The 49,294-nt window shown below is 39.1% G+C and carries 45 protein-coding genes, 2 pseudogenes and 3 riboswitches; of the genes and pseudogenes, 8 read left to right on the top strand and 39 right to left on the bottom strand.

The annotated features are described in order from the left end of the window. Nucleotides 1-487: 487 nt before the first annotated feature. Nucleotides 488-685, bottom strand: a complete 198-nt coding sequence (locus JCM9140_RS11600) for a cold shock domain-containing protein (protein WP_012960443.1) — start codon at nt 683-685, stop codon at nt 488-490. A gap of 542 nt (nt 686-1,227) precedes the next feature. Here JCM9140_RS11600 and JCM9140_RS11595 point away from each other — a divergent pair. Continuing rightward, complete coding sequence (locus JCM9140_RS11595; RefSeq protein ID WP_034746350.1) at nt 1,228-2,184, top strand: DUF6612 family protein; 957 nt, start codon at nt 1,228-1,230, stop codon at nt 2,182-2,184. A 126-nt stretch (nt 2,185-2,310) separates the two neighbouring features. Here the strand turns inward: JCM9140_RS11595 and JCM9140_RS22575 are convergent, their stop codons facing one another. From JCM9140_RS22575 to JCM9140_RS11520, 16 genes are all read right to left on the bottom strand, one after another. Then, on the bottom strand, nt 2,311-4,371 hold the full coding sequence (locus JCM9140_RS22575) for a methyl-accepting chemotaxis protein (RefSeq protein WP_052002225.1): 2,061 nt from the start codon (nt 4,369-4,371) through the stop codon (nt 2,311-2,313). A 305-nt stretch (nt 4,372-4,676) separates the two neighbouring features. Further along, entirely contained in the window at nt 4,677-4,904 is a 228-nt protein-coding gene (locus JCM9140_RS11585; RefSeq protein ID WP_034746347.1) for a hypothetical protein, read from the bottom strand. 46 nt (nt 4,905-4,950) lie between these two features. Beyond that, the gene (locus JCM9140_RS22570; RefSeq protein WP_052002224.1) at nt 4,951-7,395 is read right to left on the bottom strand and encodes a flagellin; all 2,445 of its coding nucleotides are present in this window, start codon (nt 7,393-7,395) and stop codon (nt 4,951-4,953) included. Nucleotides 7,396-7,409: 14 nt separating this feature from the next. Then, nucleotides 7,410-8,444 carry a flagellin N-terminal helical domain-containing protein gene (locus JCM9140_RS22565; protein WP_052002223.1) on the bottom strand — a complete coding sequence of 345 codons (1,035 nt, stop codon included), beginning with the start codon at nt 8,442-8,444 and terminating at the stop codon, nt 7,410-7,412. Nucleotides 8,445-8,627: 183 nt separating this feature from the next. Then, nucleotides 8,628-8,990, bottom strand: a complete 363-nt coding sequence (gene fliT / locus JCM9140_RS11570; RefSeq protein ID WP_034746344.1) for a flagellar protein FliT — start codon at nt 8,988-8,990, stop codon at nt 8,628-8,630. Then, complete coding sequence (gene fliS, locus JCM9140_RS11565) at nt 8,990-9,388, bottom strand: flagellar export chaperone FliS (RefSeq protein ID WP_034746341.1); 399 nt, start codon at nt 9,386-9,388, stop codon at nt 8,990-8,992. The genes fliT and fliS overlap by 1 nt, the downstream gene beginning before the upstream one ends. A gap of 45 nt (nt 9,389-9,433) precedes the next feature. Continuing rightward, nucleotides 9,434-9,811, bottom strand: coding sequence for a flagellar protein FlaG (locus JCM9140_RS11560; RefSeq protein ID WP_052002222.1), 378 nt, complete (start codon nt 9,809-9,811; stop codon nt 9,434-9,436). 126 nt (nt 9,812-9,937) lie between these two features. After that, nucleotides 9,938-11,932 (bottom strand): flagellar filament capping protein FliD, encoded by a 1,995-nt coding sequence (gene fliD / locus JCM9140_RS11555; protein ID WP_052002221.1) that lies wholly within the window; start codon nt 11,930-11,932, stop codon nt 9,938-9,940. 198 nt (nt 11,933-12,130) lie between these two features. Beyond that, the gene (locus tag JCM9140_RS11550; protein WP_034746338.1) at nt 12,131-13,681 is read right to left on the bottom strand and encodes a flagellar hook-associated protein 2; all 1,551 of its coding nucleotides are present in this window, start codon (nt 13,679-13,681) and stop codon (nt 12,131-12,133) included. Nucleotides 13,682-13,848: 167 nt separating this feature from the next. Continuing rightward, the gene (locus JCM9140_RS25520) at nt 13,849-14,127 is read right to left on the bottom strand and encodes a DUF8042 domain-containing protein (protein ID WP_500778505.1); all 279 of its coding nucleotides are present in this window, start codon (nt 14,125-14,127) and stop codon (nt 13,849-13,851) included. A gap of 98 nt (nt 14,128-14,225) precedes the next feature. Further along, nucleotides 14,226-14,966: a nucleotide sugar dehydrogenase gene (locus tag JCM9140_RS25045; protein WP_276563933.1), complete on the bottom strand. Its 741-nt coding sequence runs from the start codon at nt 14,964-14,966 to the stop codon at nt 14,226-14,228. Further along, on the bottom strand, nt 14,951-15,535 hold the full coding sequence (locus tag JCM9140_RS25040; RefSeq protein ID WP_276563932.1) for an NAD(P)-binding domain-containing protein: 585 nt from the start codon (nt 15,533-15,535) through the stop codon (nt 14,951-14,953). The genes JCM9140_RS25045 and JCM9140_RS25040 overlap by 16 nt, the downstream gene beginning before the upstream one ends. A 939-nt stretch (nt 15,536-16,474) precedes the next feature. Then, nucleotides 16,475-18,097: a glycosyltransferase family 4 protein gene (locus tag JCM9140_RS22560; RefSeq protein ID WP_206777497.1), complete on the bottom strand. Its 1,623-nt coding sequence runs from the start codon at nt 18,095-18,097 to the stop codon at nt 16,475-16,477. Nucleotides 18,098-18,331: 234 nt separating this feature from the next. Next, on the bottom strand, nt 18,332-18,733 hold the full coding sequence (locus JCM9140_RS11530) for a tetratricopeptide repeat protein (RefSeq protein ID WP_156314859.1): 402 nt from the start codon (nt 18,731-18,733) through the stop codon (nt 18,332-18,334). Between the two features lie 30 nt (nt 18,734-18,763). After that, a complete protein-coding gene (locus tag JCM9140_RS11525; RefSeq protein WP_034746330.1) occupies nt 18,764-20,851 on the bottom strand; it encodes a tetratricopeptide repeat-containing glycosyltransferase family 2 protein in 2,088 nt (695 codons plus the stop codon). Between the two features lie 126 nt (nt 20,852-20,977). Continuing rightward, nucleotides 20,978-21,949 (bottom strand): flagellin N-terminal helical domain-containing protein, encoded by a 972-nt coding sequence (locus tag JCM9140_RS11520; RefSeq protein ID WP_034746327.1) that lies wholly within the window; start codon nt 21,947-21,949, stop codon nt 20,978-20,980. A 479-nt stretch (nt 21,950-22,428) separates the two neighbouring features. Between JCM9140_RS11520 and motA the strand changes: the two genes are divergently transcribed. Both motA and motB read left to right on the top strand, forming a co-directional pair. Continuing rightward, entirely contained in the window at nt 22,429-23,229 is an 801-nt protein-coding gene (gene motA, locus JCM9140_RS11515; protein ID WP_034746324.1) for a flagellar motor stator protein MotA, read from the top strand. Then, nucleotides 23,216-23,962, top strand: coding sequence for a flagellar motor protein MotB (gene motB, locus JCM9140_RS11510; protein ID WP_034746321.1), 747 nt, complete (start codon nt 23,216-23,218; stop codon nt 23,960-23,962). The genes motA and motB overlap by 14 nt, the downstream gene beginning before the upstream one ends. 86 nt (nt 23,963-24,048) lie before the next feature. On the opposite strand, the gene JCM9140_RS11505 is transcribed toward motB, so the two are convergent. The 3 genes from JCM9140_RS11505 to JCM9140_RS11495 all read right to left on the bottom strand — a co-directional run bounded on the left by JCM9140_RS11505 (nt 24,049) and on the right by JCM9140_RS11495 (nt 26,479). Then, nucleotides 24,049-24,453 (bottom strand): flagellar basal body-associated FliL family protein, encoded by a 405-nt coding sequence (locus JCM9140_RS11505; protein ID WP_034746318.1) that lies wholly within the window; start codon nt 24,451-24,453, stop codon nt 24,049-24,051. 259 nt (nt 24,454-24,712) lie between these two features. After that, on the bottom strand, nt 24,713-25,735 hold the full coding sequence (locus JCM9140_RS11500) for an HD-GYP domain-containing protein (protein ID WP_052002217.1): 1,023 nt from the start codon (nt 25,733-25,735) through the stop codon (nt 24,713-24,715). Nucleotides 25,736-25,753: 18 nt separating this feature from the next. Continuing rightward, a complete protein-coding gene (locus JCM9140_RS11495; RefSeq protein WP_034746315.1) occupies nt 25,754-26,479 on the bottom strand; it encodes a helix-turn-helix domain-containing protein in 726 nt (241 codons plus the stop codon). 96 nt (nt 26,480-26,575) lie between these two features. Continuing rightward, nucleotides 26,576-26,659, bottom strand: a riboswitch (cyclic di-GMP riboswitch). Between the two features lie 246 nt (nt 26,660-26,905). After that, nucleotides 26,906-26,993: riboswitch (cyclic di-GMP riboswitch) on the top strand. Between the two features lie 94 nt (nt 26,994-27,087). Between JCM9140_RS11495 and JCM9140_RS11490 the strand changes: the two genes are divergently transcribed. The 3 genes and pseudogenes from JCM9140_RS11490 to JCM9140_RS11480 form a co-directional block, all read left to right on the top strand. Next, nucleotides 27,088-27,534 carry a chemotaxis protein CheX gene (locus JCM9140_RS11490; protein ID WP_034746312.1) on the top strand — a complete coding sequence of 149 codons (447 nt, stop codon included), beginning with the start codon at nt 27,088-27,090 and terminating at the stop codon, nt 27,532-27,534. 36 nt (nt 27,535-27,570) lie between these two features. Further along, nucleotides 27,571-29,328 (top strand): methyl-accepting chemotaxis protein, encoded by a 1,758-nt coding sequence (locus JCM9140_RS11485; RefSeq protein ID WP_052002216.1) that lies wholly within the window; start codon nt 27,571-27,573, stop codon nt 29,326-29,328. Between the two features lie 475 nt (nt 29,329-29,803). Continuing rightward, nucleotides 29,804-30,151: pseudogene (locus JCM9140_RS11480) on the top strand (transposase); the annotation flags it as partial. A 309-nt stretch (nt 30,152-30,460) separates the two neighbouring features. On the opposite strand, the gene JCM9140_RS11475 reads toward JCM9140_RS11480, so the two are convergent. From JCM9140_RS11475 to JCM9140_RS11395, 16 genes and pseudogenes are all read right to left on the bottom strand, one after another. Beyond that, nucleotides 30,461-30,859, bottom strand: coding sequence for a flagellar basal body-associated FliL family protein (locus JCM9140_RS11475; RefSeq protein ID WP_034746309.1), 399 nt, complete (start codon nt 30,857-30,859; stop codon nt 30,461-30,463). Between the two features lie 119 nt (nt 30,860-30,978). Continuing rightward, nucleotides 30,979-31,064: riboswitch (cyclic di-GMP riboswitch) on the bottom strand. Between the two features lie 169 nt (nt 31,065-31,233). Continuing rightward, nucleotides 31,234-32,931, bottom strand: a complete 1,698-nt coding sequence (locus JCM9140_RS11470) for a methyl-accepting chemotaxis protein (protein ID WP_034746306.1) — start codon at nt 32,929-32,931, stop codon at nt 31,234-31,236. Nucleotides 32,932-33,090: 159 nt separating this feature from the next. Then, nucleotides 33,091-33,312, bottom strand: coding sequence for a carbon storage regulator CsrA (gene csrA, locus JCM9140_RS11465; RefSeq protein ID WP_034746304.1), 222 nt, complete (start codon nt 33,310-33,312; stop codon nt 33,091-33,093). Continuing rightward, nucleotides 33,313-33,762 carry a flagellar assembly protein FliW gene (gene fliW / locus JCM9140_RS11460; protein ID WP_034746301.1) on the bottom strand — a complete coding sequence of 150 codons (450 nt, stop codon included), beginning with the start codon at nt 33,760-33,762 and terminating at the stop codon, nt 33,313-33,315. Between the two features lie 119 nt (nt 33,763-33,881). After that, entirely contained in the window at nt 33,882-34,184 is a 303-nt protein-coding gene (locus JCM9140_RS11455; RefSeq protein ID WP_034746299.1) for a hypothetical protein, read from the bottom strand. Nucleotides 34,185-35,366: 1,182 nt separating this feature from the next. Then, entirely contained in the window at nt 35,367-35,948 is a 582-nt protein-coding gene (locus JCM9140_RS11450) for a DUF6470 family protein (protein WP_034746295.1), read from the bottom strand. A gap of 19 nt (nt 35,949-35,967) precedes the next feature. Further along, entirely contained in the window at nt 35,968-37,161 is a 1,194-nt protein-coding gene (flgL, locus tag JCM9140_RS11445; protein WP_034746292.1) for a flagellar hook-associated protein FlgL, read from the bottom strand. 16 nt (nt 37,162-37,177) lie between these two features. Next, nucleotides 37,178-38,884, bottom strand: coding sequence for a flagellar hook-associated protein FlgK (flgK, locus tag JCM9140_RS11440; protein ID WP_034746289.1), 1,707 nt, complete (start codon nt 38,882-38,884; stop codon nt 37,178-37,180). 21 nt (nt 38,885-38,905) lie between these two features. Then, on the bottom strand, nt 38,906-39,400 hold the full coding sequence (locus JCM9140_RS11435) for a flagellar protein FlgN (protein ID WP_034746286.1): 495 nt from the start codon (nt 39,398-39,400) through the stop codon (nt 38,906-38,908). 18 nt (nt 39,401-39,418) lie between these two features. After that, nucleotides 39,419-39,679, bottom strand: coding sequence for a flagellar biosynthesis anti-sigma factor FlgM (gene flgM, locus JCM9140_RS11430; protein WP_034746283.1), 261 nt, complete (start codon nt 39,677-39,679; stop codon nt 39,419-39,421). Nucleotides 39,680-39,756: 77 nt separating this feature from the next. Next, on the bottom strand, nt 39,757-40,197 hold the full coding sequence (locus JCM9140_RS11425; protein WP_034746281.1) for a TIGR03826 family flagellar region protein: 441 nt from the start codon (nt 40,195-40,197) through the stop codon (nt 39,757-39,759). A 55-nt stretch (nt 40,198-40,252) separates the two neighbouring features. Next, complete coding sequence (locus tag JCM9140_RS11420) at nt 40,253-40,954, bottom strand: ComF family protein (protein WP_034746278.1); 702 nt, start codon at nt 40,952-40,954, stop codon at nt 40,253-40,255. Beyond that, the gene (locus tag JCM9140_RS11415) at nt 40,951-42,306 is read right to left on the bottom strand and encodes an ATP-dependent helicase ComFA (RefSeq protein WP_034746275.1); all 1,356 of its coding nucleotides are present in this window, start codon (nt 42,304-42,306) and stop codon (nt 40,951-40,953) included. Before JCM9140_RS11415 ends, JCM9140_RS11420 begins: the two co-directional genes overlap by 4 nt. 541 nt (nt 42,307-42,847) lie before the next feature. Continuing rightward, nucleotides 42,848-43,675 carry a DegV family protein gene (locus JCM9140_RS11405; RefSeq protein ID WP_156314858.1) on the bottom strand — a complete coding sequence of 276 codons (828 nt, stop codon included), beginning with the start codon at nt 43,673-43,675 and terminating at the stop codon, nt 42,848-42,850. Between the two features lie 380 nt (nt 43,676-44,055). Beyond that, on the bottom strand, nt 44,056-44,763 hold the full coding sequence (locus JCM9140_RS11400) for a response regulator (protein WP_034746357.1): 708 nt from the start codon (nt 44,761-44,763) through the stop codon (nt 44,056-44,058). Nucleotides 44,764-44,799: 36 nt separating this feature from the next. Beyond that, a pseudogene (locus JCM9140_RS11395) lies at nt 44,800-45,938 on the bottom strand (sensor histidine kinase). Nucleotides 45,939-46,179: 241 nt separating this feature from the next. Here JCM9140_RS11395 and JCM9140_RS11390 point away from each other — a divergent pair. After that, a complete protein-coding gene (locus JCM9140_RS11390; RefSeq protein ID WP_034746269.1) occupies nt 46,180-46,815 on the top strand; it encodes a YigZ family protein in 636 nt (211 codons plus the stop codon). 34 nt (nt 46,816-46,849) lie between these two features. Then, entirely contained in the window at nt 46,850-47,254 is a 405-nt protein-coding gene (locus JCM9140_RS11385) for a secondary thiamine-phosphate synthase enzyme YjbQ (RefSeq protein WP_034746266.1), read from the top strand. A 44-nt stretch (nt 47,255-47,298) separates the two neighbouring features. Here JCM9140_RS11385 and JCM9140_RS11380 read toward each other — a convergent pair whose 3' ends face one another. From JCM9140_RS11380 to JCM9140_RS11365, 3 genes are all read right to left on the bottom strand, one after another. After that, nucleotides 47,299-47,499, bottom strand: a complete 201-nt coding sequence (locus tag JCM9140_RS11380; protein WP_034746263.1) for a hypothetical protein — start codon at nt 47,497-47,499, stop codon at nt 47,299-47,301. 271 nt (nt 47,500-47,770) lie between these two features. Next, nucleotides 47,771-48,493 (bottom strand): amino acid ABC transporter ATP-binding protein, encoded by a 723-nt coding sequence (locus JCM9140_RS11370; protein ID WP_034746257.1) that lies wholly within the window; start codon nt 48,491-48,493, stop codon nt 47,771-47,773. Continuing rightward, nucleotides 48,490-49,125, bottom strand: coding sequence for an amino acid ABC transporter permease (locus JCM9140_RS11365; RefSeq protein ID WP_034746254.1), 636 nt, complete (start codon nt 49,123-49,125; stop codon nt 48,490-48,492). The genes JCM9140_RS11370 and JCM9140_RS11365 overlap by 4 nt, the downstream gene beginning before the upstream one ends. Between the last annotated feature and the right edge of the window lie 169 nt (nt 49,126-49,294).

The following is a 49,294-nucleotide window of genomic DNA, read 5'->3' as shown; positions in this document are numbered from 1 at the left end:
ATAGAGGTAGGACACTGAAAAAGTCGGTTTTTCTTTTTCAGTGTCCTCGAAAGCAATGTGCGGAGCCACTGCCCGGTTTTATAAAAGCCTGCTATGAGTGGGGTTCTCATAGCAGGCGCGCAGTGCGTGAAGCCATTGCTACTTAATCGAGGCATTGAAAAAGGTTGGTTTGTACCTTTTTCAGTGGCTTCAAATAGAGCTAGGGGCGAGACACCACTGGCGCAGCCGTGGAGGCTCGGCACCTCCCCGCGGAAAGCGAGTGGCTGCAGCACAATGAAACGAACGTGTTCTTACACCTTAACCCATATAAAGCAAGAAACGAAACAACATTTTGACAAAACGAAGAAAGCAATGCTTTTTAGATTCGCGAACCTGGTTGCACTGGCTACGTTCGCTGGGCTTAACCTAAAAAAGCCTACCTCAGTTTTAAACTGAGGTAGGCTTGTATGGTTTTAGCTATTATTCATTTCCTAGCGAGGAATGTGAATTAAAGCTTAACTACGTTCGCAGCTTGTGGACCACGAGCACCTTCAACGATTTCGAATTCAACGTCTTGACCTTCGTCTAAAGACTTGAAACCTTCAGAGTTGATTGCTGAGAAGTGTACGAATACATCGTCCCCATCTTCGCGCTCAATAAATCCAAAACCTTTTTCTGCGTTAAACCATTTAACTTTACCTTGCATGCTTTCACATTCCCTTCGTAACTAAAATACTGTGGTGTTTTTTTCCACATCTTCACTATAGCAGTGCTTTCACGCCTTTGTCAAACGCTTTACAGGTCAGACAACTCGCCAAATAACAACAATTCTACAGGAAGCTTGTCGAATTTTGTAAGCGCTTCATCACATTCTGAATACCCATGCGATTTTTGCCCAAAATGTTAATCTTAGAATAAACCTGAAGAACAGAATTCAGGTTTATCCTTTACTATGTATAATTACCTCACATAGAATATTGTATTCATATTTTTTTCATGTAAAATGAAGAGACACAAACTTACAAATACTAACAATGTTCTCACAATACGTTGTTCCTATATTTTAAAATTGTCCCCTCCCGCCGTAGCTCGCGGCCATTGATTACCTGACTCCTTTGCAACGTGCCCACTACGGCTCACGATGTACACTGCTCAAAAGAGAAGTGTACATTTTCTTTTTCCTCCCCCTTTAGTCTCTATAACAATTCGTTATAATTTGGTAAGATGGGGACTGGGAGGGAGGACTATATGGTCCAATTTGTAAAAACAATCCTATTGCTCACTGTTCTTTTATTCGTTTCTGCTTGTACCCAAACAGAAACGGTCGAACAGATCGATGACGGTACGACAGAGAAAAAGGAACGCGATCATCATGATGTAGACATACAAGAGGAGACACTTCTTACCGTTGAGGACATCCTTACTCGATCATTAACAGAATTTCAAAGCATTGAAAGCCTTTCTTCAAACAAAAAAGTCGTTCAAGACATTCAACTACCGAATGAAGATCCTCTATCAACAACAACGAGTCTATATGCGGAAATGACCCAAACCCCTTTAACGATGTATCAAAAAAGAGTTTCGACGATTCCAACAATGGGGGATTTTGTGACCGACATTTATTTAGTGGATGAAGGTGTCTATTTTAAAGACGGACTTGAAGATGGTTGGTTCACGTATCCAGAAGATGTGGCAGAAGAATTAATTGCCTATGAGGAAACCACAGCACGTCCTCAAGAGCAGCAACTTGAACTAATGTCAAAGTACACAGATCAACTTACTTATGAAGAAACCGAAACACATTATGTTATTTCATTCATGGGAACGTCTGATGTTCTAACCGCTTTCTCACTAGAACTAAACCATTTAATGTTAGATGAACTGGCTAATGAATTAGAAGAATTTATGATGATGGCAGACATTAACAAGTTAGAGTACACGGTGTTCATTGAAAAAGAGACATTTTTACAAACAGAATGGAACATGTCTTTACAGCTTGAACTACCATTAGAAGAAGAATCTATCACAAGAGAAATTAACGCTTCTGAACACCTTGATCATTTTAACGAAATCACAGAAATTATCGTTCCATTAGAAGTTATTCAAAATGCCAAAGAATTTAACCTTCATCTTTCTGAATTTGAAGAATTAAAACAGTTTGATATCAGTCATACTCACAATGATGATCCTTTAACTTTTTATTAAAGCGATTCTACGAACACGAACTCTTGTTCCCTTATTTTACAACAAAAATAAGGGAATGTAAATGCTGAATCTAAATATCACGAAAAACACGCCAACTTATTTAAATAAGTTGGCGTTTAATTTTCCTTACACTTTAAATGTACGGATAAGCTGTTGAAGTTCCTCAGCCATATTTGATAAAGAGGATGACGATGAAGTAATGTCTTGCATTGAGGCTACTTGTTCCTCTGTAGCTGCAGATACATTTTGGCTCCCAGCCGCGGTTTCGACAGCTACATCTTTTACAACAGTCATCGCATCCATCAGCTGGTTGGTTCCATCTGAAAGAGTAGCAACCGAGGAGGTTACTTCTTTAATTTTTCTTACGACTTCATCAATCGCTTGTTCGATTTCTTCAAATCGATGACCTGTATCATTTACGACATCGATTCCTCCAGATACTTCTTCTGTCACTTGCCCCATAGAAGCAACCGCATTCTTTGTTTCAGACTGAATCGTTAGCAATAAGTCACTTATTTGATTAGCTGATTGAGACGATTGTTCGGCAAGCTTGCGAACTTCTGCTGCAACGACCGCAAATCCTTTTCCATGTTCACCTGCCCGCGCTGCTTCAATCGCAGCATTTAAAGCTAGTAAATTCGTTTGCTCGGCAATTTCTGTAATGACCTTCGTAATTTTCCCGATATGTCCAGCATGCTCATCTAATCCTTGAATAACCTTACTTGTATGGGTCACAATCTGGTTCATTGAGTTCATCTGTTCAACGGCAATCTGAATAGATTTCCCCCCTTCACCCGCCTTTTTTGTTGCATGTGCAGCACTAGATGTAACAGAATCCGCACTTAGTGCTATTTGTTCGACACTGCCTGCCATTTGCTCGACGGTCTCTGCTGTTTGCTGAACGCTACTCAGCTGTTTGTCTTTCCCTGCAGCTACTTCTTCTATCGTTTGAGCAATTTGTTCAGTCACTAAAGTCATCTGCTCGGCACTTGTTGATAATTGCTCAGATGAAGAAGCAACAGTTTGTGTATGATCGGCAACTTGATGAATCATCGATCGAAGTTGCGATGACATTTTATTAAAGGACTGAGCAAGCTTGCCTATTTCATCGTTGCTCTTGATGTTTAGTGCTTGCTGAGTGAAATCCCCAGCCGCAATGTTCTCAGCATGTTCTGATATCACCGTTAATGGCTGTAATTTTCTTTGAAGCAAGAACATTAGCACAAGTATTAGTATAGCTGTAATAATCACCGTCATAATAATAAATGAATACACATTGCTCATTAATCCATCTCGAACGTTCTCTAACGCCTGATTTGCAATCATCGCTTGAAGAAAATATGGTTCTGTATCGATTTTTGCATACAATACGTACTGAACCTCTCCCGCCGCTAAGACAGGATAGTACATCTCTGCAGTCTGACTTTCCTTTTCCATGAAAAGCATAGGCGTCGCATCACTAGAAACTTGTTCAATGACGCTGTTTTCAATTGTTTCACCTTTCGTCCACACACTCTCTTGATTGTTTTGTAACGATTCAGCTAAAACAATATTTGTAGAATCAACTAGATATAACGCTTCGAGCGATTGATTATTTTCTAAGTAGTTACGTAATAAATTTTCAAAAACACCGACCTCTAGCCCAACTTCAATGACTCCTCTTCCATCTTCCCGTGCTGTGGATAGAAATTTAAAAATCTCCCCTGTTTGACTCTTAATAATTAATGGGGAAACGTAAAATTCAGTATCATCACTCATCACTTCTCTATGGGCTTCATTCATTGCAAACAAATTGAGATCTACGTATGCATCATCCGTCGTATGTGTAATAAACCCACTTGTATCTGTCAACATGGCATCTTCAACCTTGATTAAGTCAGAAATCATTCGAATATCATCATTCGTTAATTCCTGTTTGGAATCATATTGTTGAAGCGTATAGGCAGCATTCAACATCGTATCATTAATTTGCTCTTCCAAAAGATGAACCTGGTTTGAAATATCCGATGTTAACGTCTGAAGAGTTTGTCTCACACTTTCTTCAGAACCCTCGTTCATTTCTACAAGCAACGTTTCAGTTTCCTCACTTAATTTATTTGTTTCATATATTTGAACAAGTACAGCACTCCCTACCAAGATAACAATTAACACACAAACAATCCCAATGATTCTACTTTTTAATGACATAATAAAATCCTCCTTAATCAAATCCAACCAACCTTACTCTCACAGCTTACCTCTCATTCGCACTTACGTCATTGGTTAAAGAGAATAATAAAAACCATTATTATTAGCTGTTTTAACTAAAGTAAACTTGCATACTAATCGAGTTACAAGACGATAAAAGGCAGTGTTTCACCTACACAGATAGGAGAAATGTCTTGAATCTTCATTCCTAGACCCTGTAAGATTTAGTTCCAACCTTTTTTACGGCAAACAAAAAAGCTAGACTTGAGAAAAGATCTCTAAGTCTAGGCTTAAATATCATTATTCTACTCTCTAATTTTTAAAGCTCCATACTCGATCATCTGTCTTACTCTTTGTAACGAAAATCCACTTACATTAACAAGGTCAAGGATCGTTAACTTTGGGTTTTCCGCTAACAAGCTTCTGACTTTCTGACAATCATTCCGAAACACCTCATAACAAGCGTTACAAAACGAGATTTTCTGATTTTGTTTTACCTTGCCACACTCTGTACAAAAACCGCTTTCTTGCAAAGTGATCACTCCAATGATAAAGGAATATCTATCGATAAAGAAAAAGCTATCTTAACAACTCTAATACTCGGTGGCTCGATTGATTCATTTGAGCATGCATCGCTGTTTGCGCTTGAGACAACACATTCGCTCTCATTAGATTCATTGCTTCTTTTGCCATATCGGCATCTTCTATTCGACTAACTGCTGCTGTTGTATTTTCTTCGAGAACGGACAAGTTTGACGCCATGCTATTTAAACGGTTCGAAACGGCACCAACGTGGCTTCGCTCTGCATTCACAAAACTCAACGCTTTATCGACAAGATTAATGCTGGCACTTGCCTCTTCATGTGTCAACACACAAATTTGATTCGTATCCATAAGCATATTATCAAAGGATTGGATTTCGACAAGATAGTTCTGACCAGCGTTCGCTCCGACTTGGAATGTAAAATCATTGGCTTCATAGCCAACAACATAGCGCAAGCGGTAATCTACTTCTATCGTATTGGCACCAAGCTGGACATCTACTTTATCCTTGTCTAATACAATCCGGTTTCCTTGTAAGGAGAACTGCTCATCCGTTAACGTAGTACCATTAAAATAAACAGACAGCTCTGTCGGGTCAATTTCCGAAAATAACAAGTGAGCGTCTTCCCCACATCCACAACTTGAAAGATAATCAGGCATACTTGGTGAATTATTCAAATGAATATCTAATGAATCGTAATAAGAAACGTTCATACGTACAGAGCCGGTTGTATTCGTAATATTAGGACGAGCATCACCAACTAATTGAACCATTCGACCATCAAAATAATAGCCATTTCCATCTATGCTATCTGTCTCGGGTATCTCCTGCCCATTCACATGAACTTCATATACATATGAATTTGTTGGCACAGGTATCGTGATGCTATTGCTACTAACTGAATAAACGCGATAATCTCCCCTGTCATTCCCACCATCCGGCCTGAAATCTCCATGAAGTGATAATATGTTCGTATCCGTATTGTAGGTATATCCATGTTCTTCACTGTAAGGAATTTCTACTCCACTCAAATACACACGAATTGCTTGTGGCTCCTCATCTGTGCCCACACCATAAGAGAGAGAACTTGAATTTAAGCGAAAATCATATGTATCGTTTCCTCTGGTTGCCGCAGAGCTTTCATATACATAATATACTTGCACATCCGGATCGGAAGCATGTCCAGCATCCGGACGTGACTCTCCGTAAAGTTCAATTCGATTTGTATCACTATTATAATAAAAACCATCAAGCTGAAATGGATCATAATGAACCTCGCGGCCATCCACTACAACGCGGAACGTTGATGGAATGTCTGGATCGGCTATCCCATACGTCTCCGGCGGGGTGCTTAATCCAACTTCCACCACACCATTGCGCCAACTGACACCACCTAGCTCGCGGATCATATGTATCGAATATAAATCCCCCGTATCCGGCCGAGCCATCCCATTCAACTCAATCGTATTCGTCTCTTCATTATAAAAAAACCCTTCCGTTTCTGAAAAAGAAATCTCTTCCCCATTTCGATAGACTCTGATCGATTTAGGTTCCTCATCCGTCTCAATATTATAAACTTCTGGGTATCTCCAATCTAAAGGAATACCATATACCTCTGTTGTCGTCTGCGAACCAGACAAGTCTCTCATATATTCAACTCGGATCGTTGTTCCCGATGGCAAATCAGGACGAGCATTTCCATGTAAACTTATTTGCCCATTTGACGGGTTATACGTATACCCATTTTCTCCATCGTACAGTAATTCTTGTTCTACTCCACTCCCCGTTCGCGTAAACACACGTAAAGAGCGATTCAATTCTAAATCTGGTTCATTCTCAAGGTTGTATGTATCAATTCCGGTCCCATTCGGCAGCGTAAATGTGTATACATCATTACGCCCGTCGTCATCTTCTCGATATCGAATAGAGATTTCTTGGTTGTAAGCAGGTCGCAAATCCCCATAAAATTCAATCCGGCCTGTCGATTGATCCACATACACCCCATGAGTCGTTTCAATGTCCTCTGCACTTGGCCTTGCCGCTAACAATTGATCCGGCCTTACCGTATCTCCGCCGACTTGAATTCGCATCGAGTGCGGGCCTTCTTCACCATTCATATTATATACTTCTGCTAAAGGAGGAATCGAAACAGTATGGATGTTGTCTTGCACTCCATCAGACACATAGGAAAAGCGATAAAAGTCTTGCGCATCATCGACATCTTCCGCTCCAATGATGGCATCCCCCCAAAACGTAACGGCATTTCCCGAGACCGTAAAATAATAACCGCTTGGCGGGTCTCCATTTTCATCCCTATCCCAATATGTTAATACTTTGCTTCCGCTATCATTCACCTTTTCAATTTGAAGCGAAGCATTTATTCTATCATCCATTCGATATAAATCCGGTGTCGTCGGCAACGTCAATGTATTATTCGTTACAGGAATATGAAGTCGGTCTGTATTCGGAATCAGGTCCACTCCCCCAGGATTGATTACTGTTGGAGCAAAGTCGAGAGATTAAGATTAAGATTAACATCAACCCTCCTGATATTCCCTTCGTTATCCGAATAAACAAATGAAGTATTCCCCTCTTCATCTACTCTAGGAGAAAAACTATATCCATTACTGCCATCACTCGAGTTATAGTTGGAAATCGTTTGGATTGTCGACCACCCATGAGACGTTGAAGAACGCGCTTGGACATAAAGATTCGAACCACTATGATAAAGCTGCATTAACGGCGGTTCCGTTCTCGTCTTTCGCGGAGCGGTAGCGACAGAACCACTTACCTCTGGATCACGACTTACATCTGCAGGCACCACGTACTGACCACCAACACGACTAGACTGAAACACAATCGACTCACCATCCAAAGACCACTGAGGAAGATGATCGACAACCGTTGTACCGATATACGATACTGGTCGATACGGCTGCATTTCAACGGCTGGAGAAAATTCAAAGTTCGTATTGCTCTCAACAATCGATTCCGGGAGAGAAGGCGTCCCTACTTGATTTATCCCCACTTGAACATAAGTAGTATTACTATTCAACGACAACTGTGACGTTTTCGATGCCGTTCGGTTCTCGTAAAGGTACTCCCCTGGTGTTGTATTCGTTAATAGCTTCTTCGTATTAAATTCAGTATTAATAACAATATCATTGACAGCCTTGTTTAATTCGTCAATTTCATCTTGAATGACCACTCGATCCGATCTTGTAACGGTGTCATTTGCTGCCTGTACGGACAGTTCTCGAATCCTTTGCAAAATAGAGGTGATTTCCTCCATCCCACCTTCAGCCGTCTGAACAAGCGATCCCGCATCCTGCACATTGCGCGACGCCTGCTGCGTTCCTCTAATCAACGCCTGCATTTTTTTACTAATCGCTAATCCAGCCGCATCATCCGCCGCCCGGTTGATTTTCTTCCCTGAGCTTAAACGTTCCATTGCCGTTTGCAGGCTATTTTGATTTTTCTTCATCTTATTGTTTAACATCGTTGACAAATAGCTGCCACTAACAATCATTTAGCTCACCTTCCAACCTTCAGAATGAATACAACAATACATCTACTAAATAGCTTCCATTTACTATTAACGGTTTGTATTTTTACTAGATTAACTTAGTTCTACCGTTACCCTCCAAAAAATCAATAAGCGTTTACAGTTTACCCAAAAAAAGAAGGCTACTCTATAAAGGAGCAACCTCTATTACACACCGCGCTTATCAAAAAACACACCATCAGATGTTGGACCATCAAACGGATTTTCATATTTCCGACTTGTTTCTCTTTTTTGCTTGATGTCAGTCAAGTTAGCACGAATTTCGGCTTGAATTTGCGCAAGTCGTTGTTGAAGGTTCGCATTCAACTTTAAAAGTTCCTGGCCCAACCTTTTTTCTACTTCCGTTAATTGTTTGGAATTGACGTTCGCAATTAACTCATCCCGCTCCGCCAACATCTCATCAACCTTGGCAATAAATCGATCGCGTTCATCATGATCTTTAGGCAAAGGTTGACTAGCCAGTTGAAACAAAGCATCCGTCTTTAAATAAAGATCTTTGACGACAGACATTACGCTTTCCCACCAGCACCGTGACGTTGTTGGCGATCAATCAGAACCACTTCTTTCCACGTATCACGAAATTGAGTAACTAGATCTTCTGCATTTGCTAGCGCTTGTGGATCATTTTTCACATTCGCTTCAACTAACTGACGTAAAATAAAATCATACATTTGCATCATATTTTGACCAACTTCAGAATCGGTCTTTAACGTGACCATCAATTCACGGATGATGTTTTGAGCCTTTGTAGTCGCTATGTTTCTTTTTTCAATTTCTTGGGCATCCATTGCTTGTTTTGCTTGTTTGATAAATTTTAAGCAACCGTTGTACAGCATTAGCGTCAGCTCTCCTGGTGATGCGGTTTTCATTGCATTTTGCTTATAAGCTGCTTGCATATTTGTTGCCATTTGTAAAACACCCTTCCTTGTTACTCTTTAACTTAATTAACTCTTCTAAACTCGTTGATCGACAATTAACCCTGCATGCTTTAGCATCGATGCAACCATATCTAGAAACTGCTCAGGCGGTATTTCTTTTACGATCTCACTTGTATCTTTGCTAACCACTTGAACATAAAGACGATTTAAATCTTCATGAACATTGAATTTTAAAGCCGTCTTATTCGTCTCTAAAAGTTCGTTCATGTTTTCTACTTGCTTAGTCAAGTGTTCCTTTGAATAATCTTCCGCTTTATTAGTCTTTAATTGTTCAATCCCTTTTTCAATAATGCTAGTAGGTGTTTCTACTTTTTCTGCTCTGGTGACTTGACTTGATGTTGTTTTCTCTGGCAGAAGATTAGTGACTGTATGAAAATATCCTTTTACATCCATCCCCCAACCTCCACTTTATCCATTTGTTATTATATCGGTCAATATGCCTTTCTTCTAAAGCAATTATTCTTGAATCCAGCATTTATAAGAATTCACTAATATATACTAAGTAATTTTATTTCCACTTTAAAACCCGCCATACAATTGAGCAAGCAATGCATCTCCTTGAGAATTCGCTCTTGCTACTGCTTTTTCCATTGCTGTAAACTGTGCCCAGTACCTCTCTTCAACTTTCTGCATACGTCGCTCAAAATTTGAAATACGGTCATCAAGTCTATTCATTTCTCTTCCAATAGTAAATTGATGATTTATATTCCTGTTTCGAGAACCACCTGCACGTTGCGCTATTTGGTCAATTAGCCCATTTGCACTATCTCTTACACGCCTAGCTATTCCTTTTTCGGCATTTGTAGCTCCATCACCAGCAAAAATTTTAAAAACTGCTTCTGAATCATTTTCGATTGCTGCACGCAGCTTATCTTCATTAATTTCGAGCTTCCCACCATCTGAAAAGTTTCTTGTTGTCGTTATTCCAATTGCAGAAAGCTGGTTGTATTGTGAGTCAAATCCAATGTTAACTGGTGCATACATATCCATACGAAAACGGTCAAACCCATTTCGAAGTGTTCGGTCGCTACGTAGCATCCCGCTCATGGCTCTTTCTTCCCAGCGCTCAATTTCCTTATCTGTCATTTCTGCACGTTGTTCATCTGTAAGAGGACGGTAATCCCGGTGGAATGGCTCTCTCACCTTTCCATTCACTAAATCTACCAGTTCATTATATTCGTCAATAAAACCTTTTATCGTATCCATAATCGAATCTACATCAGTCGAGGCACCAATTGTAACCGTGTTTTCCCCTTCTCTAAACGTACCTTGAAGAGTCATCGTTACCCCGTTCATCGTGAACGTATTAGATTGGCGTTCTGTTTCAAGACCATTGATTGTGAATCTGGCATTTTGACCACCACGTTCTTCGCTAATTCCTAATTGAAGTCCAGCAGTAAAAAAGCCACCTGAGAAATTTATTTCACGACCGTCTGTAAAACTACCTGTTTCTGTACGTATGACGGACACTTTATCAGCGTGTTCATCGTAAAACACATTAATTCCAGTATTAGAGGCATTCATTTGACGAACAACTTCATTCATTGTTTGATCACCTGTAAACACAAATTGATCTGTTACAGCATTTCCGTCTTTGTTATATGTCGTAATGCTAGAAGTTGAATAATTTTGTTTATAAGTAACCGACGCCTCCCCCTCAGTGCCTTCAGCAAAGCGCATTGCACCGGTTTGAAGATTTACAAATACTTGACCCGATTCTAAAGTTGTATTAGGGTCCGTAACGACAGTTAGAGGAACGCCTCCTACAGTTACTTCTAATGAACTCTCATTAATCCCTCTTTTATCTAACCGTTTATTTAAATTACTTTCATTAATCGCAAATGTTTGTGTTGCAGATTCGTCTGAAAAAGTTGTAATCTCTATTTTATCTCTTGACCTTAACGTTCGACCAAACTCAAGGGTACCATCATTTACCCGAACTTGATTATCTCGAAGAGCCCCTTCAGTGGTAGTAACGACTTCCATTGCTACACCGTTTACTTTAACCATGGCAGTTTCACGATTCTGAACTCCCCCTGTCACAGTTACTTCTCTAGTTTGGGCAGATACTGTAATATCTTTTTTATTGACGATACCTTGTTGCCAAAAACTATCATCTGCAAAACTTTGTGATTGCAAAGCAGCTGTTTTCTTAATTTTGTCACCCGTAGATATTGGTTCTGCACTTGCATTAGAAGCAGCAGTTGCTAAACGACTTACCTCGGTAATACGAAAAGTTCCAGGATTGGCTGTAGATGTTGCAGTAGCCGTAACCAAGTGGTTGCTAGAACTTGTTGCCTTGTTAGCCAACATCTTTGATTGCCTTAACACCGTATCAAATATATTCGTTCGAAATTGCTCTAGTTTTCTATTTATAGAGCGAAATTCTTCCATTCTCCATTCAAGAATTTGCTGATCTTGTTTCATTCTATCGACCGGCATCCGTTCAGCACGCATTAAATCCTGTACCATTTGGTTAATATCCATCCCTGTAGCAAAGCCCGAAAGTCTCAACTTTCACCACTCCTCGTTCTCTATTCTATTGTCTATTATGTTTATTTGAAAATTTACTTGAAATAAAACTTAGAAAAACGACACTAATTATCTAATCCTTTTATCGGTTGGAGTTCAATAAATATTAAGCTCAAAAGGATGAAAGTAAGAATAAAAACAAAAAATGCCCATCAAATGATGCGCATCTTCTGTATACACTTACATCGGTTGTCCTAATCCACCTAACTGAGACATCAAAGATTCGGCTTGGGCATTAGCTCTTGCCATCGCTTGTTCCATCGCATTAAACTGAGCCCAGTATCTTTCTTCGACTTGCTTCATACGACGTTCAAAATTCGAGATTCTATTTGTGGCTTGATCAATTTCTCTTCCTAATGTGAACGATTGATTGGATGCAGACTCTGAACCACCAGCACGAGCAGAGATCACCTGCATTTGACCTCCTAATGTATCCCTTATTCTTCTTGCAATCCCTCTCTCTTCATATTCATCGCCATCAGCTGCGAACAATTGAAAAACTGCTTCAGGATCTTCTTCAATAGCTGATCGAAGTTGTTCCTCATTGACTTCAAGTTTTCCTCGGTCTTGGTAATTGCTGCTTGTCGTAATCCCTAGTTCCGAAATATGTGAAAAAGCTAGATTAGCAGATTCCATCTCGATTGGAGCATACATGTCCATTCTCATTTGATTCAGAGCCCCTGTTAGCATTCGATCGTTACGAAGAAGCCCACTATGTGCTCTCTCTTCCCACAATTCAATTTCAGACTCTGACATCTCCCGTCTTTGTTCATCCGTAAGAGGTCCATAGTCACGATGATATTCTTCCGTTACTTTCCCATTTACCATTTCAATTAATTCATTGTATTCACCAACGAATCCCATTACCGTATCAAAAATATCATCTGTATTCGTAGAAACGTCCAATCTAACAGGGTCCGTAAACGTACTGTTTAATGTGATGTTTACCCCATTAATGTCAAATGTATTGCTACGCCTTTCCACTTCTTCCAATCCATTAATCGAAAACAATGCATTTTGGGCTGCCACTTCATTCTCTTCTGACAAGAGTAGATTGTCTGTTAAAAAGCTGCCCGTAAATTCAATTTCATTTCCTCCATCAGTCGCATTATTAACCCCTGTTTCTGTTCTCGAAATAGACATACGACCACTTTGGACATCAAAAAACGCTTGAACATTTAAATCAGAACTATTTATTTCATCTACAACATCATTTAAAGAAGCATCTTCATCAAAATCAAAGTCTACTTTATTCGATTCTCCGTTCTCATCATATGTAGTAATGGAGAAAACAATTTCCCCTTCGCCATTTCTCTCAATTCCATCACTAAAAAAGGATTCTTGTTCTAGTAAACTTCCATCGGGATCAAAACCTGATGCGTTCGTAACAATCGAATCACTACTTGCATTATAAGCTGAAGTGGCAAGCCTCTCTACATCAGAAATTGTAAACATACCAGTAGCAGCTCCTGATGAAGCTGTCCCATTTACGAACGCTTCGTTTGAACTACTTACTTCTTTTACAGCCATGTTCGCCCTTCTTAAGACACTATCAAACGTATTATTGCTAAACTCCAGAAAAGCCCGGTTTACTTCTCGGTACTCCCCCATCTTTAGTACTAATTCTTGTTGATCCTGCTCCATTTTCTGTAACGGTTGCCTCTCCGCTTTCATCAAATCCTGAACCATTTGATTAATATCCATACCAGAGGCAAAGCCTGTCAGTCTCATAAAAATCACCTTTCCCCGAACTATCTTGTTATCTCGTTAAAAGTTAAAATAAAAAAACAGAAAAAAGCGTTCGACTTCTCGCGCTTTTTTCTGTTTTTATCGTCCATATTTATAGGTCTATTATAATATCGGTAACCTTATTAATTTGTTTAACCTTATTTAGTTTATTATGAAATTGTATATTTGCTTAATACCGTCTCAATTTCTTCCTTCCAATTCTGGTACGCTGGTTGAACGGTAGTTGTAACCTGCATTTCTAAAGAATTCACATCATAACTCTCAAAGTTACTTAACAACTTACTAATGCTCTCTAGCAAAGGAACAGTTTTTCTTATTATATCGTTCTGCTCGAGCGGCATTGGTTCTATTGAAGTTTCAATGCTTTTAACCCCTTTTAATACATCAGTCAGTAAATTTTTAGCTTCTTCTAATCGAAGTGCCTGAATTTGAACCCGTGAGTGTCAATTCCCTCTTCTAATGTATTCAATAGTGGCAACAAATTTTCGATAACTTCCATATACTTTTCGATGACAATCACCTTCCTTTAAGCTTTTACTACATGTTGATAATGCCCTTTATACACTCCACGAGTATCAACAATAAGTTTGCTATGCTGTAGAATAAATTCATAATCAAAATGATCATGATCGGTACTGAGTAAGACGCAGTCCATTCGATTTAGACTACCTTCTGTGAGTTCGATTGAATCCAAGTCAAAAAAATGCTCCCTCATTTTTGGAAATGTTTTGACGAATGGGTCTGAGTAAAAAACATTTGCACCTTTTTCGCGAAGTAGTTCCATTAACATGACAGATGGGGACTCCCTCGTATCATCAACGTTTTTCTTATACGCAAGTCCAAGTACCAAAATATTTGCACCTTTTAACGATTTTTCCTTGTCATTCAAAGCGTCCATAACCTTATGAATAACCCACTGTGGCATCATCGTATTTACTTCACCTGATAATTCAATAAACCTTGTATTAATTCCATATTCCTTCGCTTTCCATGTTAGGTAGAATGGGTCAATGGGGATACAATGCCCTCCCCAACCTGGACCTGGATAAAATGCTTTATAGCCGAAAGGTTTTGTAGAAGCAGCATTGATAACTTCCCAAATATCAATGCCCATTTTATCCGCAACAATTTTCATTTCATTCACTAACCCTATATTAACAGCTCTATAAATATTCTCTAGTAACTTTGTTAATTCTGCAGTACCTGTTGAACTTACGGGAACCACTTCTTTTATAATTTTCTCATATAAAGTTACTCCGATTTCCAAACATGCCTCTGTAGACCCCCCAACAATTTTCGGATGGTATGGGTAGTGAACTCTGGATTACCCGGATCTTCTCGCTCGGGAGAATAGACTAAATAAAAATCTTCTCCAATTGTAAAACCTTGAGCTTCGATCTTTGGCTTCAGAACTTCCTCTGTTGTTCCTGGGTAAGTTGTACTTTCCAGACTAAGTACTTGTCCTTTTTTAAAAAAAGGCAAAATTCTCTCCATCGTACTTGTCACGAATGTTAGATTTGGTTCTCGGTACTGATTCAAAGGCGTTGGCAAACACAAAACAATGGCATCAACCTCTGATATTCTTGAGAAATCTCCAGTAACATCTAGAAGCCCCTTTTCAACACTTGCTTGAACACGCTCATCTGAAATATGTTTAATATAGTCTTTTTTATGTGTTAGTAACGTTCTTATTTTGTCGTCATCTATGTCAAATCCTATAACTTTTACATCTGCTTCGACATAGGTTAGAGCAAGAGGAAGCCCAACATAGCCTAAGCCGATGATCCCAACACTATTTATATCTATTTTAGAACACTTACTCCACTCTAATCTCATACTACACCTTCTCGAAATTTATATGAACTTAAATATATAACTCAACTTCCAGACATTAAAAATTGACCTTTCAGTAGATCTCGCAAAACTTTAAAAACCAATAAGTATGTTTTTCGACGAGTGCTTCTAAACAGAAAAAGCGCCTGATTCTTTGTTACAGTGGAATTGACTAGAGACCACATGAGCAATTACGAAATGAACTTGCTGCTGTATTCTCTGAATTACAAGTGTCGAAACACCTGCTTCACTCAGGTATTTGAAAAAAGATTTGAGTTTTCATGTTCCTATTGGTTTCGGCTTGGTTCTGATTTCCCATCAAAAAAATTGTTTTTTTCTTGTCACATTGAAAAAGAATGATTGTTTCCAGGCATGATACCATCTATCGATTTTTAAATCATTCCAAGTTTTTTTGAAGGAAATTCCTTTTACAATTTAGTGCTGTTACTATTCAACATGTCAGCATACTTTCATTAAAGGACCGTCCAAAAGTTCTCATTATTGACGATTCTAAGTTTGATCGTAGTGAAACTATTGATTTACTTACCCTTTGTTTTGACCACACTTCTTTGAAAATGCGATTTTATAAAGAGTTTCGAATGTTTACATTAATCTGGTCAGCAGGGCATACTTTCATGCTGATTGACTTCTCTTTACTTAGCTCAAAAACTTCTTCCATTAATTGAATCAATGAAGAAGTTAATAAGCGTGCTCTGGTACAGAGGCGCTACAGCGTGAATGACAAACGCTTTACTTAAAACAACTCTATTGATCCGCTACGCCACTTTAAGGAAAAAAGCTTCTTCGTTCAAAACCGTAATAAGAAGAGTGCCAAAAAAGTTTCAAGGACCCTCGTATGACTTACTTATCCTCATACAACGATTGTATCAGAGCTTACCTTACCTGCCTAATTTGGTCTGCAAAAGTTGGATATATAATTAATTACTTCAACACACTTTGTTTAGTTAAAAGATCAATATAATCATCAAGTTGCCTAAGCCAAATTTTATTTAATTTAGAACTGTCTGGATCATAAAAATAATTATTTAGTTCCTCTTCAATTCTTTTCACAGAGTAAATTAATAGTAAATCATTAAATTTTTCCTTACTTACAAACCGATCTAAAAGTATATCAAAATTTAAGATTCTATCATCTTTGCCATATAACAATTCTAGAACTTGATTGAACCAATTTATACCTCGCTCTTTTTGCATATGATCTACTATCAAATGAATAACATCTAATTCTTGAATTCCATTCATATCAAACCTATCAAGGTCAATAATCTTTATTTTTTCATTATAATTCAAAATATTCCTAGAGTGTAAGTCACCATGAACTGGTCCAATATGAAATTCGTTCTTTTCAATAGCTTTTTCGATTTTGTTTTTTACTTTCTCTATTTTTTTCTTATCCACAAATTTGACTAAACTGCCTAAAGTTTTGAATATATTTTCTTTAAAAACACCTTCAAGTCTCTTAATTCCAATGCAATTTCTCCGTAGAATATCTAAGATATAGATAGCGTCTTTATAATCTTTAATAGAACTCATTTTCTTCGCTTTTGTAGCAATAAATTCTTCTTTTTCTATAATTTCAATATCAGATAAAACCAATTCACATAAACCTATATTTTGTTTAATCATTTCATACTTTTTCATCTCTTTTAAGAGCATATTTATACTTTTTTTAGTGAAAGCAATTTTATACACGTAATACTGTGTTATAACTATCATACTTTCAGTATAAGTAAATCCTATCTTAGTGATATTTTCAATTTCAAGCTGATCAATAATTGATGAAGCTAAGTCCAAGTTAATCTTTTCTTCCAATGCGAATGGTAAAATTCCCTTTGAGAAATAACGGTATTTCGTTTCTTCTTTTAGTAAATTTTCTATTTTAACCATTTGCTTTTTTAATGAGTAATTATTTTCAATGAACCCTCTATATTCTTCAGAATTATACTGACTCTCAGTGACCATTTTTACAGCTTCGTCTACAGTATTCCACACATAGTTTTTTGAATAGATCTCTTTAGCTCCAACAAAATTATGAACAATTGGCTTTATTCCTTTTGCCATTGCTTGCATCACACTCATATTTTGAGATTCCAACACACTTGTACATAGTATATAATCTTTATCTTCTAACCAAGTGTTTAAATCCTTTTGCCATCCTTCAAAGTGAAAGTTTCTTTCTAACCCTAACTCTTTTATCATTTGCCTAAAATACAACAGATCTCTTTTATCCTGAAATTGGCCAGCAATGTGAAATTGAAAATCATTATTCTCATTATAAAGAGCACTAATTACCTGAATTAATAACATAGGACCTTTTTTATAGTTTATATATCCCACATAAGCAATCTTGAGACCTGGCTTTCTTTTTTTGTAACTCCATAGACTTGCATTTAGTCCGTTCGCTATTATACAAGTTTTATCTATTTCTAATTTTAGTTCAGGTAAGAGTTCTCTTCTTATGCTTTCAGAAATAAAAATCACCTTATCAACAGTGTCCCAATTCACTTGATCGGGAAATCTTGTGAAAGCTTCATAACTATGCAACCTGCAGATAATTTTTTTCTTTTTGCTATAGATTGACTACTCCCATAAATGACTAATTCATCACACCATTCAAACCAGCATATATCTGCCCACTTCATCCACTTATCTATTAATTGAAATTCCTCGTTTTTTGTTATTGTAATTTTTTTTGTTTCATATTCACTTGATAAATTACTTATAACTTCCAAAAGAAATTTGTCGTCCCCTTTTGAGAAAAAGACTATTTTTTTCTTTTCATGAGAGACTGCCAGTTTCTCCATAGCTTTTTTTGTTTTTTACTTCTGATCTTAATTTAGCTAACTCTACACTCGCGTTTTCAGCCTCTTCGTCATTTGTTGCATTGTTATAAGCTTGAGTGTAATATTCAAAAGCTAATGAAATATCTCCGTTTACATGATGCAAATAAGCAAAATTATACAACAAATCAAAATTTGAGGAATCACGACTTAGCCCCTCTTGTATAATTTTTTTAGCCTTCTCACTGTTTCCTTCCATCAAGTAGATTACACTTGCAATAGAAAAAAACTCCAGGTCATTTTTCTCTATCTTTCCATACTCTTCTAATAACGGCTTAGCTTCATCAATTTTGCCACTTTCAATTAACAACTTAATGTTTTGTTTAAATTTATTTGTCATACTATTCGACAAGACCTACACACCCTTATATTAATCGTTGCTAGTAAGAATTAAAATCTCAGATTTAAACAGCAAAATTTCAACATCACCCTGTACCATTTGCTCATACTGTTGTATTAATGCCTTTGCCTCTTTTATCTTCTTGTTTTCAATCAATACTCTAATATTATTTTTAAATTGTGTTTTTAGTAAATTCATTTCGTCTTGAGCCTGTTGCTGTTGATTTTTCACTTGGTCTACTAACAGTTCTATCCCTTTTTTCAAAGGCAATTCTTTTAAAGCTTTTCTTAAGTACTTTACGTACTCTTGTTGATCTTTCTCTTTTATTTTTAGCGCTTTTGACATGTAGCAGAAGAAACGATGCTCTGCTTTCGGGATATCGTATACATTTCCTTCATTGAGCACTTCAGTCAGATAAATATTTGAAATATAAGTATTTCCTGTCTCAATATACACCTTAAAAAGTTCCAGGTAAGAGGCATTCGTTATTTGTTCTCTTAATAAAACCTTTTGAGCTAGTACAAGCCAATATTTCAAATCGCGTATGTTCTTTGTACTTTTATAGAGATTTAAATAATCTATAACCTGTTGATCTTCACCTTCCGAATCAGTTGCAAGCAATTTCTCAACATTTTCTACCTTCCCGAAATTACTAAAAAGTTGAATATCCAATTTATTTGTAACAATATATTTTATAATATCTCCATAATAATATGGTGTTTCATCATAATTTAGCTTTAGTAAGTTGTCCAATATATTGGTGTCTATAACTTGTTGATTATCCATTTGAACTCTTAATACATTTAAAAAATAATACTCATCATGCCCCAAGCCTTGATTATTATAGAAGGATACTATATCTCGAGAAGAGACTGCGATATTATTCGAGAGTTGTTCTTCTAACTTCGAAATAAAGTGATTTTTGGTGTCATCATTTGAGAATGCTTCTTTCATCACTTCAAGAAGGAACTCTATATCTTCATATTTTTTTCCAATCTCAATTGCAATAATCGTCTTTAGTTTAGAAGGAGGCATTTTCTTCAATTGTTTTTTTGCTTCAGTTATTTCTCCATTTTTAATAGAGATATTTGCTATATGAGAACGAACAGTTATTTCAGAATGTTCATCATAATGGTAGAAAGTAAATGCAGGGTCTTTTGAAATTTTTGTTCTATTAAACCTTTTTTTACACTCTAAAAATCCCCTCGCATTTTCCACTGTATTTTCATTATCACTTATGGCTGCATATGATATTGTTAATATATACCATAAATCAATATAATCATTAGCATACCCTAATCCTTCTTGACATATTGAAATCGATTCCATGTACTCTTTATTTTGGAACGCATTTCTAGCATATACTCCGTACGTATAAGAGAACTTAACTCTTTCAACTCGAGGTAATTTTCTAATTAACTCATGCGCTTTTCTGAATTCAATTAAACCTTTTTCCTTATTAATAATGGAAGTTGATACACCTAATTGATATTGGTAGTACACATTGGAAGGATCTTTTTTTAATTCTTGTTTTAATATCCCAGCGGTTCGGTCAAACTTTTTCTTTTTAAATTCTTCATCTTCCCAAATGTAACCATAATGATTAATAAGTATGTCCGAAAAAACAATTGGCTCCTTAAATTGTGGTTGATTATGAATCGCACCTTTAAATCGGAAATCTTTTGTGTTCCTAAACCCTCTATTTAGAATACTAACGTTATAACGAGGTTCATCTTTCCCGTTCCCAGTTTCCATGTAATTTTTCATTTCAATACTAAAGGTATTGTATTTCGATAAGTTGCATTCAAAAAAACTGATTACGTCTTTAGCATCGACAACTTCTTCATCAGCATCCATAATCCATATCCATTCTCCTCGTGCGTATGATATAGATCTATTTCTCATCTCAGAAAAATTATTAGTCCATGGGTGCTCGAATACTTGACTTGTATAACTTTTAGCAATTTCCAATGTCTTATCTTTAGATCCTGTATCTACGATAATTAATTCTGCTATTCCAGCATCAATTATTGGCTTTAAACTTTTTAAACATCTATCTAAGTTCATTTCCTCATCTTTTACCATCATACAAATACTTACTTTTACTTTACCGTTCATCATATATACCTCCTTTTTATATAAACTTGGGACAGTACAAATTAATTTTATTCCCTCCCAAACTCATATAAAAAAGGTTAGAGGAATCACCCCTCCAACCTTCTTTTTGAACTTGTTTTTTTCCTATTATCCTAATAGCTGTAATACAGATTGTGGTTGTTGATTTGCTTGTGCAAGCATCGATTGAGACGCTTGAGATAGAATATTCGCACGTGTCATTTCCATCATTTCAGCAGCCATATCCACGTCACGGATACGAGATTCTGCAGCTGATAAGTTTTCAGACGCATTGTCAAGGTTCGCAATCGTATGTTCTAAACGGTTTTGGAATGCACCAAGTTCTGAACGCTGAGCAGATACTGTTTCAATGGCATCATTAATTGATTTAATTGCATTTGTTGCATGTTCATGACTTGCCACTGACAAACCAGCAGTATCTTTATTAGAACCACCCGTTGATGATACTCCGTTTTCAGATGCATAAACAGCTCCAGAAACAGCACCGTAGTTAACATCACCTAATAAAGCCTCTACTGAATCACCTTGCGCATGGTCACCACCAGTAGCTCCAGTAAGACCTAAGAACTCTGCGCTCATATTCTGAATAGAGATTTCCATGCTTTGGTCCTTGTTAGCACCAACTTGGAATTTTGCAGTGAAAGCAGTTGAAGCATTTCCTGCTTCACCTTTAAGTACATTTTGAGTATTGAACTCAGTTGTTTCACTAATTCTGTTGATTTCAGAAGTTAATTGATTAATCTCTTTTTGAATTTCATTACGATCAACGTCAACGTTCGTATCGTTTGATGCTTGAGTAGCTAATTCACGCATACGTTGAAGAATGCTATGCGTTTCATCAAGAGCACCTTCAGCTGTTTGGATCATTGAAATGCCATCTTGAGCGTTACGGCTAGCTTGATCTAAACCGTTGATTTGTGCACGCATTTTTTCAGAGATTGCAAGACCAGCGGCATCATCACCAGCACGGTTAATACGAAGACCTGAAGATAGCTTCTCCATTGAAGATTGCATTGCATTTTGGTTCATACCCATTTGACGGTGTGCATTCATTGCACCTAAGTTCGTATTAATAATCATGTTAATTTTCCTCCTTGAATGTAAGTCCGCCCACATCCTTGTGGTTGGATAATGTTTTAGCAGTAGCACAATATGTCGGCCGCCATACGTACTTTTGCTTTACAAGTCTAATATCGGATCAAAAGAAAAGAAGTTTAGCATTTTCTAATATTTTTTTAGTTAATTTGAAATTGACATTTTATATTTTCATTAATTGTTCTCAACTGATCTGTCTTAAATCAGACTGCACTTTTTCTACACAAGGAATATTGCACAGAAAAACACCATTTTAGTTATATAAATTAATTAGGATAAGCATTTGATCCTTTACCAGCCTCTACCTAAAATATAATCTGTTAGATCCTTACTTCTTCCCTAAAAAAACCTCGCCTTATGTCGATATAATAATAGAAACATCTTTATATAGTACTTCTAAATCCTCTATAACGAGTAGCTACTACAAAATACCTATACTATCATCAAAAGAACAGGTGGAAATCATGGACAAAACATCAATTTTCGGAATTATTTTAGGAGTGCTTTCTGTTTTATTCGGGTTGTATTTCAAAGGAACAAGCTTTGGGGTTTTATTAAATCCTGCTGCGATTATTATTATTTTCGCTGGTACGGCTGCGACCATTTTAATTGGGTTTCCAGGTAAAGAAATAAAAAGAATCCCGAAGCTATTTGGGGTGTTATTTAAGGATCGAAAGGAACCAGATGTGAATGAGTTAATCAAAACGTTTTCTGATCTTAGTGCCAAAGCGCGTCAGGAAGGGCTTTTGTCGTTAGAACAAGAAGTAGAATCAACTGAAAACCCTTTTTTAAAACAAGGGCTGAAAATGATTGTAGATGGTCAGGAGCCTAGTTTCATTCGAGATACGATGGAAGAAGAACTAAATGCAATTGAGGAAAGACATGCATCTGGAGCGCAAATTTTCACTCAAGCGGGGACGTATGCTCCGACACTTGGGGTGCTAGGGGCGGTTTTAGGGTTAATTGCTGCTCTTGGTGATTTAAATGATATTGATGCGCTCGGTTATGCAATCGCCGCTGCCTTTGTCGCAACTTTATACGGGATTTTTACTGGCTATGTGCTCTGGCATCCTTTTGCCAATAAGCTAAAAAGAAAGTCGAAAGATGAAGTGATGATCAAAAGCATCATCATTGAAGGGGTGTTATCGATTCAGGCTGGTGTTCCTCCACGCGCGGTAAAAGATAAGTTAATTGTTTATGTTCCTCAAGTCGAGCGTGCAAAAGTAGGAGACGGAGCCTCTCAAGGAGAGAGTGTCAATGGCTAGGAAAAAGAAACATCATGAAGACCATGTCGATGAATCATGGTTAATCCCTTATGCTGATATGCTAACGTTGTTACTTGCTCTTTTCATTGTGTTATTTGCGGTAAGTTCGGTTGATGCTGAGAAATATCAACAAATGATGGTTGTATTTAATGAGAACTTTCAAGGTGGAAGCGGGATCTTAGAGGGCTCCGCTCCTGTCCCGATACCTGATAGAAGTCAAAATGATTCAGAGATGTCCGATCAAAATGATTTACGTCAAAAAGAGCATCACGATCTGCTTCAATTGCAAAGTGAATTTGACCAATATATTTTGGATCAAAACCTTGAATCTGAGATCGCGACGAAACTCTCTGAAGACGGATTGCTTTTAACGATTTTGGATAACGCCTTATTTCATTCTGGAAGTGCGAATGTACGTTCAAATGCACGGGAATTAGCTGAAAAGGTCTCTGAATTGTTAGTAACAGAGCCCCCTCGAAACATAGTCGTTGCTGGTCATACAGATAATGTCCCGATCCATAACGCTGATTTTCGTTCAAACTGGGATTTAAGTGCTCACAGGGCGTTGAATTTCATGAAACTATTGATGGAAAATGGCGAGTTAAATCCAAAAAATTTAAGTGCTACTGGTTACGGGGAATATCATCCTGTAACGACGAATGAGACGGCAGAAGGCAGAAGCCAGAACCGTCGTGTGGAAGTTCTTATTTTGCCAAACTATAAGTTAGACTAGCAAAAAGGGAAGAATTCGATTGAATTCTTCCCTTTTTGATTTCGTTTTTAATGAGGGAACCTCTTTTGAATCGAGCGCGTTCCACCTTACTGTAAAACCTTCCCTGTCACATAGACCTTTTTCACTTCTCCAGTTGGTAATAGTGGGCTAATGCTCGCAATAATGGTCTTTTCAATCAGTTCAATTCCATTTTCATTTTGAATATCCTGTTTTTCTAATGCAGAAAGAGAATGGATCATTTTATTTTCAATAAGAGGGTAGGCATTCCGTAGTTCAGATTTACTCTTTTTTGAATCGGTTTCGATTGCTAACGATACTTGTAGGTGCGAACGATTTTGGATTGAAATGACCATTGGTTCCGTATGTAGTACCCGATCTTCTAATGTAGCTAAATCATTAGAGGTTGAAGATGAATCATTCAGTAAATAATAAACAGCCCCTGATAAGCCAATCACAAGTGCCGCTAACGTAATCATAATAACCTTTTGCATACGATCTTCCTTCGCTTATAGATTTTTCAGATTCTACCGTTCCGTTTCCAACGTAGCAATGTGTCCATCGATATAGGTACTGTCTCTGAAATGTTTTTTATAGTTATAGAAGGGGTTTCTCTTATACAGCTCTTACTTTTTGAAAGTTAGCCAAATCTTGCTGATAGCAATCAGAACAAACATCATATTGCTTTTTCACGAAGATCTGATTACATTCTGGGCAATTTTTTACGGTCATAGGTAAAGCTCCTTCCGTTTTTTAACTATCTTTCATCTCTCGTTTAGTTATGTTGCTTTCTTCCTCTATAATGGACTCTATTAGAATCGTTGGTTGGTTATTTAAGTTAACTTCTTTGTTTAACTCGTGGAGACGAACAACTGGGCGGTGCGGATTCGATTCAATTCTTGTTACAATCCCTTTCCCTTTACTTCCGATGTTTAATTGGACATTTGTTCCGGGAGGATAGCTAATAATTCCTTGACTAAAAGCTAGTACAATGGAATGTTTGTATTTTTTCTCTGAAAATGTCATGATTTGCTCAATTGCCTCGTGTGGCATGACCCCTTCTTTTGAGGTCAAGTGGTCATAATCATTTGCAAGGCTGCAGATTTGGGCAAATTCTAAAATCTGATCTCCAACAAGACCTCTTGGAAACCCTTTTCCATCAATCGTTTCATGATGTTGATAGGCAACATGGGCAGATGTTAAGTTGATCTCCCTCTGATTCCTGATAAGATTAAATCCTATCTCCGGATGATCTTGACTATTTGATGTTCTTGTTTTACCAACGTCATGTAACAAACAACCAATCCCTAAGTTGTTCAGCTGTGTATACGTATAGCCCATCTTTTTCCCAATTTGCAAGGCTATCAACGTTACATTAACGACATGAGCATATAACGTTAAGCTTTGGTCAACAGCTTTTGTTGGAATCAACATGATTGCATTCCGCTTTTGAACTTCAGCGATTAATGCTTTTACTGCTTTTTGGATATCAACTAATGGGAAAGATTGCTTCATTTCTAATGCTTTGTACGCATTCTCAGTCATTGTAATGATATCTAACCAAGTTGGCATATCCATCATTTCTTCTAACGAAATTCCACGTGATTTTGAATCCTCTATAAATAAATAGTTAATTCCAATATCAATGAGCTTCTCTTTATATTTCGGGTGAACGATATGACCTGCTCCTAGCAAGACTCTTCGTTTCCCATCATAAACAGGTTTTGCTAACTGCATCGTACGCTCATTGTACTGTTCGATATGAATCATTCTCATTCATTCACCCCATTTAATTTATTTCTCTTTCAAATACTTGCTTATAGTTGATACGGATACTTCATAACATTGGCTTATTTCTTGAAGGGTTTTCCCATTTTCAAAATAAAGCTGTTTCCACTTAGGAACCATCTTTTTGATTGTTCCTGTAGACGTTTTCTTGCTTCTTACAGTAACATGATCTTTGATGTTTCTGTAAACCGTGTTCGCACTTACATCATATTTTTTAGCAATGTATTGAAAAGATAATCCTTGATTATATAGATTTACCCACTCTTGAATAAAAGGCTCGTACACGTTTTGGGGATTTTGGGTGACTAAATCGACTTCATCTTTAATTGTATTTAAAACAATCTTTGGGTGAAAATGAAAGTCACTACCGATCGTATTTAAACACTTGCCTTTTTTATATAAAGAAACCCACGTCCTTTTCAATTCCTGAATAGCAGGTTGAATTTCTTTGTATACATTTGTCTTCACAGTTGTTTCACTAACTTTATGTTTCCTAGCAATCTCAGCAAAGGTTTTTCCTCTTCGATAGGCTCGTACCCATTTTCCTATTTCTTTTTCACTAAAAGGGCTTCGAGTTCGTTTTTTTATCTTTTCTTTAATATACTTTGACACAGTTTCTGTCTGAACATGATACATCTGTCCAATAGCTGAGAATGTAAGTCCTTCATTTTCATAAAGTTGAATCCACTCTCGCTCTAAATGTCCATATTGTTTTACTCTTCCTCTAGCCATAGCATTTACTCCTTACACATTGATGATATAAAAAATATCGCAGCAATTAAAAATGGACATCTTAAAAAAACAGATATCCATCTTAATATCAGTTTTTTCGGTAACCCGGCTGCCGTAGTTCTTTCCCTTAGGTCCGTGGCTTTGCGTCCTTCTCTTTCGACAAGTTTGCTATTCTCGTAAACTTACTCTATTCAATTGTGTGAGTTCATACCAACCTATTTTACACAAAACTCCATTTTGTGCAATTAATCGACAAAAATTTCTTTTTATTTTACGAAAAAAGAGTAAAATTACCTATGATAAAAGTCATATAAAAAGATTTAAGTTTACACTAGCAACTTTTTTCTAACGTTATTTTTCACGAAATCTAGTTGCTTACTCCCCCTGTCCAGTATATGATAATAAGCAAATAGTTCTACAAGTAAATAATGACAAAGGCAAACTATTCGAAAGGGTAGGACGCAAAGCCTAGGGACTAACGTATTGGGTAAACTATGTTCGCCTGGCTACCAAATAATAAGAGTTTATTTTACATGAACCGGTTTGGCTATTCCTTTTATTGGAGTAGCCTTTTTTCGTGTGAATTTTTGAGAAGGAGGTCCGATTAAATGATCAATTTAGAAACTAAAGATTTGATTCAAGGTGTTGTGACGTCTATGAAAAGCGTTGTTCCAATTTCATTGAATTACTCTAGTCCTCTAATGCTGCAGGAAACTATCACTGTAGATTCGGGTGTAGTGATTAGTCTTACAGGTGAGATGACGGGAAAACTTTTAATAAGCGGTGAAACTTCTGTTTTTGCTTCGATTGGCCATTCAATGTTTGGGATGCCTCTTGAAGGTGAGATGTTACAATCCTTCATTGGAGAACTAGGAAACATGGTGGCAGGTAGTTTTTCAACAATTATTGTTGAATATGGATTAATGACAGATATTACAGCGCCAACTGTTTTGCAGGAAGTATTTCGTTTTGCTGCTTATCAAAAGGCAATGAGTATCCCTATTTCTTTTCCAGACGTTGGAGAAATGACCATTTACTTATTACTAGAGAACTAGTACATTTATATAAAGAAACTTTTATGGAGGAAGAACATGAAGCGAAGAAAGAAAGAGAAACAGAAGAAAACTGTCAGCAAGAAAACAAAGCCAACAAAACTAGCAATGAAACTTAGTTTACGAAAAAAACTACTTGGAAGTTTCCTTCTCGTTTCTATTTTGTTTGGAATAGCGAGTGCGGTTTCTTATTACAATATTAAACAGATGGACAGGTCTTTTACTTACTTAATTGAGACAGTCACAGAACTGCAATTAATTAGTCAGAATATTGATTCATCTATTAGCAATCAAGTGAGCGATTTAAGGGGATTTTTATTATACGGTGATCCTACTTTTGTAGAAGACATTCATGCTCAAAACGATGAAGTTAATACGTTGATAGTAGAGGCGATTGATTTAGCTACTAGAGAAGATGTTGTGGAACATTTTAACGCGTTACAAGCACTTAATCGAACTTTTTTAAGTGAGTCAACAAGAAGTGTTAGTCTTGCACAAGCTTCGATGGACCATGCGATTGAAACGTCACAGAGAAATGTTATTCCAGTTAGTAGTGAAATGAGAGAACGGTCAATTGAACTGAATGAGCTCCTCTCAGGGATCCTTGAACAAACCTATACGGAAGCCGATCAATTAGCTCAGCAAGCTGCCGTCGTTGCAGTTGTTGTTAGTTTACTAGCATTCCTTATTGCAATTGGTTGTGGTATTTTCATTTCAAACTTAATTTCAAAACCTATTAGTAAAATCGGTGAAGCAGCGAAACAAGTCGCTGCAGGAAACTTAACCATCCCGAAAGTTAATGTTAAATCAAATGACGAAATCGCGACGTTAAATGATTCATTTAACCAAATGACCGACAACCTACGAGTCATGATCTCTCAAATCCAAGCAAACTCAGAGCAAGTGGCTTCATCATCCGAGCAGTTAAACGCTAGTGCTAACGAATCTGCAAAAGCAACGGACCAAATTACAGAGTCCATTCAATCTGTTGCTTCCGGTGCAGAAACTCAAGTAGAACGTACGAGCAGTGCCAATGAATCAGCAGATGAGATTTCAAAAGGTGTCGAAGAAATTGCGATGCACATCTTTTCTGTTACAGAGGCAACTGATTTAGCGAAGCAAAAATCGATCAATGGTTTACAAATTGTCGAGAAAACGGTTAGCCAAATGAACGCGATTAATGAGCAAACAACCCAAACATCAACGGTGATTTCTAGTTTAGAAGATAAGTCTAACGAAATTGGAAGCATTGTTTCACTAATCACAGCTGTCTCTGATCAAACAAATCTACTAGCATTAAATGCTGCGATAGAAGCTGCAAGAGCGGGTGAACACGGAAAAGGGTTTGCCGTTGTAGCAGACGAAGTGCGAAAATTAGCCGAGCAGTCCAATCAATCAGCAGGTCAAATTAGCGTATTGATTCAAGATATTCAAAATGATATTTCTCTTTCTGTTTCTTCCATGGCGGAGGGCAGTGAGACGGTGAAACAAGGTCTCACGTATGCGACGGAAGCTGGTTCGGAGTTTAAAGAAATATCCACATCCATCAATGATATTTATACACAAATTGATGAAGTTTCGATTGCTGTACAGAAAATTGCGATGGGAACGGCGACTATGCTTGAATCCATAAAAGAAGCATCAGCCATTGCTGAAAATGCCTCTTCGTATTCCCAAGAAGTTGCTGCATCAGCAGAAGAACAAACCGCAACAATGGAAGAAATCTCCGCATCCGCAGAAATGCTATCACGAATGGCAGAAGAGCTACAGGAGACGGTTCGGAAATTTACGGTTTAACATATAGATTATAAATAAATCTTTTAGTAAAGTTTGCTGCTGTGACAAAAGGGTTTTCTCATAGTGTAATGGAGCGGAAGTCACTCGACTCCTGAGGGGAAATAGAGGGAGGCCACTGAAAAAGCCCTCTAATCTTTGTGATTAAAGAGAGAATGGCGTAAATAAGTGCATCGAATTCGCTCCCGGGATGGGGGGCACGCACCTGCAGGCGGGCGTTGAACTAACCGGCTGCGCCGGTGGATTTCAACCTGCCCTTCCCTCCTGCAGGAGTCGGCCCTCCCATCCCGTCCGCTTTATTGAGAGGAAAGCTAGAAATTCCCTACTCTTAAACACTCAAAAGAAAATAGCGTAAAAGAGCCTTTGAGAAATGAAACTCAAAGGCCTTTTGGCTACAGTCTGAAGTTTTAGTTTCATCAAACATTTAACGGTCATTTTATTTTATCATTTAGGTATTACATAGATGTAGGTGAATCTAGTGATATCAAATGAAGAAACCATAACACTCAGTCCATACATGGGAATTTATGAACGGGTTGTCCCTAAAGATAATATGCTTCGTCAGATCAATGAAATTGTTGATTTTTCATTCATAGTAAAAGAGATAAAATAAAATTATTGCCTTGATAATGGTCGGGATGCCCTTCCGCCTGTTCGTATGTTCAAATATCTATTACTAAAAGTTATTTATCACTTATCGTATGTCGATTTAGTTGAACGTTCTAAATACGATATGTCATTTAAATATTTTCTCAATATGGCACCTGATGAATCGGTTATTGATCTAAGTTCACTAACCAAATTTACAAGGCTTCGCCTTAAAGACGAGGCTTTATGACTGTAGTGTAATGTGTGTCGCTATGACAAAAAGTTTTTCCTCATAGTGAAATGGAGCGGAAGCCACTCGACTCCTGCGGGAAATAGAGGTAGGGCCGAGACACCTCTGGCGCAGCCGAGGAGGCTCGGCACCTCCCCGCGGAAAGCGAGTGGCTGCAGCGCAATGGAACGAACACGGATAGAACACACAACTCAGAAAACAACGAATAGAAAAAGCCGCATTGGACCGACTTCCAATGCGGCTTTTTCGTTCTAAGGTTTTTATCATGGTTACCTCGTCTCATCAACATTCTTTCCTTTACTGCAAAACCTTCTCCGTCACATACACTTGCTTCACTTCCCCTTCTTCCAGGAGCTCTTGAAACTCTTCTAATAAAGCTGACTCCATCATCGCAACTCCATTTTCACGTTGAATCTCTTCCCTCTCAAGTACACTTAAAGAATGAATCATAGCATTTTCGACCAAAGGATAGGCTTCTTCTAACTTTTGTTTCGTGGCAGGTGAATCGGTTTCAATGCTTATGGTCATTTGCAGATAGCTAGAATCCTGTAACGTAACGATCACGGATTCTGTGTGCAAAACACGATCCTGAAGGGAATCTAATTCTGTTGTTTCATTATCAGTGAAGTACAAATAGGCTAGAACTCCTGCACCTACGAGCGTCCCAAGCATGAGCAAAACGATCATTTTCCTCATATCGAAAACCTTCCTTTTGACATGATAATTACAGTATGTTCTCAAAGTAAGGACGGTGCTTTTTTTACAAACAAAAACACGGGTACCTGAAAACAGATCCCCATGCTTTTATCCGTTTTTTCGGCAACCCGGCGACCATGATGAGATTCATGTTAGGCCCGTGGCTTTGCGTCCTTACTTTTCAATAAGTTTGCTATTATCGATCAACATTATTCTATTACTTTTATACTATAGGATAGTACATAATTTGTCAAAATGCATCTGCTAGTCTTCTATTGCTTAACCTAGTATCACTTCTGTAAGATCAATGATTAAAGCTTAACTGCTAAATAAAGACAAGCTGCTTGGCAACTTGTCTTTTAAATAAGCTAACTTTATAGCTTAAATCTTTTAACCGATTCCTGCAAACTTTCTGCCATCTCTGATAAAGTAGCAGCAGTTGAAGCAACCTCTTCCATCGTCGCATTTTGTTCTTCTGCAGACGCGGCAACTTCCTGTGCATACCCTGACGAATCTTCGGCTATTGACGTAGCTTCGTCAATAAAGGCAACAACGGATACCATTTGATTTGTCATTTGTTCAACCTCACAAGCAACTTCCTGAATTTGAGTGGTGACATCTTTCACTGAAACAGAGATGCCTTCAAATTCTACACCTGCTTTCGCAACAGAGCTTGTCCCTTCTTGGACGGCCGCTTTCGTTTCATCCATTGATAGGACAGAGTTGTTAATTTCTTGTTGAATATCAAGAATCAATGAGCGAATCTGTCCTGCTGATTCTCTCGATTGCTCAGCCAAATTCCGTACTTCATCAGCAACAACGGCAAATCCTTTTCCGTGTTCTCCCGCACGAGCAGCTTCAATTGCGGCATTTAATGCTAGCAAGTTCGTTTGTTCAGCGACAGCTGTGATCAATGTAACAATCTGACCAATTTCCATTGATTTGTTGCCTAATTGTTTGACAACATTGGAAATTTCCTCGGTTTTTTCGTTAACAGCTTCCATTTGATGAATGGTTTCCAATATGACCTTGTGCCCTTCTTCAGATTGTTCCTTCGTTCCATTTGCAGCCTTTGTAACAGACTGAATATTCTTTGTAATGTTTTTCATGCTCATTGAAATCTCGGATGCAGAATCGTTTGCTTGTCCTGTTGTAGAAACTTGTTTTTCAGAACCTGATGCAATCGATTGAATAGATTCAGAGATTTGGTTCGTTGCCTGACTTGTTTCCTCTGCCCCCGCTGATAGTTCTTCTGAAGAAGCCGCCACTTGTTCAGAGGTTTCTTTTACTTGGTGAATTAAGTCTGATAAATTCTCTTTCATAACTCGATAACTGTTACTCAGCTGACCAATTTCGTCTTTTGAATGATCGATAACCTCCGTTGTAAAATCGCCATTTCCTGCTTTTTCAAGGGCTTGACCTACATTGGCTAGTCGTTTTTTCATTCGATTTGCAAACAACAAAACAACCACAACCGCTACAGCGATTCCACCAATTAAAACAACAATAAAACCTGTTAAAATGGTGCCAATCGTTTGATCAATAAATTCTTGTGAAACACCTACAAACCACATTCCGATAGGTTCCCCATTTTGGTTCACAATCGGTTGATAAGCTGTTTGGCTCATCACTCCAGCTACATTCGCTTCCCCAAAATAAGATTGTCCATTTTGTAATACAGCCTCGATTACAAGGTCAGACGCCTGCGTACCAACTGCGCGATTTCCATCCACTGTTACGTTTGTGCTTACTCGTGTATCTCCCTGAAAAATCGTAACAGTTCCCCCCGTCATCTCAGCTATGTACTCGACGATTTCAAAATTATCATTCACTTGCACATCGCCTTTATGCAACGAGCCATTTCTCACTTCCCAATGACCAGGATACTTCTGATCGAGAGCTTTGTATGATAAGGCTAGATCTGAACGTGCTTTCTCCACCGCACTGTCTTTCACACCATCTGATACTAGCTCTTGCACAACAAATCCTAACACGATTGAAAAAATAAGTAGAATGCCAATGACTAGAAAATTAATCTTAGTTGCAATTTTTAAGTTCTCAAATGTTTTCATATTCCCTCCATCTTCCCACTTTCTTAAGCATTTTATTTGACAATCTCCCCATATCTATTTTACAATTTTCGACTTTTTTATACAATTGTATTTCTGTTTGTTTTATGTTGTATTTTCCCTATACAAATAGGGAAAACCCTCCAAACGGGAGGGTTTTCATTATTTTTTTAGAAAACCTTTCAACACATCTATGGAAACCGTCTGTGCTGCAGCATTGTTTTCTTCCTGTATCGCTAAATAAACTTCCTTTCGATGAATGTCTACATTCCTTGGGGCATTTATCCCAATCTTCACTTGGTCTCCTTCAATTGCGATGATTTTCAGCTCGATGTCATCGCCAATTTGAATCGATTCTTTTAGTTTTCGAGAGAGGACGAGCATTTATTTCTCCTCCTTTGACGTTACCGGCTCTTTGAAAATAGCATGTCTTGTTTTGTAAGGTCCGTCGCTTAGAAGAAGCTGCTTCCCTTTTTGCTTTTTCGAATTAATGATAACCGGGGCTTGAAGATTTGCTGTCGTATCCTGAAACGGGTCTTTTACCGTTAACATGACAAAAGTAGCAACGTCATCTGGCTGTTCAATCTCCAGCATTTCAAGGGTAGAGTCTGGCAATTTGACTTGGTAGCCCGTTACAAAGTCAAATGGACTAATCACAATAAAGGCTACTTCAGGTGTTTTCGTTGATTGAAGAACATAAAATGGAGTTCCTTCTTCAAACGGAAGCAAAACAAAAGACATCTCGCTTTCAAAGGCAGGAATTCCTTTTTCAAACGCAATGATTTGTTCTTCACTTACTTCAATCAAACCTTGATATTTCGTTTCTAATTTCATATATTCCACCTATTCTATTGACACATTTTTCTTTATTGTACCACTATGAATCATCGTGATGTAACTATGTAAAAAATAGAAAATCCCCCACAAACCAATAAACGTGGGGAGACTCTTTTTTATTCTTGTTTCAAATAGGCAATTTCACGTTTGTTTGTCTGGGTTTCTTGAAAAAGGAGGTTAATATCACCGTTCATCTTAAAGTAGGAGAGTTCAAGTTTGTCAAAGCGATCGTTCGTTTCCGTACGTAGTGACGTGATGTCTTCTATGTTTTGCGCAGTCATTTTAATGAGTGTTTCCAAGAGGCGCTCATGTTGATTTAGTCTCAACTCAATCTTATCAAGTCTAGCTTCAATCTGTTCAAACCGCTTGTCCATCTTCTCGTTCATCTGCTGCAACAACGTTAAAATTTCTTGCTCCATTCACTCCACCACCTATTTTCAAATTGAGGAAACCCTCATCTATTAGTTTATGTCGAACAAGCTAAAATGTAAAGCCGTGGATTGCCGTCGATTTCCCGGGAAAAATGTCCATATTTCCGAGTAAATAAAGAAGACTGTTTTTGTTATTATTGTTAGTATAAAAAAATTCATCTCGTATTAATGTGGGCGGAAATAAGTGCATCGAATCCGCTCCCGGGATGGGGGGGCACGCACCTGCAGGCGGGCGTTGAACTAACCGGCTCTGCCGGTGGATTTCAACCTGCCCTTCCCTCCTGCAGGAGTCGGCCTCCCATCCCGTCCGCTTTTTTAGAGTAGAAAAGGGTATCTACTCTTTTTTCATCCATCTTTTTTACGAAGTGATAGAAACGACCTTACAGTTTTCTCTATAATTTATGTCCATTATATGGTTACCAACAGAAAATAGACGAAATTACTAAACGGCTTTGAGACTTTGAAGCACGTTTTATTTCCGTTCTGAGGCATGCATAAGTTACTTAAGCCAAAACAACAAGGGCTGTCTTTTCGTTTAGTGTGTCGCTGTGACCAAAAGGTTTTTCTCATAGTGTAATGAAGCGGCAGACACTCGACTCCTGCGGGAAATAGAGGTAAGGCCAAGACCCCACAGGCGCAGCCGAGGAGGCTTGGCACCTCCTTGCTGGTGCGAGTGACTGCAGCGCAATGGAACGGACTTGGGTACACCGTCTTTCAGCCCATCCCTAAAAACAATAAGGCTGTTTTCGTATATAGTGTTACTGTGACAAAAGGTTTTTCTCCTAGTGAAATGGAGCGGAAGACACTCGACTCCTGCGGGAAATAGAGGTAGAGCCAAGACCCCATAGGCGCAGCCGAGGAGGCTTGGCACCTCCTTGCTGGTGCGAGTGACTGCAGCGCAATGGAACGATCATTTTTCAAACACACAACCCATAAAAGCAACAAGGGCTGTTTTCGTTTAGAGTAGCGCTGTGAAAAAAGGGTTTCTCCTATAGTGTAATGGAGCGGAAACCACTCGACTCCTGCGGGAAATAGAGGTAGGGCCGAGACACCTCTGGCGTAGCCGAGGAGGCTCGGCACCTCCCCGCGGAAAGCGAGTGGTTGCAGCGCAATGGAACGATCATAGATAGAACACACAACTAGAAAAAACAAGCCACCAATGGCGACTTGCTATAACCCCATATTCACATTTCCACCAACCGCTCGAAACGAAATTTGATTCTTCTGCTGCACATATGCCTCTACTTGCCACTTTGGAATATCAATCTGTGGTGGTCGCTTCTGAACCGATATTTCCACCTCTTGATAAGGAGCATGCAAAGATACCCTAGAAGGCTGATAATCAAACTTCACTTGTGACATCGATGTTGGCATAAACCCTAATCCAACTTCTGTTTTCGTTAATTGACTGTTGGCTTTTGCTATATGAGCAATAGCTCCTTGTCCATTTTCAATATGTTTTAACTGCTCACCTTCTTGCGCTTTTTGAGCAACATATTGCGAGGCCGTGGACTGAGCTTTTTGCCAAAATTCATTAGCCACTCTCAGTGGTGACTTTAAATTCGCATCCGCAAACGCTTCGGTTTGGTCGATAAACAATTGAGAAGCGGTCGTACTTATTTCAATGATTCCAGAGTGTTTCTGCCGAATGTGCATGTCTGCTTGATTTTGTTGAATCCTGATGTTAGGCCGATTCGAACGAAGACCAATATAGGCATCCTGTTTTTGAATATCAAGTGCCACCATGTTCATCACTCATCACCCTTTCTAATTAACGAAGAAAGTCCATTAAGCTTGGCTGAATGATTCTTGCACCAGCACCAAGTGCAGCTCGATGAACACTCTCTTGTGTCATCAAGTCGATAATGACTTTTTCCATATCAGCGTCTTCATTATCAGACATAATGCGGTTTGCTGTTACTTCTTGTTGCATCAATCTCGATTCGATCATTTCCACACGGTTCACTCGCGCTCCAAGCTCCGCACGTTCTGCTACAAAGTTATCAATGTGTTTGAACATGTTATCAATATAACCTGTAAAGTCTTTCCCACTTAAAGATGTGTCTTCTAATGCTCTTTCTAAACGGATAATATCACCGAACATTCCGTTGCTGAACACATTGTTTGGATTGATATTTACCGGAATGGAAACCCCTTTGATTACTTCTACCTCAACCGTTTGATTATTCGTTGAAACTGCGGTTTTGTCGGCAACAATTACATCACTCGCACGTACAGTTTGTTCAGAAATCGGATTGCTCGTTGGATTGTTCGGATCATGATCTTTATTCGGTTTTGAGAAGATTACTTCATCGCCATCAATTTTAAGTTGAATGGCACGCTTGTCAAAATCATCATCTTCCTCAAAAACTGGATCTTGTTGAGACACTTCTTGAAAAATGAGCACTCCTTCGTTTGTTCCAACATGTCGAAACACCCGACCATCGTAAACAACATCAATTCCTTCTAATTGAGCATTGGTCATATCTGCTAGGACAGAGATTTCTTGATTCATACTCTCCCAATTTCCAACAGGTGGATTTGTCGTATCAGAACCATTAAAAATATACTTGTTGCTGCTTTTCGTATTCGCAATGGACTCCAAGTGCTCACGTAGCTGTTTGATTTCTTTTGCAATATTGGCTCGTTCTTGTGGATTGTACGAATCATTGGCCGCTTGTGTTGCAAGCTCACGAATTCTCATTAGTGCTTGAGTCCCTTGATCAAGAGCAGCATCTGCTGCTTCCATCCAATTATACACTTCTGATAGGTTGCGCTTAAATTGCTCTACCTCTGTTACTTGCGTGCGGTAGCGCATCCCTTTCATCGCCACAACTGGATCTTGAGAAGCACGAGTGATTTTTTTTCCTGTAGCGAGCTGATCTTGGATCGAAGCCAAATTGTTGTACCCGTTATTAATGTGTCGCAATGAACTTTGAGCGAGCATCGTTTGAGTTACACGCATGTTCTTTCACCTATCCTTATCTGCCGACAACGCCCATGCCGTTGATGATCCGATCAAGCATTTCATCAACCATCGTAATGTTTCTTGCTGCTGCATTGTAGGCATGTTGATATTGAATCATTAATGTCATTTCTTCATCTAGTGAAACGTTACTCACTGACTGGCGCCTGAAATCCACACTGTCACGCAGTGTACCAGCTGTTCGAACCATTCGATTTGCCTCTTGGGCACTAACCGCCATTTCACCGATCACACTTTGATAATAACTTCCGATTGTTCCACCATTCGAAAATAGTGAAGCATCTTTTGCGTTAGCTAAATGCTTTGCATTTGTACCGTTTCCTGGAAACGAACGTGCAATATTGTCTCTAAATTCCGCTTCCTCACTAAGGAAATTGCTTACCGCTGTAAAGTTCACTGGATGTTCATTCATAAGCGCTTCATACGATGCACGCGATTCAACGGTCAAAGCATTTGGATTCACGCTAGAAGCCGCAATCTTATTTAAATTCGTTAAAATATCATTGGAAACCTTTATTGAACGAGCTGGGTTGGCGTCATCGAACACAAAGAAATTACCGCCAAGAACAGCAGGATCGCTCTCTGTTCCAAGCGTATAGCCTGATGAATGAATCGCGTTTAACTCGTCAGCGAATGTTTTTGCCATCGTATCAAGCTCTGCTAACATATCTGGATACAATCCATGCACGGTTTGCTCCCCATCACCATTGGTTAGCACATAGCCATATGCTTCAATTAAGGCCTTTAACTCCCCGTTACCGATCTCTGCTGCACCCATCTGACCAAGAGGAACACTAGCAAGATCATTTACATCTGCATCATGCTTAAAAAAGGCTATGTTGTTAACATAGTCGCCTGATAGATCAATCGACATTTTCGCATGCGAATAATCATCTGGATCATTCGGGTCCAAACTTTTCCCATTTACAAGAATCATAGATCGATTGCCTTGCTCATCTAATAAGTAAACCGTCACGGCTCCTTCTGCAGCAGCATTTGGTTGCCCACCACTTTTCTCACGTTGAACTTGAATGTTTACGATACCTGATAGCTGATCAAGAAGCTGATCTTGCTGATCATACAGATCATTTGTAACATAGCCGTGTGGTTCCGTTTTTCGTATTTGCTCATTTACATTGTTTAGCTGATTCAGTAAGGCATTGACTTCTGTTTCGGTTACTTGAATTTCATTTTTGTAATCGTTTCGAACAGCCGAAAGCGAATTAGCTAAATAGTTCAACGTTTCAGCGACTGCCACAGCCCGTTGCCTAACAACAGATCGCGCTCCTGTATCTTCAGGATCTACCGATAAGTCTTGTAAACCCATCCAAAGCATATCGATTTGTTGATTCAATCCTTCATTCGAAGGCTCATTTAAAATGTCCTCCATTTTCTCTAGTGCTTTCGCACGCGAATCCCAGTAACCCACCTTATTGTTTTCCGTACGGTATTGAACATCTAAAAAGGCGTCACGAACACGTTGAATGGATCCAGCTGCCACACCCGTTCCTAAGTTACCTGGTAAACGAGGGGCATTTTTTCCGATCGATGGATATGCTTCCGTTTGCTGAAAATTGACGCGTTGCCTTGTGTATCCTTCGGTATTCGCATTGGCAATGTTATGTCCTGTTGTATGTAAGGCATATTGTTGGGTCATCATCGCCCGTCTTGCTGTTTCTAAACCGTGAAAGGTCGATTGCATCTTCTAAATCCTCCGTTTCTATTACGCTTTCGAATCGAAAATCGAATGTCCAGTGTCATATGGTTCATCCTCTTTGCTATTTGGATGATAGCTAATGTCTTCTTTATGGGGCCTTAAAAGGTCAAGAGAGAGGTTCACAAATCGCAAAGATTCTTCAATTAACGATTGATTTAAGTTGTTTTGCTCTCGCAACTTTTCTACAAGTGAAACAAGCTTCATTTGCACCTGAACAAGCGTCTCTTTCTCTACGTCTGTCACAAACAGTTTCACGTCTGAAATCGTTGCGTTTTCTGTTACCTCTCCCTTTTCCAGTAAAAATGTCCGTACGACTTTTTGCCGAAGCAATTCTGTCGTTTCAAGTTTTCTCGTAAGCTTGGACTCTTCGCGGACAAGTGTTTCTAGGGAGCGCATATCGCCTGTTTTGATTAAATCAACTTTCTTTTGAGCGGTTTCGATTAACTCTTCATGAAGTTCAATCAAACGCTCCATTAACTGAATGATCGCTGTCGCTGACATGCTCTTCCCTCCTTGTCCTTATTGGTTCCAATACTCGTAAAATTTATGGGCAACTGCTTTAGCATCTACTTTGTATTCGCCAGCTTCAATTTGCTTCTTTAAGGCTTCCACTTTATCTGCCCGCTCTTGTTCAAGTTTCGTTCCTTTTTGCATTTGCATGGCTTCTGTAGAGATTTCTAATTTATCTCGCTTTGTGGACATGTCTGCAGCTTTTTCATTCTTTTCCATTTGTTTCCGATACGGATTTTGCTGGATTGAGTGGTATGGATTAATTTTCATGGTCTCACCTCGCTAAATGAAATAAAACGCACCGATGTACTTTCCACTTATATCGGCACGTTTTCCACTATTGTTAACTACTTTTTATCAAATCGATCATTTAAAGAATGATACGTAGCCCCCGCTGATCGCTCTTTTCTTCTTTCTTCATCTTTTCTTTGTTCAAATTCTTTTTCCTTATCAATCTTATCGAGACCTGATTTTATATTACTTGTACATGTTGCGCAAATTCTGCCTTCAGTTATAATTGTTTCGCACGATTCACATGGATAACCCAAATTGGGAAAGTGCGTCACCAATAAACGTCCTTCTCGAACAAATTGATGTATTTGAGTAATCGGCACTTCTGTTTTTTCATGAACTTCACGGATGGAAGCCATTCGGTTTTGTTTTCGTCTCATAAATCTCGAGACGGTTTCATAATTTTTTTCCTGTTCTTGAAAACATTGTTGGCAAATCGGTCGAAGCGCCTTCACGAAAATCTTCCCACACTTCGGACAATTTTGTACATCTTTCATTGCTGCCCCCTCCTCCTTCTTTATTATATAAAAGAATGAGGAAGTTGTCAGCGTACTAACGAGCAATAGTGAGGGATGCGACTTTTAAGGCTCCGTGGTTTAACAAGACTCTCGCTGCCTGTCTCACCGTCGTTCCAGTTGTGTAGACATCATCAATTAAGACAATTTGCTGACCAACAACATTCGCATGTTCTTTTAAAGAAAAAGGGGTGTGCGATACTTCATGAATTCGCTGCTTACGGCTTTTTTTGCTTTGCTTTTCTCCTTCTTTTCGAATGAGCCATTCAGGACAACTTGTCCACCCTTGCATAAGCAAACGAGACTGGTTAAATCCACGTCCTAACAGGCGCTGATCACTAAGTGGCATAGCTAGTGGGACATAACTAGAAAAATGGTTCTTATATTCGTTTTTCACTTTTTCGGCAAAAAATATCCCCATTGCCGCATCTCCCCTGAACTTGAACGTTGAGATCAAGTCTTTCAAAAAATCATTGTACTCATAAACCGAGTGATTTTTCTCGAGTAAAAGCTCAGGGTGCTGCTCCCAGCGGTAACAGTCTAGACAAACATTTTCAACGATATAGTGAATGGGCAACTCGTTCATAGAACGGGAACAAAGATCACATCGTGTTCCTTTAATAGGTGTTAATTGCTCTTCACACATCGAGCAAAAATGACTAGGCTCTTCTAGCATAAACACACTTCTCCATCCTGGCTGATCATAATACGTTTGATGACAAGCTAAACATCGTCTCATAATCCACGACCTTCCTCATTCATCTGAAGAATATGCCTTCTCGCTGACTTCATCGCAATCGTCGTGCCATAATGAAAAAAAACAACATCCCCACTCGCATGTGTGGCGCTTCGTCCAACCCTCCCAGCAATCTGCACGAGAGCAGATTCGGTAAAAACATCATTCTCAGCACCTAACACCGCCACTTGAACATTTGGGAACGTAACCCCTCTTTCTAAAATCGTCGTTGTCACCATAACGGGAAAAAGTTGCTTTCGAAAGCTAGCGACAGCTTCATGGCGATTTGGGTCATTGGCATGAACAGTTTTATGGGGGATGGAATTTGCTTTTAGTAAGGAAGAAATCGTGGAAAGATAAGAAACAGAAGGAACAAACAATAGGACAGTTTTTTTGGATGAGATCATGGTTTCAAACCATATTAAAAGCTTACGGGGGAGAGTATTCTTTTTCACTTGTTTTTGCCAATTCCCGATCCATGTTAATTGTGGGACCGGAAGTGGATGTCCGTGGAACCTTTTTGGAATTTTCACGACTTCAAGGTTAGGTGTTTTTCGTAAAACTGTGGAAGGTGTGGCACTTAAGTAGATCGTCGATGCTGTTTGTTTTTTGGCATGTTCAACGGCAAATTGGAGGCTCTTATCATAGGAGAACGGAAACGCATCGACTTCATCCACAATGACTACATCAAAGGCTTCGTAAAAGCGCATCGCTTGATGTGTCGTTGCAACAATAAGCTGGGCGAATGAATGGCGGTCTTTGCTTCCACCATATAAAGCGGTAATAATAATGTGAGGAAAGCTTTTTTGCAAGCGAGGGTACAGTTCTTTTACCACATCGGTCCTTGGCGTGGCGAGCAGGACACGGAATCCTCGTTTAAACGCCTCTTCTAATCCATGGAACATAATCTCAGTTTTTCCAGCTCCACACACGGCCCAGATAAGCACTTCTTTTGGCATTTTCACAGCTTCTACAACCGCATCAGCCGCCCGCTTTTGACCTGATGACAGTTGACCTTGCCAATGTAAACTCTTTTTAACAAACGGAAACGGAGGAAGCTCGCCTTGCCACTCATATAAAAACTGACAGCTGCTCATTTTTCCAAGCTGAATACAGTTTCGGCAATACGTACAAGTTGTTGCCTTGCACCGCGCGCAAGGATGACTACCAAATAAAGAAAGATCCTCATTTCCACAACGGCCACACAAATAGTGACTACCTTTAGCTTGTAAACATGGAATAGCTTTCAGGAGTTGTAATCTTACCAGTTCGTTGAAAACATGCCCAGGGAGTGGACTTTCACTACGTAGTAGACGTTTGCCAGCAAAAAGCACAGCAAGAGGATGATGGTTCATGCGAAGACACCTCGATTCAATTTTTTATCGAGACTCGTTCCATTCCGCTGCAGCCACTCGCTTTCCGCGGGGAGGTGCTGAGCCTCCTCGGCTACGCCAGAGGTGTCTCAGCCCTACCTCTATTTCCCGCAGGAGTCGAGTGACTTCCGCTCCATTTCACTTAGAGGGAAAACGATAGTCAACTTCAACAAGCCAAGCTTTTCAGAAACAACTTTACGACTGAACCATCTAAATAACAATCTTTGCGATAGATTATTTTCCATTCTTTGTTGCTTTTTTATTACTTTTCTTTATTGTTATCGATAACAACTAAAGTGGAATGGAGCGAAAGGTACTTGACTCCTGCGGGAAAAGAGGGAAAGGCAAGACCCTACAGACGGAACGGCGTAGGGGCTTGGCTCCCTCCCCGCGGAAAGCAAGTACCTGTAGCGCAATGGAACGGATCGCAGGAGGACAATTTATTAGAAAAAAGCATGCTAACGCTTAGGTTGTTAGCATGCTCTTTAGATGTGTGTTTAATCTTGTTTTTGCCATGAAACACCTAGCTCCCAGCACCAAGATGCGTACCAATAACCGGCCCGAAATAACTAATATCCACTTCAACGTTTTCAAAAGTCTCTCGAATCGTTGCTTGAAGCTGCTCCGCCCCCGATAAGTTATCCGCGTGAATGACAGTTGCAATATACTTACCACCCACACTTACATCTTGCTCAAGCAAAGAAAGAATGCGCGACAGTGCTTTTTTCTCTGTTCTCACTTTTTCAAACGGAACAATGCTTCCCTCTTCAAAGTGAAGAATCGGCTTGATTTTCAATAGATTTCCAACGAGTAACTGCGCGCCTGATAGTCTGCCTCCACGATGTAAATGATTCAAGTTATCAACCATAAAGTACGCTTTTGCTGTTTCCTTCATTGCTGTTAACTTCTCCATAATCGCTTCGGCGTCTTGTCCAGCATTCGCCATTCTTGCTGCCTTGAGAACATAGTAGCCTTGCGGGGAACAACTAACTTCTGTATCAAATCCGTATACATCAATACCTTCTACCATTTCTCCAGCACTAACGGCTGATTGAAAGGTTCCGCTAATTTTACTAGATAAATGAATCGTTACGACTTGCTTGTACCCTTCGTTTGCCAGCTTTTCAAAAAGCGTTACGAATTCTCCGATTGCTGGTTGTGATGTCGTTGGGAGCTCCGTTGCCGATTTCATTTTCTGATAAAATTGGTCGGTTATCAGATCCACTTCTTCTCGGTACGATTCTTTACCAAATACGACATTAAGAGGAACCATCTCAATGGCTAAATCGGTACGAATGTTTTCTGGTAAATAGGCTGTACTATCCGTTACAACGGCCACACTTTTATTCATGCCTAAGTCCTCTCTTTATTGAGTTTCTTTTTCAAAGGCTGTATTCGATTTTTTGCTGATGAAGTGGTTAGGTGGAATATACGTGTTCGTTTCATTGCGCTACAGCCACTCGCTTTCCGCGGGGAGGTGGTGAGCCTCCTCGGCTATGCCTGTGGGGTCTCACCCCTACCTCTTTTTCCCGCAGGAGTCGAGTGGCTTCCGCTCCATTCCACTTAGAGGGACCACGATATTCTAAGCAAAAATCCTTACACCCTTATACAAAACAATAGATATGTATTACTGTACATCTAAATGCCTAAGCTTTCAAGCGTTGGACGATCTTCGACAGAATTCGTTTAAACTAGAAGAGGAGAGACAAGCGATTGCTCTCTCTCCTCTTCTTATCTTACGATGACAAATCCTTTTTTGATCGCTTCGACGACAGCTTGTGTCCGGTCGTTTACATTCATTTTTTGAAGGATGTTGCTTACATGGTTTTTGACTGTTTTTTCACTAATATATAATGATTCCCCGATGGCACGGTTGCTTTGTCCGTCTGTCATTAACTGCAGCACTTCGCATTCTCGTCTTGTTAGAATATGTAGTGGTTTGCGGTATTCGACTTCACGGAACCCAATTGATTCTTCATGTAAATCATCTTCTGTCGCAAGCCTGCGGTATTCATTAATTAAGTTATGAGTGACTTTTGGGTGAATGTACGCTCCTCCTGCAGCTACTACTTTCACTGCTTCAACGAGAGCTGCAGCATCCATTTCTTTCAAGAGGTAACCTGATGCCCCTGTTTTTAAGACGTGAGTCACATAAGACTCATCATCATGAATCGATAAAATCAACACTTTCGCATCAGGGTAAAACTCAATTAATTGTTTTGTTGCTTCTACTCCGTTCACTTGCGGCATATTAATATCCATAAGAATGACATCCGGGCGGAAAATTCTTACCAACTCAAGCGCTTGTGAACCATCTTGTCCATCTGCAACAATATCGAATTCTGGCTCCATCGCTAAAATTCGCTTTACTCCTTCACGAAAAAGCTGATGATCATCAATGATGACAATTTTGATTTTCTCTTTGTTTTCTGTACTCATCATTTTCACCTCTCCTCATGCGACGTAGTTTTACGATCACTCGTCATGTGCGGAATGTAATGGGACACCTATAATGACCAATGTTCCCGCTTGTACTTTAGATTGAATTTGCATTTCACCTTTTAACATATTTACGCGCTCTTTCATCCCCATCAAACCAAAAGAGCCTTCTTTCTTCTCGGATGGATCAAATCCTTTGCCATCATCTTTTATTATCATTATAACTTTGTTTGGCTTGATTTCAATTTTCACTTGTATTTCGTTCGGTTCTGCATGCTTATAGGCATTTTGTACCGATCTTGCACGAGTCGAAAAAGAGCTATTTCATAATGTTGAGGCAACCGCTTGTCTTTTCCAAAATGCTGAAAGACTACAGACACTTGGTTATGCTCTTCAAACGTTTTTAAATATTTCGTCAATGTCGGAATTAATCCTAAGTCATCAAGCGCCATTGGTCTCAAATCATAAATAATCCTTCTCACTTCTGCAAGTGAAGATTTTACCATTTTTCGCAAGTCTCGAATCTCATTTAACGCTTCTTCAATTCCTTTGTCTTGATAAATTCGTTCAATTAGCTCAGAACGCAACATCACATTGGCCATCATCTGTGCTGGGCCATCGTGAATTTCACGAGACAATTTCTTTCTTTCTTCTTCTTGAGCTTCAATGATTTTCAAGCCAAACGCTTGTTTTTCACGTGCATCTTCTATCACATCAGCTACTTCTTTCAGATCACTTGAGAGAAATTTATAGACAACAGACATTTGTCCAGCAAGCTGGTCTGCGCGCTCGACTGTATCTTTTAAATTAATGAGACGTCTTTCAATTTGATCGCGTCTTTCGCGAAGCTGAATTTCTTCTTGTTTTAAAACAGCTAGCTGTACTTGATAGTTATTTGCTTGTTCATACGCTTGTCGTACTTCTTCATTCGTAAACTTCTCAAACGCTTTGCTTACTTCAACGAGTCGGTTCCTGGCAAAACGAGCATATTGCTGCGTTTGGTCCGTTTTCTCGATCACAGAAGCTACTTTCATGCGGACTTCCTTTAACTCCTTCTCAAGAGCTTGCAATTCATTTCGCGACTGTTCACCAATCTCATAAATCTGTTCGCGACTTTGATCGACCGTTTCCAATGTTTGGTTTATTATTTTATCTAGTATTTTTGAATCTGTCACACCAATACACCAACCCTTGTTGAAAATAAGCGAGCATTTGCTATATAAATGAAAATTCGCTATCCTTATTTTACAACATCTTAACGAAAATAACTTGTAAATGTTCATTTATCAAGATTTTTCCGGTAGGGTTTCTAACATGGAAATAGTGAAAACCACGACTAACTCTATCCTACCATACCTTTATTACATCTTTATTTCTCTTATTTGTAAAACTATGAAAAAAGAAGGTGAACTCGTCATGGTTCTATCAACCTATCAAACGGTTAAAGGAAAGGGAGAGCACGAAATCATCATCCAAAAATCGCGCTTCATCGCCTTTTTTGACCGTGTCGAAACCGAAGAAGCCGCTCAAGCTTTTATTGAAAAAATAAAAAAAGACCACTGGAATGCCAATCACAACTGTTCAGCCTATTTAATTGGCGAACGAGACGAAATCCAAAAAGCAAACGACGACGGCGAACCGAGCGGAACCGCTGGTGTACCGATGCTTGAAGTATTGAAGAAACGTGGACTGAAAGACACTGTTGTTGTCGTTACTCGCTATTTTGGGGGAATCAAACTTGGAGCAGGTGGCTTAATTCGCGCATATGGCGGTGCGGTGAGTGAAGGCTTGAATGCTATCGGTGTCGTTCAACGCTCATTAGTCCAAGTCGTTCACACCGCAGTCGATTATCACTGGCTTGGCAAAGTCGAACATGCCCTACGAGAATCCCCATATCAACTAAAAGGGATCGACTATTTAGAGCAAGTTGACGTGCAAACCTTTGTCGAGGTCGATAAGCTGGACGCTTTTGAAGAATGGATGATCAATATTACAAATGGTCAAGCAAACATAACACGTGGTGAGCAAACGTATTTAGAAACAGATATTTAATTTTCACGGTTATTCAGAAAGGAGCTACATTATAATGGAAACAACGTTATCACTAAACACAAATGCGCGTGATCAAATGATTGATATTACGATGGACATTTCTAATTGGATCAGGTCCATTGGAATCAAGAATGGCATTTTGGTTGCTTCTTCCCTCCACACAACGGCTGGAATCACCGTTAATGAGAACGCAGATCCAGATGTCAAAACAGATATGATTCGTCGTTTTGATGAAATTTACCCGTGGGATCACAAGAAGGATTTACATATGGAAGGAAATACAGCAGCTCATATGAAAACAAGCACAGTTGGCCATTCCCAAACATTAATCATTTCAGACGGACGACTCGTGCTTGGAACGTGGCAAGGGGTGTACTTTTGTGAGTTTGATGGGCCAAGACGGAATCGGAAGGTGTTTTTGAAGATGTTGGAGGGGTAGGGACTAACAATAGGTGGGTCAGGGGGACAGGTTCCTTGACCCACCTAATCAATCACCCTCGCTACAGAACGCCCACAAGTTTTACACGAACCTTTTAAAATCATTTGATGGTCTTCCGAGTCCACTACATAATCAACAATGGTCGTGACTTTGCAAGTACCACAAAACACATTTGATTCGATCTTCTTTCTGATATCTGCTGGAATCTGGTTCCACCGCTTTTTAGCTAATTCATCAATGGCCATTTGGTTTACCTCCACTTTTTCTTTAATAATAGCAGTAATTCAGTCGTTTATGGGCGAGGATTACTGCTTTTTTTGCTGTTTGTCGGGGTTTATTGTCCGGTTTGTGCCATTTATTGTCGAGTTCGAGTGATTTATTGTCCGATGCGCGCGATTTATTGTCCACTCTTGCCAATTTATTGTCCGCGCATCCAATTTCACCCGATTTGACTCGCAGCCCAACCACCACACTCAAAAAAGAACCAAAGCCCATAGGCTCTGGTTCCCACTTAGCTTACAACACCTTCGACAAAAATGCCTTTGTCCGCTCATGCTGCGGGTTGCCAAATAGCTCCGACGGTGGTCCTTCTTCGACGATGTAGCCGCCGTCCATAAAGATTACCCGGTCCGCTACTTCGCGTGCAAACCCCATCTCATGGGTAACGATCACCATCGTCATTCCTTCTTTGGCCAGGTCTTTCATGACGGCTAGTACGTCGCCGACCATTTCCGGATCGAGCGCGGACGTTGGCTCATCAAACAGCATAATGTTTGGTTCCATTGCTAATGCCCTTGCAATCGCTGCACGCTGCTTTTGTCCACCTGATAGATTGTCTGGATACACATCTGCTTTATCAGACAATCCAACTTTTTCTAAAAGCTCGCGGCCAAATTGGTCAGCGGCATCTCTTGCTTTTCCCTTCAAGCGCTTTGGCGCAACCGTCACGTTTTGCAACACCGTCATATGCGGGAACAAGTTAAACTGTTGAAACACCATTCCAAGGCGTTGACGCATTTTGTTGATGTTGTTTTTCGGGTCTGTAATATCGGTTCCTTCTATATAAATCGAGCCGCCTGTTGGTTCCTCAAGTCGGTTGATGCAGCGCAAGAATGTACTTTTTCCTGAGCCTGACGGACCGATGACACACACGACTTCTTTTTCTTTAATTTCGGCATTCATGTCTTTTAGTACTTCTAATTGTCCAAATGATTTTTTCAAGTTTTCAATTTTGATCATGCGACATCGAGTCTCCTTTCAAGCCAGCGTGAGAATAGGGTCAACGTGTAGATGAGGACGAAGTAGAGAATCCCGACTAACGCTAAAATCTCAAATGCTCTAAAGTTCATCGCATAAATCGACTGACCCGACATCGTGAGTTCGGCTATTCCGATAACGGAGAGCAGAGATGTATCTTTTATACTGACAATAAATTGGTTTACAAATGCCGGAATCATACGGCGCACCGCCTGCGGCAAAATGATTAAGCGCATCGTTTCTGCATAGGAAAAACCAAGCGTTCTCCCTGCTTCCATTTGACCTTTATCAATCGAATTAATCCCGGCACGGAAAATCTCCACTAAATACGCACCAGCATTAATACTGATCGCGATAATCCCAGCCGTTAACGCACTCATTGTAATACCTGTCCCTGCAGGTAAACCGAAATAGATAAATAGAATTTGGACCAAAATTGGTGTTCCGCGAATGAGATCGACATAAATCATCGCAATCGCTCGTAAAAACTTATTTCTTGATATACTAAAAAGTCCTAATACCAATCCAATTACGAGTGCAATTAAAAGAGAAATGACGGTAATGACAATCGTCCACCACATCCCTTTTAATAACACTGGTAATGCATCAATCATAATCTGTAACGTCTCGATGATAGTTCCTCCCTTTCTTTGCGAAAAGCTGTTTTAGCATTTTTGTTTTTTATGGATTACGTGCTCTTCACATGTTCGTTCCATTACGCTGCAGCCACTCGCACCCGCAAGGAGGTGCCGAGCCTCCTCGGCTACGCCTGTGGGGTCTCGG

It is taken from the genome of Halalkalibacter wakoensis JCM 9140 (assembly GCF_000513095.1).
GTDB classification, from domain to species: Bacteria; Bacillota; Bacilli; order Bacillales; family Bacillaceae_D; genus Halalkalibacter; species Halalkalibacter wakoensis.
The sequence above is the reverse complement of the archived record's forward strand: the minus strand, read 5'-3'. Positions and strand labels throughout refer to the sequence as shown.

What these genes read in the sequence shown, in the direction of transcription:
- JCM9140_RS11390 (WP_034746269.1), top strand. Translation starts at nt 46,180, where the DNA reads ATGGTTCTATCAACCTATCAAACGGTTAAAGGAAAGGGAGAGCACGAA.
- JCM9140_RS11500 (WP_052002217.1), bottom strand. Translation starts at nt 25,735, where the DNA reads ATGAGAATGATTCATATCGAACAGTACAATGAGCGTACGATGCAGTTA.
- JCM9140_RS11505 (WP_034746318.1), bottom strand. Translation starts at nt 24,453, where the DNA reads ATGCAAAAGGTTATTATGATTACGTTAGCGGCACTTGTGATTGGCTTA.
- JCM9140_RS11485 (WP_052002216.1), top strand. Translation starts at nt 27,571, where the DNA reads ATGAAGCGAAGAAAGAAAGAGAAACAGAAGAAAACTGTCAGCAAGAAA.
- csrA (WP_034746304.1), bottom strand. Translation starts at nt 33,312, where the DNA reads ATGCTCGTCCTCTCTCGAAAACTAAAAGAATCGATTCAAATTGGCGAT.
- JCM9140_RS11495 (WP_034746315.1), bottom strand. Translation starts at nt 26,479, where the DNA reads ATGGCTAGAGGAAGAGTAAAACAATATGGACATTTAGAGCGAGAGTGG.
- JCM9140_RS11380 (WP_034746263.1), bottom strand. Translation starts at nt 47,499, where the DNA reads ATGGCCATTGATGAATTAGCTAAAAAGCGGTGGAACCAGATTCCAGCA.
- JCM9140_RS11490 (WP_034746312.1), top strand. Translation starts at nt 27,088, where the DNA reads ATGATCAATTTAGAAACTAAAGATTTGATTCAAGGTGTTGTGACGTCT.
- JCM9140_RS11600 (WP_012960443.1), bottom strand. Translation starts at nt 685, where the DNA reads ATGCAAGGTAAAGTTAAATGGTTTAACGCAGAAAAAGGTTTTGGATTT.
- fliT (WP_034746344.1), bottom strand. Translation starts at nt 8,990, where the DNA reads ATGTCTGTCGTCAAAGATCTTTATTTAAAGACGGATGCTTTGTTTCAA.
- JCM9140_RS11595 (WP_034746350.1), top strand. Translation starts at nt 1,228, where the DNA reads ATGGTCCAATTTGTAAAAACAATCCTATTGCTCACTGTTCTTTTATTC.
- JCM9140_RS11470 (WP_034746306.1), bottom strand. Translation starts at nt 32,931, where the DNA reads ATGAAAACATTTGAGAACTTAAAAATTGCAACTAAGATTAATTTTCTA.
- JCM9140_RS11365 (WP_034746254.1), bottom strand. Translation starts at nt 49,125, where the DNA reads ATGATTGATGCATTACCAGTGTTATTAAAAGGGATGTGGTGGACGATT.
- JCM9140_RS11405 (WP_156314858.1), bottom strand. Translation starts at nt 43,675, where the DNA reads ATGAATAAAAGTGTGGCCGTTGTAACGGATAGTACAGCCTATTTACCA.
- JCM9140_RS11520 (WP_034746327.1), bottom strand. Translation starts at nt 21,949, where the DNA reads ATGATTATTAATACGAACTTAGGTGCAATGAATGCACACCGTCAAATG.
- JCM9140_RS11530 (WP_156314859.1), bottom strand. Translation starts at nt 18,733, where the DNA reads ATGACAAATAAATTTAAACAAAACATTAAGTTGTTAATTGAAAGTGGC.
- JCM9140_RS11420 (WP_034746278.1), bottom strand. Translation starts at nt 40,954, where the DNA reads ATGAGACGATGTTTAGCTTGTCATCAAACGTATTATGATCAGCCAGGA.
- JCM9140_RS11550 (WP_034746338.1), bottom strand. Translation starts at nt 13,681, where the DNA reads ATGAGACTGACAGGCTTTGCCTCTGGTATGGATATTAATCAAATGGTT.
- JCM9140_RS11425 (WP_034746281.1), bottom strand. Translation starts at nt 40,197, where the DNA reads ATGAAAGATGTACAAAATTGTCCGAAGTGTGGGAAGATTTTCGTGAAG.
- JCM9140_RS11560 (WP_052002222.1), bottom strand. Translation starts at nt 9,811, where the DNA reads ATGGATGTAAAAGGATATTTTCATACAGTCACTAATCTTCTGCCAGAG.
- flgL (WP_034746292.1), bottom strand. Translation starts at nt 37,161, where the DNA reads ATGCGTGTAACTCAAACGATGCTCGCTCAAAGTTCATTGCGACACATT.
- flgM (WP_034746283.1), bottom strand. Translation starts at nt 39,679, where the DNA reads ATGAAAATTAATCCATACCACTCAATCCAGCAAAATCCGTATCGGAAA.
- JCM9140_RS22565 (WP_052002223.1), bottom strand. Translation starts at nt 8,444, where the DNA reads ATGATTGTTAGTGGCAGCTATTTGTCAACGATGTTAAACAATAAGATG.
- flgK (WP_034746289.1), bottom strand. Translation starts at nt 38,884, where the DNA reads ATGCAATCGACCTTTCACGGTTTAGAAACAGCAAGACGGGCGATGATG.
- motA (WP_034746324.1), top strand. Translation starts at nt 22,429, where the DNA reads ATGGACAAAACATCAATTTTCGGAATTATTTTAGGAGTGCTTTCTGTT.
- JCM9140_RS11435 (WP_034746286.1), bottom strand. Translation starts at nt 39,400, where the DNA reads ATGTCAGCGACAGCGATCATTCAGTTAATGGAGCGTTTGATTGAACTT.
- fliW (WP_034746301.1), bottom strand. Translation starts at nt 33,762, where the DNA reads ATGAAATTAGAAACGAAATATCAAGGTTTGATTGAAGTAAGTGAAGAA.
- JCM9140_RS11450 (WP_034746295.1), bottom strand. Translation starts at nt 35,948, where the DNA reads ATGAACATGGTGGCACTTGATATTCAAAAACAGGATGCCTATATTGGT.
- JCM9140_RS11370 (WP_034746257.1), bottom strand. Translation starts at nt 48,493, where the DNA reads ATGATCAAAATTGAAAACTTGAAAAAATCATTTGGACAATTAGAAGTA.
- JCM9140_RS22575 (WP_052002225.1), bottom strand. Translation starts at nt 4,371, where the DNA reads ATGTCATTAAAAAGTAGAATCATTGGGATTGTTTGTGTGTTAATTGTT.
- JCM9140_RS11475 (WP_034746309.1), bottom strand. Translation starts at nt 30,859, where the DNA reads ATGAGGAAAATGATCGTTTTGCTCATGCTTGGGACGCTCGTAGGTGCA.
- JCM9140_RS11400 (WP_034746357.1), bottom strand. Translation starts at nt 44,763, where the DNA reads ATGAGTACAGAAAACAAAGAGAAAATCAAAATTGTCATCATTGATGAT.
- JCM9140_RS25040 (WP_276563932.1), bottom strand. Translation starts at nt 15,535, where the DNA reads ATGAGATTAGAGTGGAGTAAGTGTTCTAAAATAGATATAAATAGTGTT.
- JCM9140_RS11385 (WP_034746266.1), top strand. Translation starts at nt 46,850, where the DNA reads ATGGAAACAACGTTATCACTAAACACAAATGCGCGTGATCAAATGATT.
- JCM9140_RS11525 (WP_034746330.1), bottom strand. Translation starts at nt 20,851, where the DNA reads ATGAACGGTAAAGTAAAAGTAAGTATTTGTATGATGGTAAAAGATGAG.
- fliS (WP_034746341.1), bottom strand. Translation starts at nt 9,388, where the DNA reads ATGGCAACAAATATGCAAGCAGCTTATAAGCAAAATGCAATGAAAACC.
- JCM9140_RS11415 (WP_034746275.1), bottom strand. Translation starts at nt 42,306, where the DNA reads ATGAACCATCATCCTCTTGCTGTGCTTTTTGCTGGCAAACGTCTACTA.
- JCM9140_RS11455 (WP_034746299.1), bottom strand. Translation starts at nt 34,184, where the DNA reads ATGGAGCAAGAAATTTTAACGTTGTTGCAGCAGATGAACGAGAAGATG.